Origin of the sequence: Corynebacterium sp. HMSC062E11 (genome assembly GCF_001811845.1) — a bacterium.
GTDB classification, from domain to species: domain Bacteria; phylum Actinomycetota; class Actinomycetes; order Mycobacteriales; family Mycobacteriaceae; genus Corynebacterium; species Corynebacterium hesseae.
The window spans coordinates 1-57,671 of sequence record NZ_KV806831.1 but is presented as its reverse complement, the minus strand read 5'-3'; the positions used below and the strand labels follow the sequence as shown (position 1 = coordinate 57,671).

General features: G+C 60.8%; 53 protein-coding genes (1 of these 53 running past the window's edge). 36 read left to right on the top strand and 17 right to left on the bottom strand.

Going from position 1 to position 57,671, the window contains the following annotated elements; translation table 11 throughout:
• The 25 genes from carB to secG all read left to right on the top strand — a co-directional run.
• Positions 1-2,682, top strand: partial view of a carbamoyl-phosphate synthase large subunit gene (gene carB, locus HMPREF2822_RS10235; RefSeq protein WP_070524328.1) — the 3' portion only. Its footprint begins 660 nt before the window's first position; 2,682 of the gene's 3,342 nt are visible here — the last part of the coding sequence; the start codon falls outside the window, past its left edge; its stop codon occupies positions 2,680-2,682.
• Positions 2,666-3,514 carry an orotidine-5'-phosphate decarboxylase gene (gene pyrF / locus HMPREF2822_RS10230; RefSeq protein WP_070524326.1) on the top strand — a complete coding sequence of 283 codons (849 nt, stop codon included), beginning with the start codon at positions 2,666-2,668 and terminating at the stop codon, positions 3,512-3,514. Before carB ends, pyrF begins: the two co-directional genes overlap by 17 nt.
• A 270-nt stretch (positions 3,515-3,784) precedes the next feature.
• A complete protein-coding gene (gene mihF, locus HMPREF2822_RS10225; protein ID WP_010186801.1) occupies positions 3,785-4,105 on the top strand; it encodes an integration host factor, actinobacterial type in 321 nt (106 codons plus the stop codon).
• Positions 4,106-4,113: 8 nt separating this feature from the next.
• Positions 4,114-4,683, top strand: a complete 570-nt coding sequence (gene gmk / locus HMPREF2822_RS10220) for a guanylate kinase (RefSeq protein WP_070524324.1) — start codon at positions 4,114-4,116, stop codon at positions 4,681-4,683.
• Between the two features lie 38 nt (positions 4,684-4,721).
• On the top strand, positions 4,722-5,024 hold the full coding sequence (rpoZ, locus tag HMPREF2822_RS10215; protein WP_070524322.1) for a DNA-directed RNA polymerase subunit omega: 303 nt from the start codon (positions 4,722-4,724) through the stop codon (positions 5,022-5,024).
• A 214-nt stretch (positions 5,025-5,238) separates the two neighbouring features.
• Positions 5,239-6,459 (top strand): bifunctional phosphopantothenoylcysteine decarboxylase/phosphopantothenate--cysteine ligase CoaBC, encoded by a 1,221-nt coding sequence (coaBC, locus tag HMPREF2822_RS10210; protein ID WP_070524529.1) that lies wholly within the window; start codon positions 5,239-5,241, stop codon positions 6,457-6,459.
• Positions 6,460-6,574: 115 nt separating this feature from the next.
• Positions 6,575-7,798 (top strand): methionine adenosyltransferase, encoded by a 1,224-nt coding sequence (metK, locus tag HMPREF2822_RS10205; protein WP_070524320.1) that lies wholly within the window; start codon positions 6,575-6,577, stop codon positions 7,796-7,798.
• Positions 7,799-7,809: 11 nt separating this feature from the next.
• The gene (locus tag HMPREF2822_RS10200) at positions 7,810-9,852 is read left to right on the top strand and encodes a primosomal protein N' (protein ID WP_070524317.1); all 2,043 of its coding nucleotides are present in this window, start codon (positions 7,810-7,812) and stop codon (positions 9,850-9,852) included.
• A 152-nt stretch (positions 9,853-10,004) separates the two neighbouring features.
• A complete protein-coding gene (def, locus tag HMPREF2822_RS10195; RefSeq protein WP_070524315.1) occupies positions 10,005-10,514 on the top strand; it encodes a peptide deformylase in 510 nt (169 codons plus the stop codon).
• An 88-nt stretch (positions 10,515-10,602) separates the two neighbouring features.
• A complete protein-coding gene (gene fmt, locus HMPREF2822_RS10190) occupies positions 10,603-11,601 on the top strand; it encodes a methionyl-tRNA formyltransferase (RefSeq protein WP_070524314.1) in 999 nt (332 codons plus the stop codon).
• Positions 11,598-13,172 (top strand): RsmB/NOP family class I SAM-dependent RNA methyltransferase, encoded by a 1,575-nt coding sequence (locus HMPREF2822_RS10185; RefSeq protein ID WP_070524312.1) that lies wholly within the window; start codon positions 11,598-11,600, stop codon positions 13,170-13,172. The genes fmt and HMPREF2822_RS10185 overlap by 4 nt, the downstream gene beginning before the upstream one ends.
• Before the next feature lie 28 nt (positions 13,173-13,200).
• Complete coding sequence (gene rpe, locus HMPREF2822_RS10180) at positions 13,201-13,878, top strand: ribulose-phosphate 3-epimerase (RefSeq protein ID WP_070524310.1); 678 nt, start codon at positions 13,201-13,203, stop codon at positions 13,876-13,878.
• Positions 13,875-14,900 (top strand): bifunctional diaminohydroxyphosphoribosylaminopyrimidine deaminase/5-amino-6-(5-phosphoribosylamino)uracil reductase RibD, encoded by a 1,026-nt coding sequence (gene ribD / locus HMPREF2822_RS10175; protein WP_083306843.1) that lies wholly within the window; start codon positions 13,875-13,877, stop codon positions 14,898-14,900. The genes rpe and ribD overlap by 4 nt, the downstream gene beginning before the upstream one ends.
• Positions 14,901-14,918: 18 nt before the next feature.
• On the top strand, positions 14,919-15,557 hold the full coding sequence (locus HMPREF2822_RS10170) for a riboflavin synthase (protein WP_070524309.1): 639 nt from the start codon (positions 14,919-14,921) through the stop codon (positions 15,555-15,557).
• 11 nt (positions 15,558-15,568) lie between these two features.
• On the top strand, positions 15,569-16,831 hold the full coding sequence (locus tag HMPREF2822_RS10165) for a bifunctional 3,4-dihydroxy-2-butanone-4-phosphate synthase/GTP cyclohydrolase II (RefSeq protein ID WP_070524307.1): 1,263 nt from the start codon (positions 15,569-15,571) through the stop codon (positions 16,829-16,831).
• A 42-nt stretch (positions 16,832-16,873) separates the two neighbouring features.
• Positions 16,874-17,356 (top strand): 6,7-dimethyl-8-ribityllumazine synthase, encoded by a 483-nt coding sequence (ribH, locus tag HMPREF2822_RS10160; RefSeq protein WP_070524305.1) that lies wholly within the window; start codon positions 16,874-16,876, stop codon positions 17,354-17,356.
• Between the two features lie 83 nt (positions 17,357-17,439).
• Positions 17,440-18,063 carry a PH domain-containing protein gene (locus HMPREF2822_RS10155; RefSeq protein WP_070524303.1) on the top strand — a complete coding sequence of 208 codons (624 nt, stop codon included), beginning with the start codon at positions 17,440-17,442 and terminating at the stop codon, positions 18,061-18,063.
• Complete coding sequence (gene uvrC / locus HMPREF2822_RS10150) at positions 18,063-20,117, top strand: excinuclease ABC subunit UvrC (protein WP_070524301.1); 2,055 nt, start codon at positions 18,063-18,065, stop codon at positions 20,115-20,117. The genes HMPREF2822_RS10155 and uvrC overlap by 1 nt, the downstream gene beginning before the upstream one ends.
• Positions 20,118-20,155: 38 nt before the next feature.
• Positions 20,156-21,037 (top strand): RNase adapter RapZ, encoded by an 882-nt coding sequence (gene rapZ / locus HMPREF2822_RS10145; protein ID WP_070524299.1) that lies wholly within the window; start codon positions 20,156-20,158, stop codon positions 21,035-21,037.
• Between the two features lie 76 nt (positions 21,038-21,113).
• Positions 21,114-22,112: a gluconeogenesis factor YvcK family protein gene (yvcK, locus tag HMPREF2822_RS10140; protein WP_070524298.1), complete on the top strand. Its 999-nt coding sequence runs from the start codon at positions 21,114-21,116 to the stop codon at positions 22,110-22,112.
• Between the two features lie 165 nt (positions 22,113-22,277).
• A complete protein-coding gene (whiA, locus tag HMPREF2822_RS10135) occupies positions 22,278-23,267 on the top strand; it encodes a DNA-binding protein WhiA (RefSeq protein WP_070524296.1) in 990 nt (329 codons plus the stop codon).
• A gap of 482 nt (positions 23,268-23,749) precedes the next feature.
• Positions 23,750-24,757, top strand: coding sequence for a type I glyceraldehyde-3-phosphate dehydrogenase (gap, locus tag HMPREF2822_RS10130; RefSeq protein ID WP_070524294.1), 1,008 nt, complete (start codon positions 23,750-23,752; stop codon positions 24,755-24,757).
• Positions 24,758-24,994: 237 nt separating this feature from the next.
• Positions 24,995-26,212, top strand: a complete 1,218-nt coding sequence (gene pgk / locus HMPREF2822_RS13730; protein WP_070524292.1) for a phosphoglycerate kinase — start codon at positions 24,995-24,997, stop codon at positions 26,210-26,212.
• A 42-nt stretch (positions 26,213-26,254) separates the two neighbouring features.
• Positions 26,255-27,034 (top strand): triose-phosphate isomerase, encoded by a 780-nt coding sequence (gene tpiA / locus HMPREF2822_RS13725; protein WP_070524290.1) that lies wholly within the window; start codon positions 26,255-26,257, stop codon positions 27,032-27,034.
• 186 nt (positions 27,035-27,220) lie between these two features.
• Positions 27,221-27,454, top strand: coding sequence for a preprotein translocase subunit SecG (secG, locus tag HMPREF2822_RS10115; RefSeq protein ID WP_070524288.1), 234 nt, complete (start codon positions 27,221-27,223; stop codon positions 27,452-27,454).
• A gap of 108 nt (positions 27,455-27,562) precedes the next feature.
• Here secG and pgl read toward each other — a convergent pair whose 3' ends face one another.
• From pgl to tkt, 5 genes are all read right to left on the bottom strand, one after another.
• A complete protein-coding gene (pgl, locus tag HMPREF2822_RS10110) occupies positions 27,563-28,324 on the bottom strand; it encodes a 6-phosphogluconolactonase (protein WP_070524285.1) in 762 nt (253 codons plus the stop codon).
• 71 nt (positions 28,325-28,395) lie between these two features.
• A complete protein-coding gene (locus HMPREF2822_RS10105) occupies positions 28,396-29,328 on the bottom strand; it encodes a glucose-6-phosphate dehydrogenase assembly protein OpcA (RefSeq protein WP_070524283.1) in 933 nt (310 codons plus the stop codon).
• 21 nt (positions 29,329-29,349) lie between these two features.
• Complete coding sequence (gene zwf, locus HMPREF2822_RS10100; protein ID WP_083299248.1) at positions 29,350-30,882, bottom strand: glucose-6-phosphate dehydrogenase; 1,533 nt, start codon at positions 30,880-30,882, stop codon at positions 29,350-29,352.
• Positions 30,883-31,012: 130 nt separating this feature from the next.
• Entirely contained in the window at positions 31,013-32,101 is a 1,089-nt protein-coding gene (gene tal, locus HMPREF2822_RS10095) for a transaldolase (protein WP_070524280.1), read from the bottom strand.
• A gap of 44 nt (positions 32,102-32,145) precedes the next feature.
• Entirely contained in the window at positions 32,146-34,221 is a 2,076-nt protein-coding gene (tkt, locus tag HMPREF2822_RS10090) for a transketolase (protein ID WP_198530980.1), read from the bottom strand.
• A 340-nt stretch (positions 34,222-34,561) separates the two neighbouring features.
• On the opposite strand from tkt, the gene HMPREF2822_RS10085 reads away from it, so the two are divergent.
• Positions 34,562-35,506 carry a heme o synthase gene (locus tag HMPREF2822_RS10085; protein ID WP_070524276.1) on the top strand — a complete coding sequence of 315 codons (945 nt, stop codon included), beginning with the start codon at positions 34,562-34,564 and terminating at the stop codon, positions 35,504-35,506.
• Between the two features lie 19 nt (positions 35,507-35,525).
• Here the strand turns inward: HMPREF2822_RS10085 and HMPREF2822_RS10080 are convergent, their stop codons facing one another.
• The 5 genes from HMPREF2822_RS10080 to mptB form a co-directional block, all read right to left on the bottom strand.
• A complete protein-coding gene (locus HMPREF2822_RS10080) occupies positions 35,526-36,497 on the bottom strand; it encodes a quinone oxidoreductase family protein (RefSeq protein ID WP_070524523.1) in 972 nt (323 codons plus the stop codon).
• Positions 36,498-36,599: 102 nt separating this feature from the next.
• A complete protein-coding gene (locus tag HMPREF2822_RS10075) occupies positions 36,600-37,610 on the bottom strand; it encodes a COX15/CtaA family protein (RefSeq protein ID WP_070524273.1) in 1,011 nt (336 codons plus the stop codon).
• Between the two features lie 82 nt (positions 37,611-37,692).
• Positions 37,693-38,454: an ABC transporter permease gene (locus tag HMPREF2822_RS10070; RefSeq protein WP_070524271.1), complete on the bottom strand. Its 762-nt coding sequence runs from the start codon at positions 38,452-38,454 to the stop codon at positions 37,693-37,695.
• Positions 38,455-38,499: 45 nt separating this feature from the next.
• Positions 38,500-39,420 carry an ABC transporter ATP-binding protein gene (locus HMPREF2822_RS10065; protein WP_209167819.1) on the bottom strand — a complete coding sequence of 307 codons (921 nt, stop codon included), beginning with the start codon at positions 39,418-39,420 and terminating at the stop codon, positions 38,500-38,502.
• Positions 39,421-41,184, bottom strand: a complete 1,764-nt coding sequence (gene mptB / locus HMPREF2822_RS10060; protein ID WP_070524265.1) for a polyprenol phosphomannose-dependent alpha 1,6 mannosyltransferase MptB — start codon at positions 41,182-41,184, stop codon at positions 39,421-39,423.
• Between the two features lie 198 nt (positions 41,185-41,382).
• On the opposite strand from mptB, the gene HMPREF2822_RS10055 reads away from it, so the two are divergent.
• The 7 genes from HMPREF2822_RS10055 to HMPREF2822_RS10025 are packed head-to-tail and all read left to right on the top strand — an operon-like array spanning position 41,383 to position 47,657.
• Positions 41,383-42,033: a helix-turn-helix transcriptional regulator gene (locus HMPREF2822_RS10055; protein WP_154736555.1), complete on the top strand. Its 651-nt coding sequence runs from the start codon at positions 41,383-41,385 to the stop codon at positions 42,031-42,033.
• A 22-nt stretch (positions 42,034-42,055) separates the two neighbouring features.
• Positions 42,056-43,501, top strand: a complete 1,446-nt coding sequence (sufB, locus tag HMPREF2822_RS10050; protein WP_070524260.1) for a Fe-S cluster assembly protein SufB — start codon at positions 42,056-42,058, stop codon at positions 43,499-43,501.
• A complete protein-coding gene (gene sufD, locus HMPREF2822_RS10045; RefSeq protein ID WP_070524258.1) occupies positions 43,502-44,692 on the top strand; it encodes a Fe-S cluster assembly protein SufD in 1,191 nt (396 codons plus the stop codon).
• A gap of 27 nt (positions 44,693-44,719) precedes the next feature.
• Positions 44,720-45,478 carry a Fe-S cluster assembly ATPase SufC gene (gene sufC, locus HMPREF2822_RS10040; protein ID WP_070524257.1) on the top strand — a complete coding sequence of 253 codons (759 nt, stop codon included), beginning with the start codon at positions 44,720-44,722 and terminating at the stop codon, positions 45,476-45,478.
• Between the two features lie 59 nt (positions 45,479-45,537).
• On the top strand, positions 45,538-46,785 hold the full coding sequence (locus HMPREF2822_RS10035) for a cysteine desulfurase (protein ID WP_070524256.1): 1,248 nt from the start codon (positions 45,538-45,540) through the stop codon (positions 46,783-46,785).
• Complete coding sequence (sufU, locus tag HMPREF2822_RS10030; RefSeq protein WP_070524255.1) at positions 46,782-47,231, top strand: Fe-S cluster assembly sulfur transfer protein SufU; 450 nt, start codon at positions 46,782-46,784, stop codon at positions 47,229-47,231. The genes HMPREF2822_RS10035 and sufU overlap by 4 nt, the downstream gene beginning before the upstream one ends.
• Entirely contained in the window at positions 47,232-47,657 is a 426-nt protein-coding gene (locus tag HMPREF2822_RS10025) for a metal-sulfur cluster assembly factor (protein ID WP_070524254.1), read from the top strand.
• On the opposite strand, the gene HMPREF2822_RS10020 is transcribed toward HMPREF2822_RS10025, so the two are convergent.
• Positions 47,654-49,666 (bottom strand): fructose-specific PTS transporter subunit EIIC, encoded by a 2,013-nt coding sequence (locus tag HMPREF2822_RS10020; RefSeq protein WP_070524253.1) that lies wholly within the window; start codon positions 49,664-49,666, stop codon positions 47,654-47,656. The genes HMPREF2822_RS10025 and HMPREF2822_RS10020 overlap by 4 nt on opposite strands.
• A 161-nt stretch (positions 49,667-49,827) precedes the next feature.
• On the opposite strand from HMPREF2822_RS10020, the gene HMPREF2822_RS10015 reads away from it, so the two are divergent.
• Positions 49,828-51,459, top strand: coding sequence for an ABC-F family ATP-binding cassette domain-containing protein (locus tag HMPREF2822_RS10015; protein ID WP_070524251.1), 1,632 nt, complete (start codon positions 49,828-49,830; stop codon positions 51,457-51,459).
• Positions 51,460-51,678: 219 nt separating this feature from the next.
• Positions 51,679-52,416, top strand: a complete 738-nt coding sequence (locus tag HMPREF2822_RS10010; RefSeq protein ID WP_070524248.1) for a DUF2785 domain-containing protein — start codon at positions 51,679-51,681, stop codon at positions 52,414-52,416.
• A 30-nt stretch (positions 52,417-52,446) separates the two neighbouring features.
• On the opposite strand, the gene HMPREF2822_RS10005 is transcribed toward HMPREF2822_RS10010, so the two are convergent.
• The 4 genes from HMPREF2822_RS10005 to HMPREF2822_RS09990 form a co-directional block, all read right to left on the bottom strand.
• Positions 52,447-52,842 carry a hypothetical protein gene (locus tag HMPREF2822_RS10005; protein ID WP_232755675.1) on the bottom strand — a complete coding sequence of 132 codons (396 nt, stop codon included), beginning with the start codon at positions 52,840-52,842 and terminating at the stop codon, positions 52,447-52,449.
• A gap of 184 nt (positions 52,843-53,026) precedes the next feature.
• Entirely contained in the window at positions 53,027-53,716 is a 690-nt protein-coding gene (locus HMPREF2822_RS10000) for a MerR family transcriptional regulator (RefSeq protein ID WP_070524244.1), read from the bottom strand.
• Positions 53,717-53,788: 72 nt separating this feature from the next.
• The gene (locus tag HMPREF2822_RS09995) at positions 53,789-55,153 is read right to left on the bottom strand and encodes a PFL family protein (protein ID WP_070524243.1); all 1,365 of its coding nucleotides are present in this window, start codon (positions 55,151-55,153) and stop codon (positions 53,789-53,791) included.
• Between the two features lie 15 nt (positions 55,154-55,168).
• Positions 55,169-55,438, bottom strand: coding sequence for an ACT domain-containing protein (locus HMPREF2822_RS09990; RefSeq protein WP_070524521.1), 270 nt, complete (start codon positions 55,436-55,438; stop codon positions 55,169-55,171).
• A gap of 79 nt (positions 55,439-55,517) precedes the next feature.
• Here HMPREF2822_RS09990 and HMPREF2822_RS09985 point away from each other — a divergent pair, with 79 nt between their 5' ends.
• Positions 55,518-56,207, top strand: coding sequence for an SDR family oxidoreductase (locus HMPREF2822_RS09985; RefSeq protein ID WP_070524519.1), 690 nt, complete (start codon positions 55,518-55,520; stop codon positions 56,205-56,207).
• On the opposite strand, the gene HMPREF2822_RS09980 is transcribed toward HMPREF2822_RS09985, so the two are convergent.
• On the bottom strand, positions 56,204-56,701 hold the full coding sequence (locus tag HMPREF2822_RS09980; RefSeq protein WP_232755673.1) for a hypothetical protein: 498 nt from the start codon (positions 56,699-56,701) through the stop codon (positions 56,204-56,206). The two genes, HMPREF2822_RS09985 and HMPREF2822_RS09980, sit on opposite strands and share 4 nt — an antisense overlap.
• A gap of 257 nt (positions 56,702-56,958) precedes the next feature.
• Positions 56,959-57,671 (bottom strand): hypothetical protein (locus HMPREF2822_RS09975; protein WP_070524242.1); only part of this gene is annotated, 713 nt, incomplete at its 5' end.

Sequence of the window (57,671 nt, the reverse complement as noted above, 5' to 3'; positions counted from 1 at the left end):
TTCGAGCTCGAGCTCATGCGCGATGGTGACGATAACGTCGTGGTCATCGCCTCCATCGAGAACGTCGACGCCCTTGGCGTCCACACCGGTGACTCCGTCACCGTGGCCCCGGCCTTGACCTTGACTGACCGCGAGTACCAGAAGATGCGCGACCAGGGTATCGCCATCATCCGCGAGGTCGGCGTCGACACCGGCGGCTGCAATATCCAGTTCGCTGTAAACCCGGATGACGGCCGCATCATCACCATCGAGATGAATCCGCGTGTGTCCCGCTCTTCGGCGCTGGCCTCCAAGGCCACCGGCTTCCCGATTGCCAAGCTGGCCGCCAAGCTGGCTATCGGCTACACCCTGGACGAGGTGCGCAACGACATCACCGGCGTGACCCCGGCCGCCTTCGAGCCCACGCTGGACTACGTCATCGTCAAGGCCCCTCGCTTTGCCTTCGAGAAGTTCCCGGGCGCCGATGACACCCTGACCACCACGATGAAGTCTGTGGGCGAGGCCATGGGCATTGGCCGCAACTACATCTCCGGCCTCAATAAGGTCATGCGCTCGCTGGAAGGCAAGCCTTCTGGCTTCTGGACCAAGCCGGATGAGTACTTCGCCGGTGAGCGCGCCACCGACCTCGACGCCGTGCTCAAGGATCTAGAGCGCCCGACCGAGGGCCGTATGTACGACATCGAGCTGGCGCTGCGTTTGGGTGCTACCGTTGAGCAGCTCCACGAGCACTCCCACCTGGACCCGTGGTTCTTGGCGGAGCTCGAAGCACTCGTGCAGTTCCGCGAGGAGCTCGAGAACGCCCCAGTGCTCGACGCGCAGTTGTTGCGCCGCGCCAAGGTCTTTGGCCTCTCAGATGCCCAGATTGCCGCGCTTCGTCCGGAGTTCGCCGGTGAGGATGGCGTGCGTTCCCTGCGCTGGTCCCTGGGTATTCGCCCGGTCTACAAGACCGTTGATACCTGTGCGGGCGAGTTCGAGGCTCAAACCCCTTACCACTACAGCACCTACGAGATGGATCCGAACGCGGAATCCGAGGTTCGAGCCAGCTCCGAAAAGACCAAGGGCAAGGTCATCATCTTGGGCTCCGGCCCGAACCGCATCGGTCAAGGCATTGAGTTTGACTACTCCTGCGTGCATGCCGCGCTGGAGCTCTCCCGCGAGGGCTATGAGACGGTCATGGTCAACTGCAACCCGGAGACCGTATCGACGGACTACGACACTGCAGACCGCCTCTACTTCGAGCCCTTGACCTTCGAAGATGTCATGGAGGTCTACCACGCAGAGGCCGCCTGTGGTGAGGTTGCCGGTGTCATCGTCCAGCTGGGCGGGCAGACTCCGTTGGGCTTGGCCGAGCGCCTGACCGCCGCGGGCGTTCCGGTCGTCGGAACCTCTGCCGCCGCCATCGACCTGGCGGAAGACCGCGGCGAGTTCGGTAAGGTGCTTGCCGCTGCCGAGCTTCCAGCACCGGACTTCGGTACCGCCACCTCCTTCGATGAGGCCCGCGAGGTCGCCGCGAGCATCGGCTACCCAGTGCTGGTCCGCCCGTCCTACGTGCTGGGCGGCCGCGGCATGGAGATTGTCTATGACGAAGACTCCCTGCGTGACTACATCGAGCGCGCCACCGAGATCACCTCGGATCACCCGGTGTTGGTGGACCGCTTCCTCGACAACGCCATCGAGATCGACGTCGATGCGCTGTGCGACGGCGAGGAGGTCTACCTCGGCGGAGTCATGGAGCACATCGAGGAGGCGGGTATCCACTCCGGCGACTCCTCTTGCGCCTTGCCGCCGATGACCCTCGGCCCGGAGGATATTGAAAAGGTGCGGGAGTCGACGCGTCGTCTAGCGCACGGTATCGGCGTCAAGGGCCTGATGAATGTCCAGTACGCGCTTAAGGACGACACCCTCTACGTCATTGAGGCCAACCCGCGCGCGTCTCGCACGGTGCCGTTCGTGTCCAAGGCCACCGGTGTACCGATGGCTAAGGCCGCAGCGCGCGTCATGCTCGGCGCGTCCATCGCGCAGCTCAAGGATGAGGGAATCATCCCGTCCACCTATGACGGCGGCTCCCTGCCCATTGAGCACCCGATTGCGGTTAAGGAAGCCGTGCTGCCGTTCAACCGCTTCCGCCGCCCGGACGGTCAGCTGCTTGACACGCTGCTCTCTCCGGAGATGAAGTCCACCGGTGAGGTCATGGGCTTGGCCGACAACTTCGGCGCAGCCTATGCCAAAGGTGAGATGGCCGCCTTCGGCGAGCTGCCGACGGAGGGCACGGTCTTCGTGTCCGTGGCCAACCGCGACAAGCGCACGCTGATCTTCCCGATTCAGCGCCTGGCCTACATGGGCTACACCATCGTCGCCACGGCAGGCACCGCGCAGATGCTGCGTCGCAATGGCGTGGAGTGCGAGGTGGCAGTCAAGGTCTCCGAGGCTGAGGAGGGACAAGAGTCCATCGTCGACGCCATCCTGGCAGGCAAGGTCGACCTCATCCTCAACACCCCGGCCGGTTCCGCCGGTGCACGCCACGACGGCTATGACATTCGCGCCGCGGCAGTATCCGTCGGGGTTCCGCTGGTGACGACCGTCCAGGGCGTTACCGCGGCGGTGCAGGGCATCGAGGCGCTGCGCCAGGGCGATCTTAAGGTACGCGCGCTGCAGGAGCTCAAGCATGACCCAGTCAACTAATGCTGCACCTACCTTTGGCGATCGCCTTGTCGCCGCGGGTAGGCAACGAGGGCGTCTGTGCGTAGGTATTGACCCACACCCACACCTCCTGGAGGCGTGGGGCCTGTCAGTCGATGTCGACGGACTGCGCACCTTCAGTATGCGTTGCGTAGAGGCATTCGCCGATACGGCAGCTGTAGTCAAACCGCAAGTGGCGTTCTTTGAGCGCTGTGGTTCGCGCGGTTTCGCCGTCCTCGAAGAGGTCCTGGCGGCGCTGCGCGAGCAAGGCTGCCTGAGTCTGGCCGATGCTAAACGCGGCGATATCGGCTCCACCATGGCGGGTTATGCCGAGGCCTGGCTGGGGGAGGACTCGCCGTTGCGCGCGGACGCGGTGACGGTATCGCCTTACCTCGGTGTGGGAGCGTTGAGTCCTGTCTTCGATATTGCGGAAAAGACCCGTGCTGGTGTCTTCGTCCTTGCGGCGACCTCCAACCCGGAGGCCGTAGCGTTGCAATCGCTGAGCGTCGATGGCCGCAGCGTCGCGCAGCGCGTCGTTGATGAACTCGGACAGCGCAATGTCGCGGCAATGGCCACGGATGACGCTGTGGGAGCGCTCGGAGTGGTTGTCGGTGCGACACTCGACGCGCCGCCGGTATTAGACCTTTTACATGGTCCGGTTCTTCTTCCGGGCGTGGGCGCGCAGGGCGCGACTCCAGCTGATGTTAGGCAACTCACCTCCGCGGCACCCGAGCTGGGCTTTGCCAACGTCTCTCGAGCCATCCTTTCGGCAGGTCCAGACGTTGCTGACCTGCGCAAAGCCGTAATTGATACGGCTGCTGAATTCCGAGACTAAAGAGCTCGGTCTCAAACGGCGCGCTGGATTAACAGGCGCGCCGTTTACCTGGTATTTTGTTTAAGGCATGTGCGTTGACGTGCAGGAACCTTTAGTAGAAAGGGGCCGGGTTACGTCATCGCGTACAGACCAGTGCTAGGATTGCCAGAAGTCGGTTCGCGGCGGTAGCAAAAGCTACCCCGCGCTGGGGAAATCTTCCCACCGTGAGCCGAGATTCTGGTGTTAGCCATCAGATGACAATGTTCGTACTAATGAAATCGGAGGAAACCCGTGGCCCTTCCCAAGTTGACAGATGAGCAGCGCAAAGAAGCTCTCGCAAAGGCCGCTGAGGCTCGCAAGGCTCGCGCTGAGCTCAAGGCTGCGCTGAAGCGCGGCGAGACCAACCTGCAGGAAGTTCTGGAGAAGGCCGAGACCGATGAGATCATCGGTAAGACCAAGGTCTCCGCGCTTCTCGAGGCTCTGCCGAAGGTTGGCAAGGTCAAGGCTAAGGAAATCATGGAGGACCTGGAGATTGCTCAGACCCGCCGCCTGCGTGGCCTGGGTGACCGTCAGCGCCGCGCCCTGCTCGAGCGTTTCGGCTACGGCGAGTAATTAGCGCAATGGCTGACGAAACTGCACGCGGGCGCCTGGTCGTTCTGGCCGGGCCGTCCGCTGTGGGTAAGTCCACTGTGGTTTCGCGCCTGCGCGATGATGTAGACAACCTTTACTTCAGCGTCTCGATGACGACGCGCCAACCCCGCCCCGGCGAGTCTGATGGGGTGGACTACTTCTTTGTCTCCCCGGAGGCTTTCCAGGAACACATAGACGCCGGAGACATGCTCGAATGGGCAGAGATCCACGGTGGTTTGCAGCGTTCTGGTACGCCGGCTCAACCCGTTAGGGAAGCGATGTTGGCTGGTCGCCCAGTGTTGGTGGAGGTTGATCTTGCAGGCGCCCGCAACGTGAAGGCGGCGATGCCGGAGGCGGAAACCGTGTTTCTGGCCCCACCGTCCTGGGAGGTTTTGGTGGAGCGCCTGACTGGGCGCGGTACCGAGCCACAGGATGTGATTGACCGCCGTTTGCACACCGCAGAAACGGAACTTGCCGCGCAAAAAGAGTTCGACCACATCGTTGTCAATGACAATCTCGATGAGGCCGTTGCTGCAATTAGTGCTATCCTGCGTGGATAGACCACGATTTTGACCATCTACCAACAGTAAAGGTGCATGTGACCAACGTGACCACACCTGCCAATTCTGAGGCCGCAAAGCCGGAGCCAGTATTCGATCCGCCGACGGGTATCACTGACCCGCCTATCGATGAGCTGCTGGGCAAGGTCTCGTCTAAGTACGCCCTGGTGATCTTCGCCGCTAAGCGCGCACGTCAGATCAACAGCTACTACAAGGAACAGGACGAAGGCGTCTTCGAGTTCGTCGGACCGCTGGTGACCCCGGAGCCGGGCGAGAAGCCGCTGTCCATCGCACTGCGCGAGATCGACGCCGGCCTGCTGGACCACGAGGAAGGCAACTAGCCTTCGCCCCGTGAAGGCAGCAGCCTAGCGCGTATTCCGAAATAGACCCACCCTAGTGTCGCTTGAGGCGCTTGGGTGGGTTTGTTGTGTCTTGGGTACTATCGTCCGAGTGAAGGATGTACAGCAAACCCCAGATAGTCCAGAGAGCAGCACTGCCTCGGCTCCCGCAGAGGCGGCTTCACCGGGTGCAGGCGGAACCACGCAGCCGCGTCGCATCCTTGTCGGTGTGGCTGGCGGAATCGCCGCCTATAAAGCGTGTCATCTGATTCGGGACTTCACGGAGCACGGCGATGATGTCCGCGTGATTCCTACAGAAGCCGCGTTAAATTTCGTCGGTGCAGCCACCTTCGAGGCCCTGTCAGGGCATCCGGTCTCGACTACCGTTTTCGATGCTGTTGATGAGGTGCAGCATGTCGCGCTGGGGCAGCAGGCCGATGCCGTCGTCATCGCCCCAGCTACCGCTGACTTGATCGCTCGGCTGGCTTGTGGCCGCGCCGATGATCTGCTGAGCGCCTCTGTGCTGGTTGCTACGTGTCCTGTCATCATTGCCCCAGCTATGCACACGGAGATGTGGCTCAATCCCGCGACGCAAGACAACGTGGCGACATTGCGTCGTCGCGGCGTTATCGTGATGGGACCGGCCCATGGGCGGCTCACCGGCGTTGATTCCGGCGCAGGCCGCTTGCCGGAACCGGGGCAGATAGCGGAGTTTGCCCGCACGATTATGGCTGGCCACCGCGTAGATCATGATTGGCACGGGCTAAAGGTCGTGATTTCTGCCGGGGGAACGCAGGAGAACCTAGATCCGGTGCGGTATCTGGGCAATCGTTCCTCTGGTCGCCAGGGCTTTGCCTTGGGAGAAGTAGCCGCGCAGCGCGGTGCAGATGTAACTATCGTTGCCGGCAATACTGACGCGCTTCCGATTCCATCAGGCGCCTCCGTTGTGCGGGTGACTTCCACTCGCGATATGCACAAGGCAATGAACGCTGAAGCAGCGGATGCGGATATCGTCATCATGGCTGCAGCTGTTTCAGACTATCGGCCGGCTTCCGTCGCGGACTCCAAGATGAAGAAGGGGGCCGCTGACGAGGACTTAGCTCATCTCGAGTTGGTGGAGAACCCAGATATCCTCAAGGGGTTGGTGGAACGCCGCGAGAATGGGGACTTGAAGCGCGATGCCATCATCGTCGGTTTTGCAGCGGAGACCGGGGATGCACACACGAGCGTGCTCGAGTACGCCCAGCAAAAATTCGTGAAGAAGGGGTGCGATGTACTCATGGCCAACGAGGTTGGGGAGGGCAAGGTCTTCGGACAGCCAACGAGTGCAGGGTGGATCCTTCGGAAGGGTGCTGATCCGGTGGAGGTTGAACCGGGATCGAAGCAGGTTGTAGCCGCCCAGATACTTAACGTGGTGAATGAAATTCTGGAAAGGTAGCGCTCGTTCTTGCAGCTGTAGACCGCTTGGTCTACGATGGGGCGGTGTTATTAGCCGGGACGTGGGATAGGCGCTGCCTTGCCCACGGCGCGCAGAACTAGTTTAAGGAAGATTTGTGACTGAAACAGCTGTTCAGGCGGTACGTCTTTTTACCAGCGAATCCGTGACAGAAGGTCACCCGGATAAGATTTGTGACGCTATCTCGGACGCCATTCTTGACGCCCTTCTTAAGGAAGACCCAAACGCACACGTCGCCGTGGAGACTCTTGTCACCACGGGCCAAGTTCACGTCGTGGGTGAGGTGCGCACCTCCGGGTATGTGGAGATCCCGCAGATTGTACGCAAGACCCTCGTGGAGATCGGGTTTACTTCCTCCGACGTGGGATTTGACGGCCACACCTGCGGAGTCAACGTAGCGATTGGTGAGCAATCCCAAGAGATTGGCGCCGGAGTGGACGCCTCAACCGAGGTTCGCTCGGGCCAGTTTGAGGACGACGATCAATATGGCGCTGGCGACCAGGGCCTCATGTTCGGCTACGCAACGAATGAGACTCCAGAATTCATGCCGCTGCCGATCTCTACGGCACACCACCTTTCGCGTCGCCTCACCCAGGTCCGCAAGGAAGGCATCGTTCCTTCCCTGCGCCCAGATGGCAAGACCCAGGTCACCTTTGCATATGACGAGAACGATGTGCCGACTCGCTTAGAGACGATTGTCATCTCCACCCAGCATGATCCGGAGGTGACCCAGGACTGGCTCGCGGAACAGCTTCGTACCCATGTAGTCGAGTGGGTCGTCAACGATGCGGACCTGAGCAAGTACTACACCGACGACACCGAGCTACTCATCAACCCCTCTGGTTCCTTCATTCTTGGCGGGCCAATGGGTGATGCAGGCCTGACTGGGCGCAAGATCATCGTCGATACCTACGGCGGCATGGCCCGCCACGGTGGCGGTGCCTTCTCCGGCAAGGACCCGAGCAAGGTGGACCGCTCAGCCGCCTACGCTATGCGTTGGGTAGCTAAGAACATCGTGTCCGCCGGTCTGGCCGACCGCGCCGAAGTGCAGGTTGCATACGCTATTGGTCGCGCGAAGCCGGTTGGTCTCTATGTCGAGACCTTCGGCACTGCTCAAGCCGGTTTGAGCGATGCCGACATTCAGGCTGCGGTGGACAAGGTTTTTGATCTGCGCCCCGCCGCCATTATCCGCGAGCTCAACCTGCAGCGCCCGATCTACCGTCAAACCGCGGCCTACGGTCACTTTGGCCGCACCGATGTTGACCTTCCGTGGGAGGACACCTCGCGGGCTGTCGACTTGCGCCGCGCCGCCGGCCTGTAGAATCGGGCGCTATGCCCAAGAAGACACCCGCCGCCCAGCAACCGGTCGCGCGGGTGTTGCCTTTGTTGGGGGTAGCGCACCTGGACCGCGAATTCGACTACCTCATCGATGAATCGGATTCGCAGGCCGCCCAGCCAGGCGTACGCGTGCGCATTCGCTTCAATGGCCGGCTGGTCGACGCCATCCTGCTCTCCCGCGCCAGCGATTCCGGCTTCGCTGGATCGCTTCGCTATATCGATCGCGTGATTTCCCCCTTTGCGGTGTACTCGCCGGAAATGTCGGCGCTCATCGAATCCCTTGCAGCCCGTTATGGCGGCGTGCGCTCCGATATCATCCGCGCCGCCATCCCGGCGCGGCATGCCAAGGCTGAGGAAGCGGATGTCGATACACCGTGGGAAGAATTAGGTACAGCGGAGCACCCGGATCTCTCTGCGTGGTCCGGGTACCAGCATGGCGAGTCCTTCGTGGACTCGGTGCTGTCGGGCCATATTGCGCGTGCAGCATGGCAGATAGCGCCGGGGGAGGATTGGGCAAGCGCGCTGGCAGCGCTGGGCACCAGTGTGGCGCTCCAAGGCGGCGGCGTGCTCATGGTCGTACCGGACCAGAAGGACCTGGATCAGCTCGAGGAGGCCTTTCGCCGCCACGTCTCTGCCAAACAAATCACGGTGCTCGCGCACAGCACCGGCCCCCAGGCACGCTATCGCCGCTATCTATCGGCGTTGACGGGTCAAGCCCGAATCGTCATCGGGACGCGCTCCGCCGCCTTCGCCCCGGTCAAGGGCCTCCAATTGGCCGTCTTGCTCAACGATGGCGACGATAGCTTGGTTGACAACCTCAAGCCCTATGTTCACTCCAGGGAAGTGCTGAGCACACGCTCCGCGCAGGAAGGTTGCAGCCTTATCCTCGCCGGCCACGCCCGCACCGCGGAGGCCCAACTACTCGTTGAATCGGGGTGGGCCCACGATCTTCTACCCGCCGCGAACACACTGGAAGATAGGCGCCCCGAAATCGTTGCGGTGGGTGCGTATGGCGTCAACGTGGCCCGCCATATGCGGGGAGGCACGACGTCGGTAAGCGGCCCCGCCTTCCAAGCCACGCGCGCAGCCCTCGACCGGGGCGAGCCCGTCCTTGTTCAAGTCCCGCGCAAGGGCTATGCCCCAATCCTCGCCTGTGGGCAGTGTGCATCTCCTGCACGGTGTCGTCATTGCAACGGTCCCTTAGGTCTGCCTTGCGCTCGCGGCTCGAAGCACGAGTCGACCGATTCTGCGGCGCTGCCCACGTGTCGGTGGTGCGGGCGCGTTGACGCGCATTACCGCTGTTCGGAGTGCGGCTCACCGCGGTTGCGCGCCATCGTGTTGGGCTCCGAGCGCACCGCAGAAGAGATGGGCCGGGCCTTTCCCAATACACGCGTGATTCAATCCGGTGGATCCACCGTCGTAGATGAAATCCCAGACGCGCCCGCGCTCGTCATCGCGACACCCGGCGCGGAGCCGCGCGTAGCGAAAGGCGGGATGTACGGGGCTGCGCTCCTTGTGGAAACCGGGGCGTTGCTCGGCCGCCAGGATCTGCGCGCCACGGAGGACACATTGGCCACATGGGCCGCGGCGGCCACCCTCGTTGCGCCAGCCAAGGAGGGTGGTGTCGTTATCGTCGCCGCTGATGAACAGCTGCCGCTTGTGGATTTCTTTAGCCGGTGGGACATGGTGGGCGCCGCGGCGGCCGAGTTGCAGGCGCGCCGCGAGGTTCGCTTTCCGCCCGCGGTGCATATGGCGGCGATCGACGGGGCGGACGCCTCCCTCGATGCCTTCCTGGAGCTAGCGGAACTGCCGGAGCATGCGGAGCTTCTCGGGCCCGTACCGTTGCCGCCTGGCGTGAGCTTGCCGGGTGAATACGATCATGAGCGCGGCGGCGAACCACAGCGTCTGCTAATTCGAACCCCGCTGGGCCCGAGGTCCCTGCTGGGCCAGGCCTTGCGCACAGCCAATTCCTTGCGCAGCGCTCGCAAGGATGTTTTGCCTCTGCGTATCGCCGTGGATCCGATAAACATCGGTTAACGCTGCGCTCCTTTCCACCCCTGTCGAGCGCCTCCCGCGGAAGGTGAACTATTCTCGGTGCAGGAGCGCGGAGGGCCCTGGGCAGGCAAGGAATGCCAAGGCCGACAACCCCCGCACGACGTGCCACACCGTCAACCACGAGGAGTACCACTATGACCGTGCGAGAGGTTCGTCTCTACGGCGACCCGGTCCTCACCACCAGAGCTGAGGAAATCACCGAGTTCGGGCCATCATTGGAACGCTTGGCTCAGGACATGCTGGAGACAATGGAAGCCGCAGGGGGAGTAGGTTTAGCGGCCAACCAGATCGGTGTGACCAAGCGCATCTTTGTCTTCGATTGCTCGCATTATCAGCATGGTTTGCGCGGTGCCGTCATTAACCCGGTATGGGAAGCGGTGGGCCAGGACATGCAGTTGGGGACCGAAGGTTGCTTGTCCATCCCCGGCATTTCTCAGCCCACTGAACGCTTTTCTACCGTACTTCTGCGCGGATTCGACCCACACGGCCGCCCGATTTCCATGCTTGCCTCTGGGCTGATGGCGCGTTGTATCCAACACGAGACGGACCACTTGGATGGGATCTTGTTCTTGCAGCGTCTGAGCGATGAGCTTCGGAAGGACTCTATGAAAACCATCCGCCAATCGGAGTGGTTCAACGCATAGCCGTAGCCCTGCTTAATCAGCAGTACAGCAGATTCATTTTTGAACATTAGATTTAGAAACTCTCACACGAGAAAGGCATGCTCTAGCAGTGCGTATTGTTTTTGCCGGAACCCCGGAGCCCGCAGTTGTGGCTTTGGAGAAGCTCATTGACTCACCCCATGAGGTGGCCGCCGTCATTACTCGGCCTGATGCCCGCCGGGGCCGTGGCCGCACCGTTCATCCAAGTCCGGTGAAGGCACTGGCGGAAAAACACGGTATCGAGGTGCTCACGCCGACCACACTTAAGCCTGGCACCGAGGACGGTGATGCCCTGCGTGCACGACTAGCAGACATTGCTCCCGAGGCTATCCCCGTGGTTGCCTACGGAAACCTGATCACCGAGGACTTGCTGAGCCTTCCGACGCACGGTTGGGTGAACCTTCACTTCTCCCTGCTCCCGGCGTGGCGTGGCGCGGCACCGGTGCAAGCAGCCATTGCGGCTGGGGATTCTCGCACTGGTGCTACGACCTTCCGCATCGACCAAGGCCTGGACACTGGGGACATCCTCGCCACGATCGACGAGGACATCCAAGACACCGATACCGCGGATGACCTATTGACGCGGCTGGCCTATGCCGGTGGCGAGCTCCTCGTGCGGACCATGGATGGGTTGGAAGACGGCAGCATCGCGCCGCAGCCGCAGGTAGGTGAAGCCTCTTATGCGCACAAGATCTCTACCGACGATGCCCGCATCGACTGGACTGCGCCCGCCGAGGCCGTTGATCGCCACATTCGCGCGCATACCCCGGGGCCGGGTGCTTGGACCCTGCTGGGGCAGTCACGCTTAAAGCTCGGTCCAGTAGAACCTGTGCCACCCACAGAACTTGAGGACCTTACTGAACATTCCGCGCTTTCCGCATTGCAACCGGGTGAAGTTCACGTGTCCAAGAAGGAAGTGATGGTCGGTACTGGCAGCTCCCCGGTTCGTTTGGGAAAGATTCAACCGCCAGGCAAGAAGATGATGAATGCCGCCGACTGGGGCCGCGGGCTTGCGCACCAGTCTTCGCAGTCAGTAGAAGGCGGCGAGGATGAGGTGAAGTTCTCATGAGCGGAGGTTTTAGATCCCGCAGCAAGTCAGGCGATCCTGCAGACCGCGCGCCGCGTGGGAAGCAGCAACGCGGCGGTGCGAAACGCACTGCCAAGGGCAACAGGGAGCGTCGCGGCGGTCAGCGTCACGATACACGGCGCCCAGCGCCGTCGACCTCGGTGGTTTCTGCCGCGCAGCGCTGCGGGGTGGATCGTCCACGCGCGGTGGCTTTCGAAGTATTGCAACGCGTGGATGCAGACGATGCCTTTGCCAACCTCACGCTGCCGAAAGCCGTACGTGCCAATAGCCTCAGTGGCCGCGATGCTGCCTTCGCCACCGAGTTAACCTATGGCACGCTGCGGACCGAGGGCGTGCTCGATGCCGTCATCGCCGAGTGCTCCTCTCGTGGCCTCGACGCTATCGCCCCCGACGTGCTCACCGCCCTGCGAATGGGAACCTACCAGGTGCTCTATACCCGCGTTGAGGCACACGCGGCGGTCGATACTACCGTGCGCCTCGTGGAGGCAGTTGGTCAGGACAAGGCTAAAGGTTTTGCCAACGGCATCATGCGCACCATCACCCGTACGCCGGCGCAAGCGTGGTTGGATCAGCTTGCTCCCCAAGGTCAGGTGGCTGCTTTGGCCTTCCGCCATGCCCATCCGGAGTGGATTGCCCGCTCCTTCGGCCGTGCCTTGGGTGTGTTGGAACCCGATGGCACTGGTGCGCTCAGCGCCGACCAGTCGCGTGAGCTGGAGCTCGCACTCGAGGCGGACTCCCAACGCCCCGTTGTGCACTTGGTAGCGCGCCCCGGTGAGATCTCCGCCGAAGAACTCGCCCTGATCACCGGTTGCGAGGAAGGCCGCTATTCTCCCTATGCGGTCTACCTTGAGCACGGGGATCCTGGTTCGCTAGAGCCGGTTCGCCAACGGCTAGCGGCGGTCCAGGACGAAGGTTCGCAGCTCATTGCCCGCGCGGTAACGGAAGCCGAGCTCAGTGGTGAAGACACTGGACGCTGGCTGGATCTGTGCGCCGGACCTGGTGGCAAGGCCGCCCTTATGGGGGCCATCGCCCGAATTGAGGGCGCGACAGTCGATGCCGTTGAAGTCTCCCCGCATCGCGCCACCTTGGTGGAAAAGACGGTGGGGGACCTGCCTGTGCGCGTGCACCAAGCGGACGGCCGAGCACCAGGACTGAAACCAGGCTTCGACCGCGTGCTGGTCGACGCCCCCTGCTCCGGCCTAGGCGCGCTCCGCCGGCGCCCGGAAGCTCGCTGGCGCAAAGCCGAATCGGATATTGCGGAGCTTAACCAGCTGCAAACCGAGCTCCTGGAATCCGCGTTGGAGCTGGTGCGCCCAGGTGGCGTCGTGGTGTACTCGACTTGCTCGCCGGATCTGCGTGAGACCAGGGGCATCGTGGATGCCGCCGTGCAACGGCACGCAGAGGGATCAGCGATTCACATCGAAGAACTGGATGCGCGCGACGTGCTGCCGGAGATGGGGGACCTTGGCGCCGAGCTGTCCGCGCAGATGTGGCCGCACCGCCATGGTGCCGATGCGATGTTTTTCGCGGTCTTGCGCCGAGTAGCGGACTGAGGCTGCGAGAGGGACTAGGCTGAAGGTCATGTCTGCACTCTCGTCTGGTCCCATTATTTCCCCGTCCATCTTGGCCGCCGACTTCACCCGCTTGGGCGAAGAGGTCCGCGCCGTGGCCAACGCAGATTGGATCCACGTCGACATCATGGATGGACACTTCGTCCCGAACCTGTCTTTTGGCCCGGATATCACTGCGACGGTGGACGGGATTACACCGCAGACGCTGGACGTTCACCTCATGATTGAGGAACCCGAGAAGTGGGTAGAAACCTACGCCAAGGCCGGTGCCGATTGCATCATCTTCCACGTCGAGGCCGTCGCCGACAAGGACGCGGCCATCGCCCTGGCGCGCACAATCCGGGATTTAGGTGTGCGCGCGGGCTTTTCCATTAAGCCGGGCACGCCGATCGAGCCTTGGCTGGACGCCCTCGAGCACTTCGACGAAGTGCTCGTTATGTCAGTTGAGCCGGGCTTTGGCGGTCAGAGCTTTATGCCGGATCAGCTGGACAAGGTGCGCGCCTTGCGCGCGGCCATCGACGAGCGCGGTCTGGACGTCCTCATCGAGATTGACGGTGGCATTTCCGCTGAAACGATTCGCTCCGCCGCCGAGGCGGGCTGCGATGCTTTCGTCGCAGGTTCCGCCATCTACAAACAAGCAGATAAGGCAGCGGCCGTCGACGAGCTGCGTAGCTTGGCCACGCTGTGATCCCACACCTAGACTCAGCGGTTCTCACACGGGCGCTGCGTGTGGCCATGGAAGCCGGCGATAAGGTGCGCGGCACGACTAGCCCAAATCCGCCTGTAGGAGCAGTCATACTTGATGCCGCCGGCCGCGTCGCCGGTGTCGGCGCAACCCAGCCCCCGGGCGGTCCGCATGCCGAAGTCATGGCGTTGCGCGATGCGGGCGACAAGGCGCGCGGCGGCACGGCGGTCGTTACCTTGGAACCCTGTAACCACACCGGCCGTACTGGGCCCTGTGCGCAGGCGCTTATCGATGCCTCTGTGGCCGCCGTTTACTTCCTCCACCCAGACCCCACCCCGGAGGCCGGCGGCGGCGCGGCCACATTGCGCGGCGCCGGCATTACCGTGGGGCAGATTGAGGCGCCGGAAGGCGTGAGCGATGCACTCGCCGGGTGGTTGGGTTCGGTGCGCTTGGGCAGGCCGCACGTGACGCTCAAGTTTGCCCAAAGCCTCGACGGGTTCACCGCCGCAGTGGATGGCAGCAGCCAATGGATTACCGGAGAGCAGGCTCGCGAGCATGTGCACCGCGACCGGGCACAAAGGGATGCCATCCTCATCGGCACGGGCACCGCGCTGGCAGATAACCCGTCGTTGACGGCACGCTACCCGGACGGCTCATTGCGTGAAACGCAGCCGCGGCGCGTCGTCATCGGCTCCCGGGACGTGGACCGAGGCGGAAGCAGTAATCTGGCAAAGCTAGGTTTCGAGCACTATGCCACCCCGCAGGAGGCGCTAGCCGAGCTATACGCCAGCGGCGCGCGCGACATTCTCGTCGAAGGCGGCGCTGGACTCGCGACGAGCTTTATGGAACTGGGCAGCGTGGATTTCATTCAGGCATACATCGGCAACGTCATCCTTGGCCAGGGCAGGGGAGTTCTCACTCGGGCTGTGGCCTCGAGCTTGGCGCTGGCTCCGAGGTGGGAGCGCGCAGCGGTTACCGAGCTTGGCGCCGACCTGCTCGTGGAATACCGGAAGAACGAGAAGTAGGAAAGGGGAGTACGGACTATGTTTACCGGACTCGTAGAAGAAGTCGGGCGCGTCGATAGCGTGGAACCGCAGGGCGATGCAGTCCGTTTGGGCATCGCGGCATCCACCGTGCTGAGTGATGCGCAGTTGGGTGATTCCATCGCTGTCAACGGCGTCTGCCTGACAGTAGCCGAGCTGGGAGAAGGAACCTTCATCGCAGACGTTATGAAGGAATCCTTGAACCGTAGTTCATTGGGAGAACTCGAAGTGGGTTCGGCGGTTAACCTCGAGCGGGCGGTGCTCCCAACGACTCGTTTGGGTGGCCACATCGTGCAGGGCCATGTCGACGGCACCGGCACGCTGCTTTCCCGCACCCCCTCGGAGCACTGGGAAGTGTTGCGTTTTAGCCTGCCGCGGGAGCTCGCCCGATACGTCGTGGAGAAGGGATCCATCGCCGTCCAAGGAACGTCCCTGACGGTGTCCGCGGTATCGGCTGATGAAGATAAACCTGGCGCGGATGGCTTTTTTGAGGTCTCTCTCATTCCCACCACATTGCGCGATACCGTGTTTGGTGCGATGGCGCCCGGTGCCCGCGTAAACCTCGAGGTAGACGTGGTTGCAAAGTATGTTGAGAAAATGGTTCACCCTAACGCCCACGCCGCGGGCACAGAGGGATAGAGTTAGTCCTTATGAGCGCTGCAGATTCAGCTTTTAGTTTAGATAGCGTCGAGCAAGCCATCGCCGACATCGCGGCCGGCAAGGCCGTCGTCGTCGTGGACAATGAAGATCGGGAAAACGAAGGTGATCTCATCTTCGCCGCCGAGCTCGCCACCCCGGAACTCGTGGCTTTCATGGTGCGTTATAGCTCCGGATATATTTGTGCACCTTTGCTCCCAGAGGACTGCAAGCGCCTGAACTTGCCCCCGATGATGGCGGTTAACCAGGACGTGCGGCAGACCGCCTACACCGTCACCGTGGACCTGGCTAATGGCTCCACTGGCATCTCCGCTACCTCGCGCTGTGAGACCATCCGCAAGTTGGCTGATCCCTCCTCCGAGCCGTCGCAGTTTACGCGCCCGGGCCATGTCGTCCCGCTGGCTGCCCGCCCGAATGGTGTGCTCGAGCGTGATGGCCACACGGAAGCCGCGATCGATCTGGCACGGTTGGCGGGGCTCCGCCCGGCCGGCGTGCTCTGTGAGATCGTTTCCGAAGAAGACCCCACGGATATGGCTCGCTCGCCGGAGCTGCGCCGCTTTGCCGACGCCCATGGGCTCACGATGATCTCCATCGAGCAGCTCATCGAATGGCGCCGCCACAATGAGCAACAGGTTCACCGCGAGGTAGAAACCCGCCTGCCCACCGAGTACGGCGAGTTTCGCGCGGTGGGCTATGTGAATGGCGTCGACAAGCGCGAGCACATTGCCCTCTTCGTCGGTGACGTGGAGAGCTATTCCGGTGCGGAAGACGTACCTGTCCGCGTGCACTCTGAGTGCCTGACCGGTGATGTCTTTGCATCTGAGCGCTGTGACTGCGGCCCGCAGCTGCAGGAATCCCTCCGCGCGGTCCAAGCGGCCGGGCGTGGCATTGTCATCTACCTTCGCGGACAGGAAGGGCGTGGCATTGGCTTGGTGAACAAGCTCAAGGCCTATCGCTTGCAAGATGACGGGATGGACACCGTCGACGCCAACGTGGAGCAGGGGCTGCCTGAAGACGCCCGCGAGTACTCCGTTGCCGGACAAATCCTGCGCGATGTGGGCGTGAAATCCGTCAACCTCTTGACCAACAACCCACACAAGGGTGAGGGGCTACAGGGCTTCGGCATTGACGCCACTGCCCGCACCGGCCTGGCGACACCCGCCACGGCCGAAAACATTAGCTATCTGCGCACGAAGCGCGACAGGATGGGCCATGACCTGCCACAGGTGGCCGAATGGGATCTCAAACACTCTTAGAGCATTAAGACCGAACTCTAGAACAAAACAAAGGAGCACACCGTGAGCAAGGAAGGCCTGCCAACCCCGAACAATGTCTCGGGAGAGGGACTGCGCGTCGCCGTGGTTACCGCCACATGGAACGCCGAGATCTGCGATCAGCTGCACCGCCGCGCGCTTGAGACCGCCGAAGCCGCTGGCGCTGAGGTCACTCCGTTGCGCGTCGTCGGTGCCCTTGAGCTGCCCGTCGTGGTCCAAGCTGCGGCGCGCACCCACGATGCTGTCGTGGCGCTGGGCTGTGTCGTCCGCGGCGGCACTCCGCACTTTGACTACGTGTGTGATTCGGTCACGCAGGGACTGACGCGCATTGCTCTCGACGAGTCGACGCCTGTAGGAAATGGTGTCCTGACGGTGAACGACTATGAGCAAGCCGTCGATCGCGCCGGATTTGAGAACTCTTCAGAAGATAAAGGCGCGGAGGCTATGCATGCAGCTTTAGAAACCGTGCATACGTTGCGTACACTGAACGAGTCGACCCTAAAGTAGGCTGCCAAGCGCAACCACGGCGATCTGCATATCGCGCAGGCCCGTGGCCTGTCTTAGCGGAGTGATGAGGAGATGGAAACTCGATGACTGATCCACAGGTGCCTTCGGCGCACGAAGAGCGCGCGCGGTCAGCCCGCGCTGGCAAGGCCTCCCAATCCTCGCAGCCGGGCGCGCCCGCTGCGTCTGGGGGTTCCTCGAGCGTGAGCGATGAGCAGGTGCGGGCTTATACCAGCGCCGATCCCTTCGCCCAGACTTCATCCAAGCCCTGGGAGTATGAGGCCACCTCGCCCTATCTGCGCAAGGTGGCAATCATCTGGATCATCCTTGTGATGGCAGCGCACCTGTTTATGGGCTTCACGGTTGGCTTGTCCTTTACCGGCGCGACTGTGACGACGATTGATAAGTTTGCCTTCCCCGGCGTCGGCGTGATTATCTCCATCCTGTCTTGGTTGGCACTGACGCGTCCGCGGCTGCGCGCGAACTCCGATGGCGTAGAGATCCGCAACATTGTGGGAACCCGCTTCTACCCGTGGCAGGTCATCTATGGTCTGTCCTTTCCCGAAGGCTCGCGCATGGCACGCATCGAACTTCCTGACTTTGAATATGTTCCGGTGTGGGCCCTGCAATCGGGCGATAAGCAGGACATTGTCACCAAGGTCCGCTCTTTCCGTGACTTGGAAGCACGCTACATGCCGCAGGATGACTAGTGGCTGATCCCTCTGAGTACCGCCCTGCGCCCGGAAGCATCCCCACGGATCCGGGCGTTTATAAGTTCCGCGATGACAATCGCCGCGTCATCTATGTGGGCAAGGCAAAGAATTTGCGGGCGCGGCTATCGAACTACTTTCAAGACATCACGCAACTGCACCCGCGGACCCGCCAAATGGTCCTCACTGCGGCTTCGGTGGAATGGACCGTGGTGGCCAGCGAAGTGGAAGCGCTGCAGTTGGAGTACACGTGGATTAAGCGCTTCGATCCACGCTTCAACGTCATGTACCGCGATGACAAAACGTATCCGATGCTCGCGGTATCTGTGGGGGAGACCATCCCGCGAGCGTTTTTCTACCGCGGGCCTCGCCGTAAAGGTGTGCGCTACTTTGGCCCCTATTCCCACGCCTGGGCGGTGCGTGAATCGCTTGACCTGCTGACGCGAATTTTCCCCATGCGCACGTGCGCCAAAGGGGTATTCAACCGCCATGAGCGCTTGGGGCGGCCTTGTTTGTTGGGGTATATCGGAAAATGCGACGCCCCGTGCATTGGCAGGGTGAGCGCCGAGGAACACCGTGAGACGGTGAACCAGCTGCTGAGTTTCATGAACGGCAATACCGGTCCTGTGCGCAAGCGACTAACGCAGCGAATGGAGGAGGCCTCAGAGAACCTCGAGTTCGAGCTGGCTGCCCGCCTGCGCGACGATCTCGGCGCGATTGACAAGCTCATGGAGCAACAGGCTGTGGTGCTTTCCGACGGCACCGACGCCGACCTCATCGCGTTTAGCTCTGACGAGTTGGAGGCGGCAGTTCAGATCTTTCACGTGCGCGCGGGGCGCATCCGCGGCCAGCGCGGCTGGGTGGTGGAACGCTCCGGTGACCAAGCCATCACGGAGCCAATCGAGGAGGGACAGCCTGATCCGGGGCTTCCGGCGCTCATCCAGAATTTCTTAATCCAGTTCTATTCGGATGTCGTGGAGCGCCAGCGCCAGGAGGCCGCGGAAGACGCCAAGCTGGAGCGCAGGGGAGTAGACCAGGAATCCCGTACCGCGGTTCATCGGGGAAACGCCATCCCTCGTGAGATCTTGGTCCAAACGCTGCCGGACGAAGCCGATGAGGTGAAGATAGTTCTGGAGGACCTGCGGGGCGCGCAGATTGACTTGCGGGTTCCGCAACGCGGTGACAAGCGCGCCTTGATGGAGACCGTCGAGCGCAATGCGAAGGAACAGCTGCGGCAGCACAAACTCAAGCGAGTCGGAGACCTTACTGCCCGATCCGCAGCCCTGCAGGAGCTGCAGGAAGCGTTGGACATGGATTCCGCGCCGCTGCGCATCGAGTGCACGGATATCTCGCACATTCAGGGCACCGATGTCGTGGCCTCCCTGGTGGTTTTCGAAGATGGGCTACCGCGCAAGTCCGATTACCGCCGCTACCGCATCAAGGAGGCGGCGGGCGATGGCCGCTCGAACGACGTGGGGTCTATCGCTGAGGTGACTCGGCGCCGCTTCAAGCACCACCACGAGGACAAACGAGCGGTTCCGGACGAGGAGCTGGAGAACACCACCTTCGCTGAAGAAATGGTCCGCGAGGAGGCCGCGAGCCAGACCAAACGCAGCTCCTACCCGCCGCAACTGTTCATCGTCGACGGTGGCGCACCGCAGGTGGCGGCGGCGCAGGCGGTGTTCGACGAGCTCGGCATCGTCGATGTGACACTCATCGGCCTGGCCAAGCGCCTGGAAGAAGTGTGGGTCCCGGGCGATGATGAGCCGGTGATTCTGCCGCGTAATTCGCAGGCGCTATATCTTCTTCAGCACCTCCGCGATGAGGCGCACCGCGTAGCTATTACGTACCACCGACAGCAGCGGTCGAAGCGGATGCGCTCGTCCGTACTCGATGCGGTACCGGGATTGGGGCCGCAGCGGCGCACCGATCTGGTGAAGCACTTCGGCTCAGTGAAGAAGCTCAAAGAGGCCAGCGTGGAGGAGATTGCTGCGGTGAAGGGGTTTGGCCCGAAGCTGGCGCAGACGGTATTTGATCATCTCCAGGATTCCTAAGCAGGATTCCCTCCTTGCCTCGTGATCAGATGGTAAGAATGGAAGTCATGACGCTGTTAGACTCCCCACCCATTTTGATCACGGGCATGTCAGGCGGTGGCCTGACGTCGGCGGCTAAAGTGCTGGAGGATAAGGGCTATTACGTAGCCCACAACATTCCGCCGAAGTCTATCGTCGACCTGCTGAGGCTGTGCGCTCGGCCCGATTCCCCGGTGACAAAGATTGCCGCGGTGACCGATGTGCGTTCCCGAATGTTTCCGGGTTCTTTAGCGGAAACCTTGGAGGAACTCGAAAAGCTGGACATGAAGCCCACCTTGCTTTTCCTCGATGCGCGCGATGATGTGCTCATCCGTCGCTTCGATTCGGTGCGTCGTACCCACCCGATGCAGGAGGGTGAAACCCTCAAAGCAGGCATCCAACGAGAGCGCGCAGCGGTGCAATCAATTCGCGAGCGCGCGGACATCATCATCGATACGACCAACCTGTCCGTCCATGATCTGCGGCGCGCTATCGAAGCATCCTTCGGCGAAATGGGTCATGAGAAGCAACACGTCACGCTTGAGTCCTTCGGCTTCAAGCATGGCTCCCCGCGTGACGCGGACCTTGTCGTTGATGTTCGGTTTCTTCCCAATCCCTATTGGGTACCTGAGCTGCGGGGGTACCGTGGCACCGACGAGCCGGTTGCGGATTATGTCTTGTCTCAAGAGGCGGCTGAGCCCTTTATCGAGCGGTTCATCACCATGTTTGACTCGATGCTCACCGGCTACCGCCATGAGGGGAAGAACTTCATCACCGTGGGCATCGGTTGTACCGGTGGGCACCATCGCTCGGTGGCCGTTACGGAAGAAATCGCCCGCCGCCTCAGGGACCGCGGTGACCTCGATGTGAGCACGTTGCACCGAGATATTTCTCGCGATTAGGTGCGATAAGATACATATTCATTCCCTACCTGAATAGTTGAAAGCTAGTGTTCCCGTGACGACTCTCCCTATCCACATGGCTAGCCTGGGCGGCGGCCATGGGCTGTATCAAACTCTGCTGGCCGCACGCCGTACGGGCGCGGAGACAATCTCCGCCATTGTTACCGTGGCCGATGATGGCGGTTCCTCCGGCCGGTTGCGCCGTGAGATGGACATAATCCCGCCTGGTGATTTGCGCATGGCCCTTGCAGCTCTGTCGAGCGATTCGGAAGAAGGACAGCTGTGGGCTTCTACTTTGCAGCATCGATTCCAGAGCACTGGTGCCATGGCTGGGCACGCTGTGGGCAATCTCCTTATCGCCGGACTCAACGAGGTGTTGGGGGACTTCCAGGCGGCGCTCGATGCCGTTGCGCGTTTGACGGAGTCGGCCGGACGGGTGCTGCCGGCCGTAAATCTACCGCTCGAGATTGAGGCGGATGTTTCCGGGCTTGACGACGACCCCCGTATCATGCGCTCCGTGCGCGGCCAGGTGGCCGTTGCCTCAACTGTGGGGCAGGTGCGCCGCGTGCGCATTATCCCGGAGAAGCCGGAAGCTAACCCGGAAACGATCGCTGCGCTGCACGACGCGGATTTGATCACCTTGGGCCCCGGCTCGTGGTTTAGCTCCGTGCTCCCGCACGTTCTCGTTCCAGACATCGTCAACGCTATAACGTCGTCGGATGCCCTTCGCGTGGTGGTGCTCAATCTTTCCGCCGAACCAGGGGAGACCCAGGGGTTTTCTGCGGAGCGCCACCTGCACGTGCTAGCGCAGCATGCGCCAAACCTGCGGGTCGACAAAGTCATCGTCGACGGCACCGGTCTCCCCAATGAATCGGAGCGAGTCTTTGTGCAGCGCGCTGCTAGTGTGCTCGGCGCCAGCGCAGTATTTCGGGATGTCTGTCAGACGGACGCTGACGGGAACTCGCTGAACAAACACTGTCCAGACAAGCTAGCGCAAGTTCTCACCGAACTGTATTCCGAGTACGCTGCCGAACGTGGGGCGACGGCGGGTGCCCCGGGCACTCATCGGGGCTAGGCGCACGATAGACTATGGGGCATTCATTGTTCACTGCTACGTCATAGCGCACAAGCGCGGCGCGACGCGTTGCGTGCCTTCCAGAGTGAGGTCAGGTTGCGTCGTACTGCGCTACTGCCGACGTTCGCGGTGCACTGTGTCAAGAGTCGAAAGGGGAGGCACGAGGTGTCTGCGTCGTTGACCGAGCAGGTCAAGGAAGAGCTTACGGCGGTGTCCGTACCGCGCCAGTCCGCTCGTGCGGCGGAGGTTGCCGCAATTCTCAGGTTTGCCGGTGACCTCCACATCACCGGGGATCGAGTGAGGTACGAGGTCGAATTGGAATCCCAGAGCGTGGCCAATCGTTTGGTCACTGCGCTCGATGAGCTGTACTCAATCGCGGCGAGCACCCATGTGGCGGGTCCCGCTGCATCCTCTAAGAAGAGTAGAGTGCAAGTGCGAATCACCTCCGGGGCCAAGGAGCTTACGAGGCGGCTGGGTTTGGTAACTCGTTCCGGACACCCCGTGGTGGGCCTGCCACCGCAGGTCATTTCAGGTTCTGTTGCTGATAATGAAGCGGCGTGGCGTGGAGCCTTCTTGGCTCAAGGATCATTGACAGAGCCGGGCCGCTCTTCAGCGCTCGAGGTGACGTGTCCGTGCCAGGAGGCGGCTCTCGCCCTCGTGGGCTGTGCGCGCCGTTTGGGCGTGGTGGCGAAGACCAAGGAAACACGCGGCGCCGACCGCGTCGTGGTGCGCGATGGCGACGCCATTGGCGCGTTGCTGACCCGTATGGGCGCTCAGGAGACTCGCCTGACGTGGGAAAAGAAGCGCATCCAGCGAGAGGCTCACGACACCTCTCGCCGCCTCGACAACTTTGACGATGCCAACTTGCGCCGTTCCGCGCGAGCGGCAGTAACCGCTGCGGCCCGCGTCGAGCGTGCCATGGTGATCTTGGGTGATGACGTGCCGGAGCACTTGGCTGATGCTGGCCGTCTACGTGTGCAGCACCGCGAAGCCTCCTTGGAAGAACTCGGGCGATTGGCAGATCCGCCGATGACCAAGGACGCGGTGGCTGGGCGTATTCGCCGCTTATTGTCCATGGCGGATAAGCGCGCCAAGGAACTTGGTGTACCGGATACGACGAAAGCGGTGACTGAGGATCTCTTTGAGGAGTCCTAGAATCCAAACGTCTTAGTTTCCAATCCTTGCCCCAGACAGAGTCGTGGGTGCCCGTTCGGGCACTGAAAGGCTCTTCTGGGGCATTTTTTATGGTTTGAATGCCAGTACTGTTTTTGGGTTAACCCGCTCTTTTCCGGTTAAGTGAGATATCCCACCCTACAATTCCGGCACCCCACACAATCCCACATAATCGGGCATTACCGCAGGTGTCTGAACTTTGGTACCCCACCATCCCCGTTTGAAGCCTCACTAGTGTACGCCTCTTTGTGCCGCCATGCGAGAGCTTGCAACAGGAGCTCACATGCTCACTGCGGGAAGCACAATGGGTCGGTACTATCGGCCGTGTTGGGAAAACCACCGAGCACGTCACGGAAGTGGCAGAGCAACGGTCCCGCGGAAGCGGTTTACCGCACTGCCGTTAAAGACAGAGTCTCGGAAGCCCCACAACAGAACTTCACTCGATTATTTGAGGAGACATTACAGTGACCATTCGCGTAGGTATCAACGGATTTGGCCGTATCGGCCGTAACTTCTTCCGTGCAGTTGCACAGGGCAACACCGACCTCGAGGTCGTAGCCGTCAATGACCTGACTGACAACGGCACCCTTGCCAACCTGCTTAAGTACGACTCCGTGCTGGGCCGCTTCGACGGCACCATCGAGCACGACGAGGAGTCCATCACCGTCAACGGTCACCGCATCGCTGTCTCCGCAGAGCGTGACCCGAAGAACCTGAAGTGGTCTGAGCACAACGTTGACATCGTCATCGAGTCCACCGGCTTCTTCACCGACGGTGAGGCTGCCAAGGCTCACATCGAGGCCGGTGCCAAGAAGGTCATCATCTCCGCACCGGGCAAGAACGTTGACGGCACCTTCGTCTACGGCGTCAACTCCGACAAGTACGATGCTGAGAAGCACAATGTCATCTCCGCTGCTTCCTGCACCACCAACTGCCTGGCTCCGATGGCAAAGGTCCTCAACGACAAGTTCGGCATTGAGAAGGGCCTCATGACCACCGTTCACTCCTACACCGGTGACCAGCGCCTGCAGGACGCTCCGCACCGCGACCTGCGCCGCGCCCGCGCCGCCGCCGTGAACATGGTTCCGACCTCCACCGGTGCTGCTAAGGCTGTCGCTCTGGTTCTGCCGGAGCTCGAGGGCAAGCTGGACGGCTACGCAATGCGCGTTCCGACCATCACCGGTTCCGCCACCGACCTGACCTTCGAGGCTTCCCGCGAGGTTACCGCCGAGGAGATCAACGCTGCCATCAAGGAAGCTGCCACCGGCGAATTCGGTGAGACCCTGGGCTACACCGAGGACCCGATTGTCTCCACTGACATCATCACTGACCCGCACGGCTGCATCTTCGATGCCGGCATGACCAAGGTCTCCAACGGCAACTTGGTCAAGGTACTCGGCTGGTACGACAACGAGTGGGGCTACACCAACCAGCTCGTCCGCACCACCTCCTTGGTTGCCTCCAAGCTCTAAGGACTCGATTCTTAGAATGAGCACAGTGAACCAAGCTGTGATTGCCTGCGGTAGCACCACAGGTTAGAAAACCGGCCCATGCGCCATGCCTCATGATTACGTGGCGTGCGCTGGGCCGTTATTCGTCTATCCAGAACGCACACGGCGCCCCGAACCCGCCGTGCTAGGCGTTCACCACACTTTCTAATTGAATAGCATTAACCTTTAGCTTGAATACCTACCTTTAAGGAGAACACTATGGCTTTCAAGACTGTGGACGACTTGCTCGCAGAAGGCGTTTCCGGCCGTCACATCCTTGTTCGTTCGGACTTCAACGTTCCGCTCGATGACGAGGGAAACATCACCGACTCTGGCCGTATCACCGCCTCGTTGCCGACTATCAAGGCATTGATCGAAGGCGGAGCCAAGGTCATCCTGTCCGCGCATCTGGGTCGCCCGAAGGGCGAGGTCAACCCGAAGTACTCCCTGGCACCGGTTGCTGAGGCACTGTCTGAGGCCCTGGGCCAGTACGTTGCCCTGGCCGGCGACGTCAGCGGTGAGGATGCCCATGAGCGCGCCAACGGCCTCAATGATGGCGATGTCCTGCTGCTCGAGAATGTTCGCTTCGATCCTCGCGAAACCTCCAAGGACGAGGCCGAGCGTGGGGCCTTTGCCGATGAGCTCGTTGCACTCGCTGCGGATAATGGCGCCTTCGTTTCTGATGGCTTTGGCGTCGTCCACCGCGCACAGGCTTCGGTGTATGACGTCGCCAAGCGCCTGCCTGCCTACGCCGGCAAGCTGGTTCAGAAGGAAGTGGAGACCCTCGCAGCAGTGGCTGAGAAGCCTGAGCACCCGTATGTTGTCGTACTCGGCGGCGCTAAGGTTTCCGACAAGCTCGGTGTGATCGAAGCCCTTGCTGGCAAGGCCGACAAGGTCATCATCGGCGGCGGCATGTGCTACACGCTCCTGGCTGCAAAGGGCTACAACGTTCAGAATTCCCTGCTGCAAGAAGACCAGATCGACAACTGCAAGGAGCTGCTCGAGCGCTTCGGCGACAAGATCGTCCTGCCGGTCGACCTCGTTGCTGCAACCGAGTTCAACGCTGACGCAGAGAACAAGGTCGTTGCACTCGACGGAATTCCGGAGGGCTGGATGTCCCTCGATATTGGACCGGAGTCTGTAAAGAAGTTCGACGAGGTCATCGCTTCCTCCAAGACCGTCTTCTGGAACGGCCCGATGGGCGTGTTCGAGATGGAGGCCTTCTCCAAGGGCACCGCAGGTGTCGCTCAGTCCATCATCGACGCCACCGCGAAGAACGGCTCCTTCACCGTCGTTGGCGGTGGCGACTCCGCAGCCTCCGTCCGCCTCCTCGGCCTCGACGAAGAAGGCTTCTCCCACATTTCCACGGGCGGCGGCGCTTCCTTGGAGTTCCTGGAGGGCAAGGAGCTGCCGGGCGTTAAGGTCCTGGAATCCTAGTCATATACACCGTCAACACAGTCTGATCTAGAAAGGCTAATCATGGCACGTATCCCGCTAATTGCTGGTAACTGGAAGATGAACCTCGACCACAAGGAAGCCATCAGCTCCCTGCAGAAGTTCGCCTTCTCCCTGCCGAAGGACTACTACGAAAAGGTCGACGTGGCCTTCATGGTCCCGTTCACTGATATCCGCACTGTGCAAACGCTTGTCGACGGCGACGACCTCCAGTTCACCTATGGCGCACAGGATATTTCCAAGCACGAGTCTGGCGCCTACACCGGTGAAGTATCCGGCAAGATGCTGTCCGCCTTGGGCTGCTCGTGGGCAGTCGTAGGCCACTCCGAGCGCCGTCAGTACCATGGCGAGACCGACCAGCTCGTTGCGGAAAAGGCTGCAGCGGCACTGGCTAACGGAATCAGCCCGATTGTGTGCGTCGGCGAACCCCTCAACGTGCGCGAGGCTGGCACCCACGTCGACTACGTGGTCACCCAGACGCGCAACTCCCTGCAGGGGCTTGCCGCAGAGGATCTTGCCAAGACCGTCATCGCATACGAGCCCGTGTGGGCAATCGGCACCGGCAAGGTTGCCTCCGCTGATGACGCACAGGAAGTGTGCGCCGCTATCCGTGAGCTCATTCGCGAGCTGGGTGGCGATGAAGTGGCCGAAGGCATCCGCATTCTCTACGGTGGTTCCGTCAAGGTCGACTCCATCGCAGAGATCGTGGGCAAGCCTGATGTAGACGGCGGCCTCGTCGGCGGTGCATCCCTGAAGGGCGAGGAGTTTGCCAAGTTGGCGGCTAACGCTGCACAGGGCGCTTAGTTCTTCCAGCTGATCGCATCTGCACCACTCTGTCGTGGCGGGTCGGAATGGTTTCTGGCCCGCCACGTGGTGTATCATCAAGGTTTATTGCGCCCGTTCGCTGGCGCCCCTTTTCCAGCGTGAAAGTGATGCACACCTTCACGCGCCACACTAACCGTTTGAACGCGTACAACAAGGAACTATTTCATGATCTTGGCACTGGAAATCATCCTCGTGATTGCCGCAATCTTGATGTCTATCTTCGTGCTGCTGCACAAAGGTAAGGGCGGCGGCCTGTCCAGCCTCTTTGGCGGCGGCGTACAGTCCAACCTGTCTGGTTCCACCGTGGTGGAAAAGAACCTCGACCGCTATACCGTGGTCATGGTGGTCATCTGGCTCGCCTGCATCGTAGCCCTGAACCTGCTGCAGGCTTATAGCTAAAGGCCGCTGACGAGCCTCCGGCTCCGGACACGATTAACGCCGCGTGCCTCCTCACGTCGAGGGGGACACGCGGCGTTATAGGTTTTCTCGGCCCGGGCGCACGCGTTGTTAGAGCTTCTGCGCGGCGTCTTCGCTCACGAAAAGCAGGGTCTCTTCCGCTCCCTGGGCGCCAGCGGCCGGCCAGTCTTCTGCGGCAGCGCCAGCAACAAGGTGTGATACCGCCTCGGCTTTTTCTTCTCCGGAGACAAGGAACCAAATGCGCTGGGAGCGGTTGATCGCGGGATAGGTTAGCGTGACACGCTCCGAAGGCGGCTTCGGGGAATCGTGGACAGCGAATGCATAGTCCGAGTCCTCGTAGACTGCCTCCGAATGCGGGAAGAGGGAATTGATATGGCCTTCGTGTCCCATGCCGAGGAGATGCAGATCAAAACCCTCAGGTGCGAATTCACGAATCTCGCCTTCGTAAGCCTGGGCGGCGTGTTCCATGGACACGGCGCCCAAGTCATAGCCGTGGATATGGCGCTCGGGAACGGCGACCTGGCTCAGGAGTGCTTCGCGGGCTTGGCCCTCGTTGGAATCAGGATCACTGACCGGCACGTTGCGCTCGTCGCCGAAGAAGACATGGACTCGCGTCCAGTCCACCGAGAGGGCAGGGAAGTCGGTTCCTTGCTGCTGGGCGGCGTGAGCAAGGCGAGCCAATTCGCGCAAGACACCAATGCCTGCACCGCCACCGGTGAGGACTACGCGGGCTACTCCGTCTTTGTGAAGGCCTCCGCCCGGGGCTTGAACCGCCGCAACCGTCTCAATAAAGGCGAGTGCGGCGGAGGATATGAGCTCATCGATGTCGCTAACGCGGCGAAGCGTGACCATAGTGCAGAAAGATCCTTGTGAATGCTGTGTCTAGGGGTCTAGGGGTCTAGGTGAAAAAGAAAAGTTTACGACTACACACTGTAGTCCACTCGAGCTAAAGCGCGGAGAGAATGGGCGTATGTCTTATCTGCGTCGAGGTGGCGGAGTTCCTCTGAGAGTACTTCCGCTTCGGAACGTACGGTGAGGCTTACGAGGGACTCTGGGGAGCCGGGAACGCTGACCCTGACCGTCTCGGAATCGACAACGGTCACGCTGACATCTGCAGTGGGGCGGCGGAAGACTACCGAGGAGATCGGGAAAGGACCCGCGGTGCAGTCCGAGACGGTGCGGGTGACGGGGACGGAGAGGGCGTCGAGAAGCCAGCCAGCTGCAAAGTCGACTGCAGCGTGGTGCTCAGCACCAGAAATTTCGACGGAAATGACCGGCTCATGGGGGTGACGGTCAAGCGCCGAGGCTACGATGCCACGCCACAGGGTAATAGCGCCCCACGACATGTCGGAATCACCAGGCGTGTAGCCCGAAGACAACACGTGCAGGTCATACTGGTCAACGCCGCTGCCGAAAGCCACGTTCGTAATGCGGCGTTGGGCGAGTGCGCCGATGGGCACCGCGGCTGGTGACGGTGGGCACGCGGTGGGCCACCATGCCACGATTGGGGTATCGGGAAGGAGAAGGGGAGTAACCGCGGACTCCGCTTGGTCCGCTAGCGCGCCGTGCAGGTGCATCACGACGATTTCGGAAGCGCCCGCTTCGCCGCCCACGCGCAGTTCGGCGTCGAGCCGCGTCTCTTCCTCCAAGGAACCCGTGGCAATCACGATGACGCGAGAAGGGTGCTCGTGGGAGGCATCACGAACCGAGGCGAGAAGGTTGTCTAGGTCATCGCCTTCCTCAGTCATGACGATGAGGGTGAGGACGCGGCCTGTCGTGAGCGTGTAATGCTCCTGCATCTCCACGAGCTTCTTGGAGATCTTGCGCGTAGTCGTATCGGGCAAGGGGATAATCATTAAGCCATTCCTCCTAGGGACCTACGGACGACGCCAGGAATGTCCCCGGCGGCGCAGCATTTTATCGGCAGACTCCGGTCCCCACGTGCCGGCGCGGTATTGTTCCGGCTGACCAATGTTGGACCAGTATTCAATGATGGGATCGAGGATGGACCAAGACAGCTCAACCTCTTCATTGGTGGGGAAGAGGGAGGACTCGTCAAGGAGGGCGTCGAGAATCAGGCGCTCATAGGCCTCGGGAGACTCCTCCGTAAAGGCCTCGGCATACGCGAAGTCCATGTTGACATCGCGGACCTCCATCGTGGATCCGGGGACTTTGGAACCAAAACGCATGGTGACGCCCTCATCTGGCTGAACGCGGATCACCACGGCATTCTGGCCTAGAGCCTCAGCTTGGCCTTGATCAAACGGCTGGTGGGGTGCTGTCTTAAAGACGAGCGCAATTTCAGTCACGCGGCGGCCGAGACGCTTGCCAGTGCGCAGGTAGAAAGGAACACCCGCCCAGCGGCGGGAATTGACCTCAAGAGTGCAGGCTGCATAGGTTTCCGTCGTGGACTCCGGATCAAAACCCTCTTCCTCCCGGAGGCCTTTGACATATTGCGATCCTTGCCAGCCGGCGGAGTATTGGCCACGGGCAGTGGTCTTGTTCAGCGGATGCACGGCGTTGGTGGCTCGCAGCACCTTAATCTTTTCCGCCTGAAGAGCCTCGGGGTCGAAGGAGGAGGGCTCTTCCATTGCTACGAGAGCAAGCAATTGGAGGAGGTGGTTTTGGATGACGTCGCGCGCGGCGCCGATGCCGTCATAATAGCCGGCACGCCCGCCCAGCCCGATGTCCTCAGCCATCGTGATCTGCACGTGATCGATGTAATGCGCATTCCACATTGGCTCGAAAATCTGGTTGGCAAAGCGCAGGGCCATGATGTTTTGGACCGTTTCCTTGCCCAGGTAGTGGTCGATGCGGAAAACCGAGGACTCAGGAAAGACGGCGTTGACAATCTCGTTGAGCTCGCGCGCGGAAGCCTGATCGTGTCCGAATGGCTTTTCAATGATGACGCGGCGCCAGGAATTATCCGTGCTATCGGCCATACCGACGCGCTCAAGCTGGTGGCAAATATCGGAGAAAAACTCCGGCGGTACCGAAAGATAGTAGGCCCAGTTTCCACCCGTGCCGCGGGAGTCATTGAGCTCCGCCAGCCGCGCAGAAAGCTTGTCAAAGCCGGCGTCATCGAAGTTGCCCTGCACAAACTCGATTCCCTTGGCAAGGTGCTCCCACACATGCTCGTTGAAGGTGGTTCGCGCACCTGCTTCGGCGGCCTCGCGGACATAGTCACAGAATGCCTGCTTGTCCCAGTCGCGACGGCCGTAGCCGACCAAAGTGAAGCCTGCAGGAAGCAATCCGCGGTTGGCCAAGTCGTAGATGGCGGGGAGGAGCTTCTTGCGCGCCAAGTCACCCGTGACGCCGAAAATCACCATGCCAGAGGGGCCGGCGATGCGTGGCAGGCGCTTATCCTTCGAGTTGCGCAACGGGTTGACCCACGCGCTGCTAGTGCTCACTAAGTGTCCTTTCGGTCTGTGTGAGGTAAGTCCAACAGCCCAGCATAGCGACACGCGCCCCGCCGACCATAGTTGCATGGCCGTTTGCGGTGCGCGCGGCGATTGTAGGCGGTCAAGAATTCGCGTTCGATTAGGAGAGGCGGTCGGTCATGGAGGCAAGCAATTCCTCCCAGGCGTTGACGAACTTGTCGACGCCCTCCTTCTCCAACACAGCAAAAACATCGTCGAAGTCGATGCCGACTGCCTTCAGCTGTGACCACACGTTCTCTGCCTGCTCAGCAGAGTCACTGAGAGCGTCGCCGTGCAGGTTGCCCTGTTCGAGAACAGCATCGATGGTTTTTTCCGGCATCGTGTTGACGGTATCTGGGCCAGCTAGCTCGGAGACGTACAGTGTGGCGGGGTAGTCGGGGTTCTTGACGCCCGTCGACGCCCACAGGGGGCGCTGTGGGTGTGCACCAGCCGGCAGGTGTGCGCCTGCCTCCTTGAATTCCTTGAGGAACAGAGCATAGGCACGCTGGGCGTTGGCAACCCCGGCCTTTCCGCGCAGTGCGAGGGCTTCTTCAGTGCTGATCAGCTCGAGGCGCTTGTCCACTTCGGTATCCAGGCGGGAGACGAAGAAGGATGCCACGGAATGAATCGTGGAGACGTCCTTTCCAGCCTCGGCAGCGCGTTTGATTCCCTCCTTGTACGCAGCGATGACGTGGGCATAACGCTCTACGGAGAAGATCAGGGTGACGTTGACGGAGATACCTTCCGCAAGCGCCTCGGTGATGGCTGGGAGGGAGCCTTCCGTAGCCGGAATCTTGATCATGAGGTTGGGGCGGTCAACTTTGGCCCACAATTCGCGCGCCTGCTTCAAGGTTGCGTCTGCATCGGCGGAGATGCGTGGATCAACCTCGATGGAGACGCGGCCGTCGCGCCCGCCCGACTTCTCGTAAATCTCAGTGAAGATATCGCATGCGTTGCGGACGTCGTCGATTGCCAGCGAGTACACTGCCTCATCCGCGGTAGCGGACTTTTCCTTCAGCGCTGCGATGTCGGTGTCATAGGAGGTGCCGGAGGACATTGCCGCGGCAAAGATTGCTGGGTTCGTGGTGACGCCCACGATGGACTTGGTGTCCAAGAGCTCACGAAGATTGCCGGAGTCTAGGCGCTCGCGGGAAAGATCGTCTAGCCAGGTCGACGTCCCGAGGCGAGCCAATTCTTCAATATGCGTCATGGTGTTGTGCAGATCCTTTCGTGGTGAGAACTCGGAACGGGAAACTAGCTTTCCTTGGCAGCGTTCAGTGATTCGCGGGCGGCGTCGGCAACAGCGTCGGCGGTGAAGCCGAACTTCTCAAAGAGCTCCGCCGCCGGTGCGGAGGCACCGAAGTGTTCCAGGGATACAGTGCGGCCGAAAGTACCGGTGTACTTGTGCCACGGCATCGAGATGCCAGCCTCCACGGAGACGCGAGCGCGGACCGAGGAGGGAAGGACCGATTCGCGGTAGGAGGCGTCCTGCTCGTCGAACCACTCCAGGCACGGAGCGGAGACAACGCGCGTTGCCGTGCCTTCAGCCTCGAGCTGCTTGGCGGCTTCTACCGCGAGCTGAACCTCGGAACCGGTGGCGAGGAGAATGACGTCCGGGGTTTCCTTCGATGCTTCAACGAGGACGTAGGCGCCGCGGCGAACACCTTCGGCGGCCTTCTCCTTGGTGCCCTCGAGCACGGGCAGGTTCTGTCGGGACAGCGCCAAACCCTTCGGCGCTGCCTTGTATTCGAGTGCCGCTGCCCATGCCTGGGCAGTCTCATTGGCATCGGCCGGGCGGATGACGGAGAGGTTGGGGATGGCACGGAGGGCAGAGAGCGTCTCCACCGGCTGGTGGGTGGGGCCGTCTTCACCCAAACCAATGGAATCGTGGGTCCACACGTAGTAAGTATCGGTGGACATCAAAGCGCCGAGGCGGACGGCAGGGTACTGGTACTCGGAGAAGATGAGGAAGGTACCGCCGTAAACGCGGGTATTACCATGCAGCGCGATGCCATTCATGATTGCGGACATGGCGTGCTCACGAATACCGAAGTGCAGGTTGCGGCCGTAAGGCGTGGCCGTCCAGGCGCCCGTGGTGATGGACTCCGGGCCGAAGGAATCCGCACCCTTGATGACTGTGTTGTTGGAACCCGCCAGGTCGGCGGAGCCGCCCCACATCTCCGGCAGGGAGGCTGCGAGCGCTTGGATAGCGGCCTCAGAGGCCTTGCGAGTGGCCAGAGATTCGCCTGCCTCCCAGGTAGGAAGGTCAGCGGCGAAGTCAGCCGGAAGTTCCCGGGCCTGGAGGCGGTCGAAGAGCTTCTTTTCCTCCGGGTGGGCCGCAGCCCATGCGTCGAACTTCTCCTGCCATTCGGCGTGCTTCTGTGCACCGCGGGCAGTCAGCTCACGGGTGTGAGCGAGGACTTCCTCGTCGATGTGGAAGGACTGCTCAGGATCGAAGCCGAGGACTTCCTTGGTGGCGGCGACCTCATCCTCACCGAGGGCGGCGCCGTGGACGCCACCGGTGTTCATCTTGTTCGGTGCCGGGTAGCCGATGACCGTCTTCACACGGATGAAGGAAGGCCGGGAGGTCTCGGCGCGGGCAGCGGCGGCGGCTGCCTCGATGGCTTCAACGTCCTCGCCGGATTCGACGGTCTGCACATGCCAGCCGTAGGCCTCGTAGCGCTTGGCCACATCCTCATTGAAGGCAATGTTGGTGTCGTCCTCAATGGAGATGCGGTTGTCGTCCCAGAAGACGATGAGGTTCCCCAGCTTCTGCGTACCCGCCAGGGACGAAGCCTCAGCAGTCACGCCCTCCTGCAGGTCACCGTCCGAGGCGATGACGTAGATGAAGTGATCGAAGGGAGACTCGCCCGCTGGGGCGGAGGCGTCGAACAATCCGCGCTCCTTGCGCGCGGCCATTGCCATACCAACCGCGGAGGCCAGGCCCTGGCCCAGCGGGCCGGTAGTGATTTCTACGCCGTCGGTGTGGTGCACCTCCGGGTGGCCGGGCGTCTTGGAACCCCAGGTGCGCAAGGACTTGAGGTCCTCCATCTCGAGGCCGAAGCCACCGAGGAAGAGCTGAATGTATTGCGTCAGGGACGAGTGTCCGACGGAAAGGACGAAGCGGTCGCGCCCGGCCCAGTGGGCGTCTGCTGGATCGTGGTTTAGCACGCGTTGGTAGAGCGTGTAGGCCAACGGGGCCAGGGACATAGCGGTACCCGGGTGGCCGGAGCCGCAGTTTTGGACTGCGTCGGCAGCTAGCACGCGCACAGTATCCACGGCGCGGGTATCGAGGTCACTCCAGTCCGAAGGGTAGCGGCGCTGGACCATAGCCTGCAGTTCCGGGGACAACTTATCGTGCGACACGGCGAAAACCTCACTTCGCTTCTGGAAACAGATATACCGTTTATCAGTGTAAAGGTTTTTCGATCCTCGGCGGGGGATTATAGAAACCAGGTTTCGGACGGTAATCTGGCATGGTTGACGCCGTTGCTCCCTGCTATCGGCCAGTGGCCGGTGAGTTTTCTCCGGAGAATGATCTGGATTCTCGCCACGAGGTTTTCAGGATGTGTTCTAGACGTCCTTGGGAACTTTCTAGCACGAGCAGACGACCACTACTTCAGACCAATAAGCCATTCACCCACGTGCCGGATTTACGGAGGACTGTTCCTTGGAGACCATCAAGGCCTATTTTGCGCTAACGAAACCGAGGATCATTGAGCTCCTCCTCGTGGCAGCAATCCCGGCTATGCTCCAGGCCCAGCGTGGATTCGAGGCGGTGTCGTCGAATTTCTGGCTCATCTTATCCACCATCTTTGGTGGCTGGATGGGTGCCGCAGCAGCCCACACGTTCAACAACGTTGTGGACTATGAAATCGATCAGAAGATGCAACGTACGCGCGCTCGCCCGCTGGTGCGCAAGACCATTGCGCGCCGCAATGCCGCTGCCTTCGCCTGGGTCATGCTGGCGCTGTCCGTCTTTTGGCTGGGCGTGCTGGCGCATTCTTGGCTGGCCGCGTTCTTCGTGCTGTTGACCAACTTTTTCTACGTCATCGTCTACACGAAGTTCCTCAAGATGCGGAATTCCCAGAACATCGTGTGGGGCGGTCTCGCTGGCTGTATGCCCGCCATGGTGGGCTGGGCAGTGATTCGGGATAACGCGCCCGCGGGGGAGCCCGATAAGTGGTGGCAGGCCGTGGTGTTGTTCCTCATCATTTTCTTCTGGACCCCACCACACACGTGGGCACTCGCAATGAAGTACAAAGAGGACTACCGCAAGGCTGGGGTACCGATGTTGCCCGTTGTTGCCGGAGAAGTGGAAGTAACTCGCCAAATCGTTTGGTACACAATCGGAACGGTCATCGTAACCTTCCTCATCATCCCGGCCGCTTCGTGGATCTATCTGGTGGCCGCGGTGGCTTCCGGTGCGGTCTTCCTGTGGATGGCCATCCGCCTGCACCAAGGAGTAAAGAAGGGCGCAAAGGTCAAGCCCATGCGCCTGTTTATCTACTCCAACAACTATCTGTCAGTTCTTTTCATCGGCCTGTCCATCGACGCCATCGTGGGTTGGGAGCCCATCGGGCGCATGCTGGGTTGGTCAGCCACGCTCTTTTAATTAGCTAGTGTTTATCTAGCTATTCTTCCTCCCGCACGCGCAAAACAATTGAGCCGGTGGTCTTGCGCTCTTGGAGGTCGCGGTGGGCCTGAGCGGCTTCTGCAAGCGGATATTCTGCAGATACGCGGAAGTCAAGCTCGCCGTCGATAACAGCCTGCACCACGGCTTGAGCACGCATCTGGAACTCGCCTTCTTGGGAGGTCCAGGCGCCGAGTGAGGGGCGGGTGAGGAAGATGGAGCCGTGCTTATTCAGCAGCTGCGGATCCATGGGCGGGACTGGTCCCGATGCGGCGCCGAAGAGCGCCACAGTACCGCGCGGGCGCACGACTTCGAGGGACTCGCCGAAGGTCGCCTTGCCGACGCCGTCGTAAACCACGTCAACCCCACGCCCACCGTTGTGGCGGCGTACCTGTTCGGCCAGGCCACTGCTGTAGCGGAAGACACAGTCAGCACCTGCACCGTAGGCCAGCTCTTCTTTCTCATCGGTGGAAACCACTGAGTAAACGGTGGCGCCAAGGGACTTGGCCATCTGCGTAAGGACTAGGCCGACGCCGCCCGCACCGGCGGTAATGAGGCACGATGCGCCTTCCCCAAGCTGATATACACCGTGGGTGAGATAGTGGGCCGTCATGCCTTGGAGGAGCATGGACCCAGCGACGGCGGACGGGATTTCATCCGGGACGGCCACCACGCGGTCGCGCGGCACACAGACCTGCTCGGCATAGGAACCGAATGCGTGATCCCAGGCAACCATCGTGCCCGGGGCGATCTCCCCCTGGGGATCGTGCACAACCCGGCCGGTGCCTTCGAGGCCGAGGATGAAAGGCACAGAGGCGTTGTAGATGCCTTCGCGGTAGTAGGTGTCGATGTAGTTGACGCCGGCCACGGAGACGTCGACAAGCAACTGCTCCTGCGATGGCGTGGGGGAATCTACCTCGGCGTAGGTGAGGACCTCAGGCCCTCCGGTCGTGGTCACCTGAATAGCATGCATGGTGTCTAGGCTAAACGACACCCCGGCCCCCGCGCAGCAAAAGCGCCGCCTTCCTCCTAGTGTGGTGGGGAAGACGGCGCTGTGAGCACCTAGCGGGTTGTCCTAGCGTTGGGTTGCGGAGCTGCTTTCGACACCAGTTTGAGTAGCGCTGGAGGAAGCAATTTCAGTGGTGCGGACTCGGCGCAGCCCATGCGCCCACAGTAGGGCGGTGAAGGCCGTAACCACCGAGGACATGCCAACGTGGAAGGGGACTGTCCAGCGTGGAATGTGCAGGTAGAACTGCGTTACGCCAAGAGCCCATTGGATGACGATGCAGGCAATGAGCACCCAGCCGGCCTTCCTGGCCGCCTTGGGCGCACCAGTGCGGTGAAGGAGGAAGACCACGATGAGGGTCAGCGCCAAGTAGACGTACATGCAGATAGCGTGGATGACGGCCATGCCATAGGTATCGACTCCGAGGCGTCCCTCCATGCCCACGCCAGCGTCGCCGGAGTGTGTTCCGGAGCCGGTGACAAAGGTACCGGTCAGCAGCACGATGGAGAGCGCTACCGCAGCAACGACCGCGAGGGTGCGCACGGCGGCAGGGAAGAGGCGAGTAGGGGTTCCGTCATCGGGTTCGTTGATGCGGGAGAACAGCATGGCCGCAATCCACACCAGGGCCATAGAGGGGAGGAAGTGAATTGCCACGCTCCACCAAGAAAGCTTCAGCACGACCGACAGGGCGCCAATGAGTGCCTGCACGAAGATACCTGCGAGCCCCGCCCAAGCATAGACCTTGAGCTCCTTGCGGCGCTGCGCCTTGTGAACGGCCACGATGCTGGCGATGGCCGCCGCCGCAACAACAAAGGTCAAAAGCCGGTTACCGAATTCAATGGCTTGGTGCAGCATGGGGGCCGCGCCTTGAATGGGGACGAGGGAACCGGGGTGGCAGTTGGGCCACGTCACGCAACCAAGGCCGGAACCGGTCACGCGGACGATGGAACCCGATACTGTAATGCCAGCCTGACAGATTAAGAGGACGAGTGCGATAATGCGCTGTGTCTTCAGCGAGGGGCCTGCAGGATTTGTAGCAGGCGCAGGGGTGCGTTGAGAAGAAATGTTGGCAGTACTCACGGGTACTCAGCCTACCGTTCGGCACCGCTCCGGAACCAAAATCAGTATGTGCGTCACGCCGTGCAAGGGAGAAGAATCACTTTTAGCCCTCGAAGCGGAACCAACGCACCGCTGCAAACGACGCTACCGCTGACCAACCGATGAGGACGAGGATCTCAAAGACAGGGAATGCTCCTTTAAGAGCGATGTCGAGCCCACCGGCCATCGCCACAGTGGGCACGAGCGTGAGCACCCCATTATCGCCCAGACCCTGGGAATACATCACCCAGCCGACGGTACCGAGCAGAATGAACCAAATGAGGTTGGACACCGCCAGGACAGCTTCTGAACTGAGGGTCCCGCCGAGCAGCAAGCCGAGCGCTGTAAATGTGGCGACACCAAACGCCAACACCACCACGCCGATGGCGGCACCGCCGGCAGTAATACGCAGCCCGAGGATGGCAGCTGCTGTGCCCAGTACAAGGACCTGAAGTACCACCATTGAAAGAACGCCAAGGATTTTTCCCACCACGATGGCCCAGGCCGGAACTCCTGATGCGCCCGTTCGTTTGAGCGCGCCATAGCGACGGTCGAAAGCCAGAGAAATAGCTTGGCCGGTAAACCCAGAGGATGTAGCGCCGACGGCCAGGACCATGGGGAAGATCTCCTCTACGCCGTGGCCCGTACTGTCCTGCATCTTGGCGGCGCCGATCAGGATAGCGAGCGGAATGATGATGCTCAGTAGCTGTTGCTCGCCGTGCCGCAGCATCAGCTTTGACTCGATTGCCCCTTGGGCACGGGCCATGGCGGCAACGCCAACGCGCTGCGGATTCGGGCTGAATGTGCCGGGTGCGAAGGTGCTCATGGAGCTTCTCCTTGATCAAACAAAGTGGTAGGTGTCAGATGCGGGCTAACTGCGCATCTCGCGGCCGGTGAGATCTAGGAAGACCTCTTCGAGGTTTCGGTGCGAGGTTTGCAGGTTGCGGAGGACAACGTTGTGCGCGGCTAAGAACGTGGCGAGCTCTGCGATGACCTCTGGGCTGACCGAAGAGGTAAGGCGGTAGTGGAGGGGGCGGGTAGCGTCGGCGGAGATGCCTGCCTTACGCAGCGCATCAAGGTCCACTGGAGTCGCGGTCTCAAAACTCACCTGTGGGATATCAGCGGAACTCGTCAGCGACGCTGCGGTGCCGCTGGCGACGAGCTGGCCGTGATCAATAATGACCACGCGGTCGCTGAGTGCTTCTGCTTCATCCATGAGGTGCGTGGTGAGGATGACTGTCACGCCATCTGCACGCAACGCACGGATGAGATCCCACACGGCAAGGCGCGATTGTGCGTCCATACCTGCCGTGGGTTCATCGAGGAAGACCAATTCTGGACGTCCAATGATGGCCAAGGCGAGAGATAGTCGCTGTTGCTGCCCGCCCGACAAACGGCGGTAACTATTCTTTTCCACCGCGCGCAGCCCTAGGGTATCCAGTAGCCATTCCGGGTCTAAGGGATTGTCGTTATAGGAGGCGCTAAGTTGCAGCATCTCCTTAACCTTGATTCCGGAATAAGAACCTCCGCCCTGCAGCATGATGCCAATGCGGGCGCGCACCGCGTCAGGGTTGCGTGCAGGGTCAAGCCCCAGAACCTCAATGTGACCGGAGGTGGGTTTCTTAAATCCTTCACACATCTCGATGGTGGTTGTCTTGCCCGCACCATTGGGGCCAAGCAGACATAGAATCTCGCCGTAATTAGCGCGGAAACTCAGCCCATTAACCGCGTTGACGTCGCCATAGGTCTTTTTGACGTTTTCTAGGATGAGAGCCGATCTAGTCACGGGCAGTTAGTTTAAGACACGCACGCCCGCTCGGCGCAACGCAACCCACCCCGCAGCGATCAGTGCTACGAACGTCACCACAGCGGCTAGGTAGATAACGAAGACCGTGCCTGGGGGCAGGCCTAGCCCGCGCGGTAGGACGATGAAGCTCATCAACCCGGAGTAAATCATTACCGCCATACGGAAGAAACGCCGGTTTGCCCATGCCGCGAGCGGCAGCACGGCCCACAGGATGTACCAAGGCTGGACGACGGGGAAGAAAACCACGAGCGCGAAGGTGGACACACCGAGTCCGCCCACCGGGTGGATGGCTCCGCGGAAGGTCGCATACAGCATGCGGAGCATAAAACCGGCGGCAATGATGACGCCGACAGTGCGGGTGACGCTGAGAATGGCCTCGGTGTGATCGCCCAAACCCAACAGCATCCCGAGGAAGCCGGCGCCGACGCCCACGGAGGTTGTCGCAGAGAGCCAGGAACGGATCGTAGCCGCGCCGCCTTGACCAAAAATCCATCCAATATCGATACCCGTGATTATCGTGACTGCCGCAATAGAGACGGCGAGCAGAAGCAGCTGGGCAAGACCGGCGCCAAGGACCGCCCGGACGGCGGGCACACCGTGCTTGTCGACGAGCCTGCGAGCAGCCGCCATCCCGACAAACCCAAGTCCAATGAAGCCGGTAACCTTCACCATGCCGGCGCACGAAATGAGGACGCCAGACGCGATGAACAGTGCCCATACCCGCCAACGGGCGGCGTGGGAATCGTTGACAGCCCGAAGGCCCAATTCCACCCCGACGAGAGCCAGCCCCAGCATGAAGGATTCATTGTGAATGCCTCCTACCAGGTGAAGGATGGTCAAGGGGTTGAGGATGCCGAGCCAGAGTGCTGCCTCTGGGGCCACGCGGCAGCGGGCGGCGAGACGTGAAATGGCCCAGCCAGCAGCGATGATGCCGACGAGGGAAAACACTCGGTGAAGGACTACGCCCCAGATGATGGAGTCGTGGGTGAGCCAGCTGACCAATGCGGCCAGTCCTAACGCCACAGGGCCATACGGGGAGGGGGAGTTTGCCCAGATGAAAGGGACCGAACGGGCAAGGTCATTATCTGCGCCCAAAAGTTCCACGGGGCCTGCGGAATAGGGATCGAGGCCTTGCAGCACGATGGATCCGTTGGCCAGGTAGGAGTAGATGTCTTGGGTGAAAAGGGGAGCGGTGACCAGTAGTGGAAGTACCCATCCCAGCCAGGTTCGCCACATCTGGCTTTGCGTCAGCACTCGGGGGGAGTGGCTAAACCTCGTATCTTCCCCGTCGCCCGTTAGCTTTGGATTATGTTCGGCCTTGCGCAGGCGCAGTGGTGCTCCCACGAGTGGGGCCATACAAATCCACGCGGTCACCATGAAACCGACACCGATAAACACGATGGCGGAGGAGGACTGCAGCATTCGTGACATGAGTGAACCGAAAGGTAAGGACTCATACGGGTTTCCCACCACTGGGAGCGCGCCGGCGCCCAGGCCGCCGAGTGCAATGAGCAATGCGCCGATCGTGCCGAGCCAGCGAAGCGTGAACAGTGTACGCAGCTGGGAGATGGTGCGGCGGTGGGCGTCGCCAAGCGCGGCGTGATCTGCGCCCTCGGCGGAGTCGGGGAAGTCTTGGTGAAGGAGCGCGGAACGGGAACCAGGAACACCCATGCGGGGAAGCTCATCGCGCACGCCCCAGATGACGCGGGGCAGTCGCCCCGATCGGGTGTAGTCGCGTTCCATATTCATGACTGTCTACCTTAGCGGCTCAGTGGTGAGCGGGAACTAGCTGCCCGCGACACGAATGAAAGAGTGGAAATTGGGAATGAATTAAGGAACACTAGTGTTGTCTAAACAGGGAATGATTCACTCAAGGAGGTGTGCACCGTGACGAAGGAGTTACCCAGGGAGACTCGCTCGACCGAGGGCGATACTCGCCGCCACGTCATGTTGTTGCTTCTCAAGGACGGCCCGGTGACGGCGTCGTACTTAGGTGAACGCCTAGGTCTCTCTGCAGCCGGCATACGCCGGCACTTAGACATTTTGGTGGAGGAAGGACTCACCGAGGTTGTACACCGCCGCCCAGCAGCCCGTCCCGGGCAGTCGGCAGGCCGTGGTCGCCCCGCCAAGCACTTCCGCCTCACGGATCAAGGCCGTGCCCAATTCGGGCACGCCTATGACCAACTGGCGGCGGAAGCACTCACCGCGTTGCGGGAAGCGGGTGGGCCCGAGGCGGTCCGGCGCTTTGCCAAGGCCCGCTTCGAGCGGCTCGTGGAAGACGTGACTCCTTTGGTAGAGGAGGAAGAATCCGTACCTGAGGTGGCACGCCAGCTGGCCGCTGTGCTTGATGCACACGGCTACGCGGCCACGGTGACATCGGTGGGAAATGGAGTGCAGATTTGCCAGCACCATTGCCCGGTGGCCCATGTGGCTGCTGAGCATCCGGAGTTGTGTGAAGCTGAACAAGAAGTTTTCTCCGCGCTATTAGGCAAACATGTGCAGCCCTTGGCCTCCATCGCGGATGGCCACGGAATCTGCACCACGAATATCCCCTTAAAACCTGTCCCGCCGTCTGCGGTGGAACGGGAAAAAGACTAATCAACATAGAAAGGAGCGGGCTTTGACACAGGCACAACCAGCACCAGGGCTTGAGACCAAGATGAGCGATGATGAGATCATCTCCTCCATCGGTGGATATGACTACGGCTGGCACGATTCGGACGCGGCCGGCCAGGCAGCACACCGAGGTTTGAGCGAAGACGTCGTCCGCGATATCTCGGAGAAGAAGAACGAGCCGGAATGGATGCTTGAGTCCCGACTCAAGGCACTGCGCGTTTTCAACAAGAAGCCGGTGCCTACGTGGGGCCCGGATCTCTCCGACATCGACTTTGACAACATTAAGTACTTTGTCCGCTCCACTGAGAAGCAGGCCCAAACCTGGGATGACCTGCCGTCAGATATTAAGGAGACCTACGACAAGCTGGGTATCCCGGATGCCGAGAAGAAGCGTCTAGTCTCCGGTGTTGCCGCCCAGTACGAGTCCGAGGTGGTCTACCACAAGATTCGTGAGGACCTCGAAGCCCAGGGCGTTATCTTCGTCGATACCGATACTGCTGTGCGCGAGTACCCGGAGATCCTCCAGGAGTACTTCGGCACGGTCATCCCGGCCGGTGACAATAAGTTCTCCGCACTGAACAATGCCTGCTGGTCTGGTGGCTCCTTCGTCTATGTGCCGAAGGGCGTCCACGTGGACATCCCGTTGCAGGCTTACTTCCGCATCAACACGGAGAACATGGGCCAGTTCGAGCGCACCCTCATCATCGTGGAAGAGGACGCCTACGTCCACTACATCGAGGGCTGCACCGCTCCGATCTACAACTCGGACTCACTGCACACCGGTGTCATCGAGATCGTCGTGAAGAAGGGCGGCCGCTGCCGTTATACCACCATTCAGAACTGGTCCACCAACGTCTATAACTTGGTGACCCAGCGCGCCAAGGTGGAAGAGGGCGGCACCATGGAATGGGTCGATGGCAACATCGGTTCCAAGGTCACCATGAAGTACCCCTCCTGCTGGCTGACCGGCGAGCACGCTAAGGGCGAGGTTCTGTCCCTGGCTTTCGCTGCGGACAACCAGGTGCAGGACACCGGCTCCAAGATGGTCCACATGGCGCCGAACACCTCCTCCAACATTGTGTCCAAATCGGTGGCCCGCAATGGTGGCCGCGCCGCTTACCGTGGTTTGGTGCAGGTCAACGCCAACGCTGCCAACTCCACGGCCAACGTCGAGTGTGACGCGCTGCTGGTGGACAACAACTCGCGTTCGGATACGTATCCGTACAACGATATCCGCAACGACCACGTCACCTTGGGCCACGAAGCAACCGTCTCGCAGGTTTCTGAGGAGCAGTTGTTCTACCTCATGTCCCGCGGTATCGCCGAGGAAGAGGCCATGGCGATGATCGTGCGCGGCTTCGTTGAGCCGATTGCAAAGGAGCTCCCCATGGAATACGCATTGGAGCTCAACCGTCTTATCGAGCTGCAGATGGAAGGATCGGTGGGCTAAGTGGTAGCTTCCAACGAATTTAATCCTGCTGACGTCACCAAGGGTGACCAGTTCACGTCATTCAATGTGGAGGACTTCCCGGTCCCGCATGGCCGCGATGAGGTGTGGCGCTTTATCGCCCTGCGTAACCTGCGGGGCCTGCACAACGGTGAGTTTGCGCCGGCGACCGCACAGAAGATCGACGTCACCGCTCCGGAAGGCGTAACCTCCGAAACCGTCGCGCCTGACGACGCCCGCCTTGGCACCGCTGGCGCCCCTGCTGACCGTGTTGCCGCACAGGCCTGGACTTCCATGCCGGAAGCACAGGTTGTCACTGTGGACGCTGAGGCACAGTTGGACCAGCCGGTGGAGATCACCATTACCGGTGCTGGTGAGGGCGTGACCTCCTTTGGTGCGACCTCCATCCACGTGGGACACCACGCCGAAGCCACCATCGTGCTGAAGTACGTCGGCTCCGGCACCCACGCGGACAATGTTGAGTTCGTGTTGGGCGACGGCGCCCACGTCACCGTCGTCGTTGACGCCGATTGGGAAGATGACGCCGTCCACCTTTCCCATCAGATTGCGAAGGTGGGCCGCGACGCCGTCCTGCGCCACAACACCGCCATCTTCGGCGGCGAGATTGTGCGCCTCGTTCCACGCGTGGTTTTCGACGCCCCGGGCGGCGATGCCGAGCTGCTGGGCGTCTACTTCGCCGACGCCGGCCAATACTTCGAGAACCGTCTGCTGGTGGACCACGATGTGCCGAACTGCCGCTCCCGCGTTTTCTACAAGGGCGCGCTGCAGGGCGCTACGGCCGCGCAGAAGGCCGAGGCTGGCTCCGCTTCCCGCACCCCGGAGGCCCGCACCTGCTGGGTCGGTGACGTGCTCATCCGCAAGAACGCGAACAACACGGACACCTATGAGACGAACAACAACCTGATTCTCACCGAGGGCGCACGTGCAGACGCCATCCCGAACCTGGAGATCCAGACCGGTGAGATCGTCGGCGCCGGCCATGCCGCAACTGTGGGCCGCTTCGATGACCTCGAGCTGTTCTACCTCATGTCCCGCGGCATTCCGGCCGCCGAGGCACGCCGCCTCATCATCCGCGGCTTCTTCTCCGAAGTCATCTCACGCATCCCGGTCGAGTCCCTGCGCGAGGAACTGGAATCCCGCGTCGTCGACGAGCTCGCCAAGATCAACGCTTAAAACTCCCCGAAAGCAGGTACCAACTCAATGTCTACTCTGGAAATTAAGAATCTCCACGCGCAGGTGCTCCCCAACGAGGAGGACGGCGAGCCGAAGGAGATCCTCAAGGGCGTCAACCTGACCATCAACTCCGGTGAGACCCATGCCGTCATGGGGCCCAATGGCTCCGGCAAGTCCACCCTGTCCTACGTCATTGCCGGCCACCCCAAGTACGAGGTTACTGAGGGCGAGGTGCTCCTCGACGGCGAAAACATCCTCGAGATGGAAGTTGATGAGCGCGCCCGCGCTGGCCTCTTCCTCGCCATGCAGTACCCGACCGAGGTGCCGGGCGTGAAGATGTCGCAGTTCATGCGCTCTGCCGTGACTGCTATTCGTGGCGAGGCCCCGAAGCTGCGCGAGTGGAACAAGGAGCTCACAGAAGCTCGTGAGAAGCTCTCCATCGACAAGTCCTTCGCCCACCGTTCCGTGAACGAAGGTTTTTCCGGCGGTGAGAAGAAGCGCCACGAGGTCATGCAGCTGGACATCCTGAAGCCGAAGTTCGCAGTCATGGATGAGACCGACTCCGGCCTGGACGTCGACGCCCTGCGCGTGGTTTCCGAGGGTATTAACCGCTACCAGGAAGAAACCAAGGGTGGCATCCTCCTCATCACGCACTACAAGCGCATCCTTAACTACGTCGTCCCGGACTTTGTCCACGTCTTCGCAGACGGACACGTCATCAAGACCGGTGGCGCCGAGCTGGCTGATCAGCTTGAGGCGGACGGCTACGAGCAGTTCCTCAAGTAGAACTCATCAGGCTGCACACACCACGTACGCAATCGATAAAGAACCGAGCACAAGGACCTATGTCTGAACTAGACGTTAATGCGATCAGGGAGCAGTTCCCCATCCTCTCGCGCACCGTGCGCGACGGTAAGCCACTGGTGTACCTGGATTCGGGTGCGACCTCGCAACGTCCCCTCCCAGTGTGGAAGGCCGAGGAGGAGTTCGTACTCGGCACCAATGCGCCGGTGCACCGCGGCTCCTACCAGTTGGCGGAGGAAGCCGATGACGCGTATGAGTCCGCCCGCCAGGCCATTGCCGCTTTCGTTGGCGCGGACCGCGATGAGATTTCCTTCACCAAGAACGCCACTGAGGCGTTGAATGAAGTTGCCTACGTGCTTAGCGATGAGCGCGCGGGGCAGCTTTATGTCGGCGAGGGCGATACCGTCGTCGTCACCGAATTGGAGCACCATGCGAACTTGGTTCCGTGGCAGGAGCTGTGCCAGCGCACTGGTGCGACGCTGAAGTGGTACTCCATGACTGAGGACGGCCGCATTGATCTCGATTCGCTCGAGCTCGATGACTCCGTCAAGGTCGTGGCTTTTACCCACCAGTCCAACGTGACGGGAGCCGTGGCCCCCGTTGAGGAACTGGTGCGCCGTGCCCGCGCTGTAGGCGCCATGGTGGTTCTGGACGCGTGCCAGTCCGTTCCGCACATGCCGGTGGACTTCCACGCTCTCGACGTGGACTTCGCCGCGTTCTCTGGGCACAAGATGTGCGGCCCGACCGGCGTCGGTGTGCTCTACGGCAAGGCGGAGCTGCTGGCACAGCTGCCGCCCTTCCTTACTGGCGGTTCCATGATCGAGGTGGTCAAGATGGAGGGCTCGACCTTTGCCGAGCCGCCGACTCGCTTCGAGGCCGGAACTCAGATGACCAGCCAGGTCGTTGGTCTGGGGGCCGCGGTGAAGTTTTTGAGCGAAGTGGGCATGGAGGCCATCCACGCCCACGAGCAGAAGCTCACCGCATTGGCTTTGGACAAGCTTTCCGAGATTCCTGGTCTACGCATCATCGGCCCCAAAAACACCGAGGATCGCGGGGGAGCGGTCTCCTTCATCGTGGAGGGCATCCACCCGCATGATTTGGGCCAGGTGCTTGATGCTCATGGAGTGTCCATCCGAACTGGTCACCACTGCGCGTGGCCACTGCACCGCGCGTGCAAGGCTAATTCGACCGCACGCGCTAGCTTTTACCTGTACAACACTGAGGACGAGGTCGACGCCCTCGTAGAGGCGGTGCGGGCTGCCCGTGCTTTCTTTGGAGTGAGCGAATGAACCTAGATTCCATGTACCAGGATGTGATCCTGGACCACTATAAGAACCCGAAATTCTCCGGCCTGCGCGATGGCCAGGCTGAGGTTCACCACGTTAACCCCTCGTGCGGCGATGAGATCACGCTGCGCGTGAAGCTGTCGGCCGACGGCAAAACTGTGGAGGACGTGTCCTACGACGCTGAAGGCTGCTCCATCTCGCAGGCTTCGACCTCCGTCATGGCGGAAGAAATCGTAGGCATCCCGTTGGAGGAGGCCAACGCCAAGCTCGAGGAGTTTGACCGCATGGTGACTTCCCGCGGCGAAATTGAGGGAGACGACGAGATCATTGGGGATGGCGTCGCTTTTGCCGGCGTGGCCAAGTTCCCTGCCCGTGTTAAGTGCGCGCTGCTGGGGTGGAAGGCCTTCCAGGCTGCCACCGCGCAGGCGCTGACTGAATTGGAGAAGTAGATGGCGGATACCACTAACGATAGCCAGCCGACCGACCCGTATCAGGACGAGAACGCCTCCTTCGCCGGCGGCGGAGTAAAGCCTGAACAGACCGAAGAGCAGATTGCCAAGGCATTCGACATCACCGAATACCTCCGGGACGTCATCGATCCGGAGCTGGGCATCAACGTTGTTGACTTGGGCCTGGTCTACGACCTCTGGCTCGAGGACATTGACGGTAAGAACACCTGCGTCATCAACATGACGCTGACGTCCCCTGCGTGCCCGCTGACTGACGTCATCGGTGAGCAGATCGACGACGTCGTCGTGGGCAACAAGCTTGCCGACGCCGTCCAGCTCAACTGGGTGTGGATGCCGCCGTGGGGCCCGAACATGATCACCGAAGAGGGCCGCGAGATGCTCCAGGCCCTCGGCTTCGCGGTCTAATCGTTTCGCTGCCCCACAGTGGGCAAGGACGCCGGATCCAGCGCCGAGGAGATGATATCGACGGCTTCTTCTTGGGTTGCCGCGGACTGAAGGCGAACGCGGAAGTCCTCCTTCATGATTGCCCGTGCCAGCTTGGAAAGCAGCTTGAGGTGTTGCTTGCCGGCGTCGTCTGGCACGGCAATGAGGAACACCATCGTTGTGGGCTCCTCACCCTGTGCCCACGTGATTGCTTCGGGAAGACGTGCAAAAGCCAAGGTAGGAACCTTCACGCCAGCTGAACGGGCATGCGGGATCGCCACGCCATGGCCCACGCCGGTAGAGTGCTTCGTCTCGCGCTCAAGAGCCGCTGTGAGCACCGCAGAAGGATCAGCAAAGCGAGGAGAAACTAGCCGCACTAGTGCTTCGATGGTTTCGTCGCGAGTACTGCCCAGACTGTGGTCGAGGCTCACCGTTTCGATAGACAGCAGTGGTTGTCCCAGATGCGAGCTTTCCGCCGCGTTTGCTGAAGCTTTGTCCGCAGCGCCCTGGTCGCTCTTGCTCTCATTCTTCTCTGTCGTTTTCTTATGCTGAGTAAGTGCGATTAAGAGGAGCATGACTGATGCACAGACGACAACGCCAATAAGCAATGCCACGAAGAAGCCCACGACGTTGTCGACAGCACCGAGCACTGCGACGATGGGGCCGCCGTGCATGACATGGTCTTTAACTCCGAATGCGCCTGCTAGGCCACCGGCAACCGCACCGCCGATGACGTTCGCCGGAATGACCTGCAGAGGGCGTGCAGCGGCAAGGGGAATTGCGCCTTCCGTAATGCCGAATAGCCCCATGAAAAGCGCGGCGATACCGGCGTCTTTTTCGGCCTTATTAAACCAGGCACGGCGGGCAAGGGTGGCAGCGCCTACCGCCAATGGCGGTACAGCGATAGCGGTAGCGGCCATTCCCATAGGGGCTGCATTACCAGCGGCAATCATGCCTCCACCAAAGAGGAACGCTGTCTTGTTGAAGGGGCCGCCCATGTCAAACGCGATCATCGCGCCGATAACGAGGCCAAGCACAACGACAGAGGAGCCTTGCATTCCTGCGAGGTACTCGGTCATGGCTTCAAATGCGCCAGCTATCGGTGAGCCGACCAGGTAAATGAAGATAAGACCCACAATGAGGGTGGTGAAAATCGGGATAACGATGATCGGCCAAATCGGGGCGATGTATTTGTTCACCGGAATCTTCTTGATCCCGAGCGCCACATAGCCGGACAGGATGCCGGTGACGATACCTCCCAAGAACCCGGCACCTGCTTCAGATCCGTAGAGTGATCCAGTCGTAGCGATGAGGCCAGTAATCAGACCAGGCGCCAACCCAGGACGGTCCGCAATGCCCACTGCGATATAGCCGGAAAGAATCGGCACCATGAGCGAAAAGGCCAAACCACCCAGCTCGTTCAGCGTATTCCAGAAGGAATCCTCGGGAATTGCCAAGCCTTCGGGCGTCGGGGTTCCTCCAATTGACAGTGCTACTGCGATGAGGAGACCGCCGGTCACCACGAACGGGATCATGTGGGATACACCGTTCATCAGCGCTTTATAGAGGGTCTGTCCCACGGCGCGCGCGCCATGGGCACTGCCGGAGCTGTCCTCGCGCTGAGATCCCTTCGGCTCTTCGGCAGAAAACTTTTCTTCCCATTTCGACGCGGACAGCGAACGGCGGAGGAGCTCCTTTGGGTGCTTAATAGCTTCATCGACGCCCGTTGCTGCCAAGCGCTTGCCGCGGAAACGATCCTTGGCAATCACAGTGTCGGCGCCAATTACGATGGCATCGGCTTCTTCGATGTCCTTAGCGCTAAAGGTGCCTTCGACACCGATTGAGCCGTGGGTCTCAACTTTGATCCGGTATCCAAGTTCCGCGGCAGCGGCCTCGAGGTTTTCAGCCGCCATGTAGGTATGCGCAATACCAGTTGGGCAGGCGGTAATCGCGAGGATTAATGGCGGTTTCGATGTGGCTGATGTACTCATGATGTCAATGTAGGCACATCTTTCATCTTGTATAGGTCAAGCGCGCCGAATCCGGGCCACGAATTTCCAGATGACTTATCCTCCGTACCGTTAGCTTTACGTCGATCAGCGCCCTGCCGCTGGTTCGGGTTTAACTGCCCTGGTTGCTAGACTGTTTCGACGTGATTGTGACCAATGATTTCGAGGTGCGCGTGGGCGCACGCACGCTTCTCGACGCCCCCGGCCAGCACCTCCGCGTACAGCCGGGTGACCGCATCGGGCTGGTCGGCCGCAACGGCGCAGGAAAGACCACGACGATGCGCATTTTGGCGGGGGAGACCGAGCCTTATGGCGGTTCGGTAACGCGCTCTGGCCCCATTGGTTACCTGCCGCAGGATTCCCGCGAGGGCAACATCGAACAGACCGCGCGCGAACGCGTGCTCTCGGCCCGTGGTCTCGATGAGATCAAGCGGCGCATGGCCAAGCAGCAGGAACTCATGGAGACGGCAACGGACGACAAGTTCCGCGATAAGGCCATCCGCAAGTTCTCGCGCTTGGAAGAGGAGTACCATTCCCTCGGCGGCTACGAGGCGGATTCCGAGTGCGCACAGATCTGTGACAACCTTGGCCTCCCGCAGCGCGTCTTGGATCAGCAGCTCAAGACGCTCTCCGGTGGCCAGCGCCGCCGCGTGGAGCTGGCGCAGATTCTTTTCGCGGCGTCGGCAGGCTCCGGCAAGTCCCAGACCACGCTGCTTCTCGACGAGCCCACGAACCACCTCGACGCAGATTCCATCACCTGGTTGCGCGGCTTCCTGTCGAAGCATGAGGGCGGGCTCATCATGATCTCGCACGACGTGGACCTGCTCGAGGCCGTCTGCAACAAGGTCTGGTTCCTCGACGCCGTGCGCGCCGAGGCGGATGTCTACAACATGGGCTTTAAAAAGTATCTCGATGCCCGTGCGACCGATGAGGCCCGCCGCCGCCGTGAGCGCGCCAACGCGGAGAAGAAGGCGGCCGCCCTGCACAAGCAGGCCGCAAAGCTCGGCGCTAAGGCGACGAAGGCCGCAGCAGCTAAGCAGATGCTGCACCGCGCTGAGCGCATGATGAACGAGCTCGATGACGTGCGTGTGGCCGACAAGGTTGCCCACATCAAGTTCCCGGAGCCGGCTCCCTGCGGTAAGACCCCGATGAACGCGAAGGGCCTGACCAAGATGTATGGCTCGCTTGAAGTCTTCGCGGGCGTGGACTTGGCCATTGATAAGGGCTCGCGCGTCGTCGTGCTGGGCTATAACGGTGCCGGAAAGACGACCCTGCTCAAGCTTCTAGCGGGCGTGGAGCGCACCGACGGTGAGGGCGGTATTGTCTCCGGCCATGGTTTGCGCATCGGCTACTTTGCCCAGGAACACGACAACATCGACCCAGACAAGACCGTGTGGGAAAACACCATCGAGGCTTGCCCCGATGCAGGCCAGCAGGATTTGCGCGGTCTGCTCGGTGCCTTTATGTTCTCCGGGGATAAGCTGGAGCAGCCCGCCGGCACGCTCTCCGGCGGTGAAAAGACGCGTCTTTCCTTGGCCACGCTCGTGTCCTCGCGCGCAAATGTGCTGCTTCTCGACGAGCCCACGAACAACCTCGACCCCCAGTCCCGCGAGCAGGTTCTCGATGCGCTCGGTACTTATACCGGTGCCGTAGTTCTGGTAACCCACGACCCAGGCGCGGTAAAGGCCCTCAACCCAGAGCGTGTCATCATCATGCCTGACGGCGACGAGGATCTGTGGAACGACGAATACATGGAGATCGTTGAATTGGCCTAGGGGCTAGTTCCTTACTCCGGTTGCAGCAACGGCAGCGCTCTTTGTTCTTCTGGTCACCGTGATACTTCGTGGCCTTCCATAAAACCTATAGTGCGCTAGAATCGGGGGCACACTCACGCACCGCTCAAGGCTCTTTTCTTGGGTCCTTCCGGCTTCCCACGCACAGGGTCTAGTAGCGCTACGACCCCAGCCATGCTGCAGCAGGAGAGGACTGAAGCCATGAGCCACACCGATACCCTCGATTCTGTCATTGAACCACTGCTTACCGGTTTAGTGAGCAAGCGGCCTGAAGTCCGTGTGGACTGGGCCTTTGCCGAGCTTAAGGAAGGTATTGAGTCAGGTCAGTGGGATGGCCACATCGACCAGGTTCGGGATCGCCTCACCGGTTACCTGCGCACGGACAAGGTGTGGACCAAGGTCATGGCCGCGCGTTTACTCACTGTCCTCGCTGAGTCTGGCCACTTTCATTACGAGGACTATCTCACCTTCCGCGCATGGTACGTCACTGAAGAAGACACGCGTGGCATAGTCAAGGACGTCGGACACGTCATGGCGGTCGGCTACGGCGCGGACTACGTGGAAACCTGCGTGCGCATGGGGATGATTCCTGCCGTGGAAGGCGCGGCAATTATTTCTTGCCGCCTGCGCGTCCCAGGGGGAGTGTGGCACGACGATGAGGCAGAACGCTTGGCGCGTGCTGCGTGCACGACGATTGCTAAGAGCACCTCGCCGCACATTCTAGAAATATGGACTGAGCGCCTGAGCAATACAGTCCTCAACGAGGGAGTACGCAATGGTAACCGCGCGGTAGTGGAAAACTTCGCCCGCTTTCTCACTGCCACAGCGCACATGGTGCGTAGTGAACCCGAGAAATGGGGAATCGACGTTGACCGCGCGCAACTAGCACTACCGTTAATAGCGGAACTCGAAGACAAACTCCGCAACGCCGGCGCATAGGTAGTCTCTTTCCACCAGTGAAAGCGCCATTTAATGTTCGCGCGCAGCACTGAAGAAGCGCACCCTATCAACCTCCATCGGCTGGGGCCGCTGCCAAGGATAGCGATCCGGGGTGGCCATAACAGGCGAGCTCAGCTGCAGGAGGGCGTCCGTGCCTGCGGGGCCGCCTACTGTCAGCTCGCCATCGCGTATTTCAACCGCTGAGGCAAAACTGCGGTCAACGCTCTTGTGCTGCACAATGGCAGTTGGTATCTCAGCGAAGACAGTTCTTCCGCGCCGCAGAACGGTAGCATCGTCGGAGATATAACTGGGGCGAATGCGCTCAGCGGCAATCAACCCCCACACGAAAATGATGGCCCACAGCGACAGTAGTAGCGCCACAACCCGAACCGCACCTGCGGGGAGAATCAGGTGGACGACTACCATTTCAACCACCAACACCGCGGTGACAAACCCAAGCATTTGCAGCCTGCCCGGAGGGTGGGGAAGTGCCTGAGCACCAGCGGGGAGCAAAGTCTCGCCGCGTATCCAAAGCCACAAATCGCGGTAGAGGCTAAGTTCATACCTTGCCAATCGGAATCCAGGATGTTTTCCGAGGAATCTCCTTATCCTATCCATGTGGCGCTCCCGCCAGTACCGCGAGCGCTCTGCCCTGTGCACCGGTAGTCGGTGCATCGGTGGCACTCAGCGGGACCTTACCTGGGCGCAACGTAGGATAGATTCCCCGCATGAGGCCACGTTCGCCTAAATGCTGCAGCTTGGCGACGATTACCGTGACCTCGCGATCATTCGGGGACAATGCACCCAGTTTTCGCCATAGCGATTCAACCTCGCGGAGAACTCTCAAACATTCGGCATCTTCAAGGTTCTCGCGCAATTGTTGCCAGGTTCCTTCCGTCGCGACACCACACAGCGCCATCAGATCCCAGGAATCACGCTCAAGCTGCAGCATCGCGGGATCATGGATCGCCTCTTTGAGTGATTCGCGGATGTCTCGTGGAGTCCCGTTGGGTGCTTGGGCAAGGGCGCGTAAGCGTTCACGTTGGTTCTTGAGCCGAGCGATGCGCTCGTCGAGCACGCCAAATGAACGATCGATAGCATCCGGCAGATTTACGTCGGCGACGGGGACACCGGCGTCGATCAGCGCCCGCGCGCGCAGCACCGAAGCCAAGTCAGAAACAGAATAGTCGCGGTAGTTCCCGCTGGTGCGGGCGGGTTCAGGAACCGCGCCCGTCTCGTGTAAATGTCGTACAGAACGAACTGAGCATCCAGCGACCGCGGCGACGTCCGATATCTTCATAGGACAAAGCTAAACCCTCACATGGTGTGAGGGTCAAGTGCTTGGTGAAAACTAATCCGAGTTGCTGAGGTCTTAGTTTCGGAAGCCGTGCACCGGCGCCGGGATGAAGCCACCGCGGTTGATGAAGGTGGAGTTGCCCACCTCATTGACCGGAATGACCGGAGCATAGCCGAGCAAGCCGCCGAAATTGACCTCATCGCCAGCTTTGGTTCCCGGGGCGGGGATAACGCGCACGGCGGTCGTCTTATGATTCATCACGCCGATGGCGGCTTCATCAGCAATCATGCCGGCAATAGTTTCCGCAGAAGTATCGCCCGGAATGGCGATCATGTCCAAGCCCACCGAGCAGATGGAGGTCATGGCCTCCAGCTTGTCGATGGAAATAGCGCCGGTGCGCACCGCATCGATCATGCCCTTGTCTTCCGAAACCGGGATGAAGGAACCAGACAGACCGCCCACGCGGGAGCAGGCCATCATGCCGCCCTTCTTGACGGCGTCGTTAAGCAGTGCGAGGGCTGCCGTCGTTCCGTGCGTGCCCACCTGATCCAGACCCATGTGCTCCAGGATGTGCGCGACGGAATCTCCCAGCTCGGCAGTGGGAGCTAGGGAGAGGTCAATGATGCCAAAGGGTACCCCGAGGCGCTCCGAGGCCATCGAACCAACGAGCTGTCCGGCACGCGTGACCTTGAAGGCGGCCTTCTTGACCTCCTCGGCGACTTCATTAAGGGTGGCGCCCTCCAGGGATCCGAGAGCACGGTCGACAACACCCGGCCCAGACACACCGACGGAGACAACGCAGTCCGGTTCCTCGATACCGTGGAAGGCACCGGCCATGAAGGGGTTATCGCCCACGGAGTTGGAGAAGATCACGAGCTTCGCACAGCCGATGGCGCTGCGGTCCTTGGTGAGTTCGGCAGCTTCCTTGATGATGCGTCCCATCTGCGCTGCGGCGTTCATGTTGATGCCGGCGCGCGAGGATGCGATATTCACCGAGGAACACACCAGGTTGGTCTCAGCCAGCGCTTCCGGGATAGAGCGGATGAGTGTCTTTTCCGCAGTGGTGGCACCCTTTTCAACCAATGCGGAGTAGCCGCCGACGAAGTTAACACCTGTCGTCTCAGCGGCGCGATCCAGTGCACGGGCGACGTCGACGGGGTGTCCTTCTACGCCAGCCACGATAAGTGAGATCGGAGTGACGGAAATACGTTTGTTGACGATCGGGATGCCGAGCTCGGCCTCGATCCCTTCGCAGACTTCCACGAGCTGAGCCGCGCGGGTGGTCACGCGATCATAAACGGCCTCTGCGGTAGCTTCCATGGTGGAGCGCGTGCAGCCGAGCAGCGAGATCCCCATGGTAACGGTGCGGATATCGAGGCGGTATTTCTCGATCATCTCGATGGTGTCGAGAATACTGACGGTGTTGAAGCGATTAAGCATGACTGATTCTCGCTCCTAAATTTCATTCATGGCGGTGAACAGTGCTTCCGACTGCACGCGAATGGATTGTTTGATGGACTCACCGACGGTATTCATCCGCTCCTGAATCTGCTGGATGCTGACCTCATTCTCATCGAATTCGACGCGCAGGATCATCGTGAAGTACCCAGACATGAGGGTCTGAGAGACGTCAACGATGTTGATCTTGAGCTCAGCGAGGGCGGTGGAAACGGCAGAGATAATTCCGGTGTTATCAACACCGGTAACAGTCATGATGGCGATCATAATTTGATTGTAGCCCGTCGGTTTTTCACGCTGCCCTGGGGTCATGCAGGATAGCGAGCCGGCGCGTACGGTGGCGCACATGACTGATACGACAACAACTACGCGCAAGAAGGTTCTGTACATCGGCGGCCACGGCAAGGTTGGGCTCTTGGTGGCGCCCAAGCTTGTCGACGCCAACCTCACCGTCCATTCCCTCATCCGCAACCCGGACCAGGTCTCTGATATTAAGGCCCTCGGTGCCGCCGAAGTGGTTCGCGATCTCACCGAGCTTTCTGTTGAGGACTGGGCAGAGCTTTTGGCTGACTATGACGTCGTCGTGTGGGGCGCCGGAAATGGTGGCCGTGCTGGTGCGGAGGTGACGTGGGCGGTCGACCGTGATGCGGCGCTGGCATCTATTGCGGGTCTGGAAAAGCTTTCTGCCGAGGGCAAGAACACTCCCGCCTACATCATGATTTCCTACATGGGCGCTACGGAGAACACGACTGATCCTGCGGATGAGAAGTGGTACGCCTACGTGGAGTCCAAGAAGGCCGTAGACAATAAGCTCAACTCAACCGACCTCACTTACCTCATCCTTGGCCCGGCGGCCCTGACGGAAGAGCCTTCGCGTGGCATCACCGTGCTAGATAAGGACGCAGAGCGCACCGGTAAGCTGACGACCTCCCGGGAGCTTGTCGCTGAGGTTGTCACCGAGGTCGCTGGCCGCGATAGCTTCCCGGCCTCGCCACTGGAGTTCATCGATGGCGATAGCAGCGTGAAGGATATCTAAAATCGAGCGGACGCCGCCGCGTCAAGCGCGGCGATGACTTGCTCTCTGCTCAGTTGGTGGTGGAGGCTCGCATAACGAAGTGGCTTTGTGGACAGGTGGGCCGCGATATACCACCCTGTGGGGTGCTTGAACGTCGCTTGGCTTTGGAACCGTACCACGGCCACACCCTGCTCCCGGAAGGAGCGGGGAGAAGTGTGGGACTCAAACTCATCGCTGATGATTTCTTGAACTGTGCCATCTGGAAGGAACAGGCGCACCTTCGCCTTGTAGTAGTACTCGGTGGGATCAGCGTGTGGCACGTGTCGACCTGTTTGCCAGATCTCACTGAGCAGCGCGGGATAATACTCGATCCACCCATTCTCCGACGCCGTCCGTAGGCGGCGAGCACCCCACGTAGAGCTCCGAATTGCTCGAATGTTCCGACCGGCCGCCACGATGAGGACAAGGACGAAGACTGAAACGGCCAATCCCTGCCATCCGGAGCTAATAGACATATCTTCGCCGATAAAGGCTGATAGTGCGATAGCTAGGCCCACTACCGCCGTGATGAGGTTGTTCCGTAGGCTTCGCCATTCAGGTGTGGCGCCGCCTGGGAGTGGCCCAGTCGCGGCGATCGCGCGAACAATACTAGATGTGCTTGATCTCAAGTTCGGGGCGGACACAGAACGCCGAGTGCGGGGAATGAGCCTCTCGGAGTAGTGGTGTTCCGGGAAGTCGAATGGTGCTAAAGCGTGGTCAGACATTCTTATCACTAACTTCTTACCCAGTTCCGCTCTGCAAAAGACAGTGCTGCTTCAATGTTCTTTTGGCGCAGACCATTGTGCAGTTCTGGCTGCGGGTTGTCTGCATCTGCCCGATATCCCACCACGCCCCATCCGTTATTGTGGTTGAAGTCCACGGTGGCGACGAGGGGCCCGTCGGCAAGCAGCCGGCCACGCAACTTCAGCCAGTTCGGGTTTGGAGCAATGAATTCCTCGGTCATGCTTTTCGTCAATGATCCGTCTGGCTGCAGGATGAGAACCGGGGCGGTGTAGTAAAAGTCGGTACTGTCGTCGTAATCAACGCGGCGCCTATAGGTCAGCTCGCCGATCAACGCGGGGCGGTACTCAATCCATCCATTCGTCCACGCGGTGCGCAGCCTCGTCGATGCGCCCCAGCGGCCCCGCACAAGCATCACCACGATAAAGATAAAGACCAGCGCGGCAAGCCCGATGACAATGCTGGCTATCGGTATCCCGCCGACGGTTCCCTCTGCGCCTGGGAAGAGGACAAAGAGCAATACTGCATGGGTGATAGTGAAAAACATTGCCATGACACCCATGGAGATGAGGATGAATCCAACGATGATCGTGCCGAGATTCGCTTGGCCGATCGGTCGCCCGACACTATCTATAGCTTCGCGTATACCGCTACGATCCACGTTGGGGTTGGGCTGTTGCGACCGGCTATTTGGTAGCAGTGTCG

What these genes read in the sequence shown, in the direction of transcription:
- pyrF (WP_070524326.1), top strand. Translation starts at nt 2,666, where the DNA reads ATGACCCAGTCAACTAATGCTGCACCTACCTTTGGCGATCGCCTTGTC.
- gmk (WP_070524324.1), top strand. Translation starts at nt 4,114, where the DNA reads ATGGCTGACGAAACTGCACGCGGGCGCCTGGTCGTTCTGGCCGGGCCG.
- HMPREF2822_RS10200 (WP_070524317.1), top strand. Translation starts at nt 7,810, where the DNA reads ATGCCCAAGAAGACACCCGCCGCCCAGCAACCGGTCGCGCGGGTGTTG.
- def (WP_070524315.1), top strand. Translation starts at nt 10,005, where the DNA reads ATGACCGTGCGAGAGGTTCGTCTCTACGGCGACCCGGTCCTCACCACC.
- HMPREF2822_RS10185 (WP_070524312.1), top strand. Translation starts at nt 11,598, where the DNA reads ATGAGCGGAGGTTTTAGATCCCGCAGCAAGTCAGGCGATCCTGCAGAC.
- rpe (WP_070524310.1), top strand. Translation starts at nt 13,201, where the DNA reads ATGTCTGCACTCTCGTCTGGTCCCATTATTTCCCCGTCCATCTTGGCC.
- HMPREF2822_RS10170 (WP_070524309.1), top strand. Translation starts at nt 14,919, where the DNA reads ATGTTTACCGGACTCGTAGAAGAAGTCGGGCGCGTCGATAGCGTGGAA.
- HMPREF2822_RS10165 (WP_070524307.1), top strand. Translation starts at nt 15,569, where the DNA reads ATGAGCGCTGCAGATTCAGCTTTTAGTTTAGATAGCGTCGAGCAAGCC.
- HMPREF2822_RS10155 (WP_070524303.1), top strand. Translation starts at nt 17,440, where the DNA reads ATGACTGATCCACAGGTGCCTTCGGCGCACGAAGAGCGCGCGCGGTCA.
- rapZ (WP_070524299.1), top strand. Translation starts at nt 20,156, where the DNA reads ATGGAAGTCATGACGCTGTTAGACTCCCCACCCATTTTGATCACGGGC.
- yvcK (WP_070524298.1), top strand. Translation starts at nt 21,114, where the DNA reads ATGGCTAGCCTGGGCGGCGGCCATGGGCTGTATCAAACTCTGCTGGCC.
- pgk (WP_070524292.1), top strand. Translation starts at nt 24,995, where the DNA reads ATGGCTTTCAAGACTGTGGACGACTTGCTCGCAGAAGGCGTTTCCGGC.
- tpiA (WP_070524290.1), top strand. Translation starts at nt 26,255, where the DNA reads ATGGCACGTATCCCGCTAATTGCTGGTAACTGGAAGATGAACCTCGAC.
- secG (WP_070524288.1), top strand. Translation starts at nt 27,221, where the DNA reads ATGATCTTGGCACTGGAAATCATCCTCGTGATTGCCGCAATCTTGATG.
- pgl (WP_070524285.1), bottom strand. Translation starts at nt 28,324, where the DNA reads ATGGTCACGCTTCGCCGCGTTAGCGACATCGATGAGCTCATATCCTCC.
- HMPREF2822_RS10105 (WP_070524283.1), bottom strand. Translation starts at nt 29,328, where the DNA reads ATGATTATCCCCTTGCCCGATACGACTACGCGCAAGATCTCCAAGAAG.
- tal (WP_070524280.1), bottom strand. Translation starts at nt 32,101, where the DNA reads ATGACGCATATTGAAGAATTGGCTCGCCTCGGGACGTCGACCTGGCTA.
- tkt (WP_198530980.1), bottom strand. Translation starts at nt 34,221, where the DNA reads ATGGTCCAGCGCCGCTACCCTTCGGACTGGAGTGACCTCGATACCCGC.
- HMPREF2822_RS10080 (WP_070524523.1), bottom strand. Translation starts at nt 36,497, where the DNA reads ATGCATGCTATTCAGGTGACCACGACCGGAGGGCCTGAGGTCCTCACC.
- HMPREF2822_RS10070 (WP_070524271.1), bottom strand. Translation starts at nt 38,454, where the DNA reads ATGAGCACCTTCGCACCCGGCACATTCAGCCCGAATCCGCAGCGCGTT.
- mptB (WP_070524265.1), bottom strand. Translation starts at nt 41,184, where the DNA reads ATGAATATGGAACGCGACTACACCCGATCGGGGCGACTGCCCCGCGTC.
- HMPREF2822_RS10055 (WP_154736555.1), top strand. Translation starts at nt 41,383, where the DNA reads ATGTTGTTGCTTCTCAAGGACGGCCCGGTGACGGCGTCGTACTTAGGT.
- sufC (WP_070524257.1), top strand. Translation starts at nt 44,720, where the DNA reads ATGTCTACTCTGGAAATTAAGAATCTCCACGCGCAGGTGCTCCCCAAC.
- HMPREF2822_RS10035 (WP_070524256.1), top strand. Translation starts at nt 45,538, where the DNA reads ATGTCTGAACTAGACGTTAATGCGATCAGGGAGCAGTTCCCCATCCTC.
- sufU (WP_070524255.1), top strand. Translation starts at nt 46,782, where the DNA reads ATGAACCTAGATTCCATGTACCAGGATGTGATCCTGGACCACTATAAG.
- HMPREF2822_RS10025 (WP_070524254.1), top strand. Translation starts at nt 47,232, where the DNA reads ATGGCGGATACCACTAACGATAGCCAGCCGACCGACCCGTATCAGGAC.
- HMPREF2822_RS10020 (WP_070524253.1), bottom strand. Translation starts at nt 49,666, where the DNA reads ATGAGTACATCAGCCACATCGAAACCGCCATTAATCCTCGCGATTACC.
- HMPREF2822_RS10010 (WP_070524248.1), top strand. Translation starts at nt 51,679, where the DNA reads ATGAGCCACACCGATACCCTCGATTCTGTCATTGAACCACTGCTTACC.
- HMPREF2822_RS10005 (WP_232755675.1), bottom strand. Translation starts at nt 52,842, where the DNA reads ATGGTAGTCGTCCACCTGATTCTCCCCGCAGGTGCGGTTCGGGTTGTG.
- HMPREF2822_RS10000 (WP_070524244.1), bottom strand. Translation starts at nt 53,716, where the DNA reads ATGAAGATATCGGACGTCGCCGCGGTCGCTGGATGCTCAGTTCGTTCT.
- HMPREF2822_RS09995 (WP_070524243.1), bottom strand. Translation starts at nt 55,153, where the DNA reads ATGCTTAATCGCTTCAACACCGTCAGTATTCTCGACACCATCGAGATG.
- HMPREF2822_RS09990 (WP_070524521.1), bottom strand. Translation starts at nt 55,438, where the DNA reads ATGATCGCCATCATGACTGTTACCGGTGTTGATAACACCGGAATTATC.
- HMPREF2822_RS09985 (WP_070524519.1), top strand. Translation starts at nt 55,518, where the DNA reads ATGACTGATACGACAACAACTACGCGCAAGAAGGTTCTGTACATCGGC.
- HMPREF2822_RS09980 (WP_232755673.1), bottom strand. Translation starts at nt 56,701, where the DNA reads ATGTCTATTAGCTCCGGATGGCAGGGATTGGCCGTTTCAGTCTTCGTC.